Source organism: Sandarakinorhabdus sp. DWP1-3-1 (assembly GCF_049896705.1).
Taxonomy (GTDB): domain Bacteria; phylum Pseudomonadota; class Alphaproteobacteria; order Sphingomonadales; family Sphingomonadaceae; genus Sandarakinorhabdus.
In genome coordinates, this window is sequence record NZ_JAFCUV010000003.1 from 110,823 (window position 1) to 167,615 (window position 56,793).

General features: G+C 68.1%; 49 protein-coding genes (2 of these 49 running past the window's edge). 22 read left to right on the top strand and 27 right to left on the bottom strand.

Annotated elements, in window-relative coordinates; translation table 11 throughout:
- The 4 genes in view from phbB to ACP7AI_RS14270 are tightly spaced (at most 51 nt apart) and all read right to left on the bottom strand, a layout consistent with a single transcriptional unit that may run on beyond the window.
- Window positions 1–6, bottom strand: the 5' portion of a protein-coding gene (gene phbB, locus ACP7AI_RS14255) for an acetoacetyl-CoA reductase (protein WP_426168659.1). The gene continues 717 nt to the left of window position 1, outside the view; only the first 6 of its 723 coding nucleotides appear in the window; it begins with the start codon at window positions 4–6; its stop codon lies beyond the left edge, outside the window.
- Between the two features lie 51 nt (window positions 7–57).
- Entirely contained in the window at window positions 58–1,092 is a 1,035-nt protein-coding gene (gene hemH / locus ACP7AI_RS14260; protein WP_426168662.1) for a ferrochelatase, read from the bottom strand.
- Window positions 1,089–3,293 carry a molybdopterin cofactor-binding domain-containing protein gene (locus tag ACP7AI_RS14265; protein ID WP_426168663.1) on the bottom strand — a complete coding sequence of 735 codons (2,205 nt, stop codon included), beginning with the start codon at window positions 3,291–3,293 and terminating at the stop codon, window positions 1,089–1,091. The genes hemH and ACP7AI_RS14265 overlap by 4 nt, the downstream gene beginning before the upstream one ends.
- Before the next feature lie 23 nt (window positions 3,294–3,316).
- On the bottom strand, window positions 3,317–3,802 hold the full coding sequence (locus ACP7AI_RS14270) for a peroxiredoxin (protein ID WP_426168666.1): 486 nt from the start codon (window positions 3,800–3,802) through the stop codon (window positions 3,317–3,319).
- Between the two features lie 148 nt (window positions 3,803–3,950).
- On the opposite strand from ACP7AI_RS14270, the gene ACP7AI_RS14275 reads away from it, so the two are divergent.
- Window positions 3,951–4,514: a YqgE/AlgH family protein gene (locus ACP7AI_RS14275; RefSeq protein WP_426168668.1), complete on the top strand. Its 564-nt coding sequence runs from the start codon at window positions 3,951–3,953 to the stop codon at window positions 4,512–4,514.
- A gap of 3 nt (window positions 4,515–4,517) precedes the next feature.
- On the opposite strand, the gene ACP7AI_RS14280 is transcribed toward ACP7AI_RS14275, so the two are convergent.
- From ACP7AI_RS14280 to ACP7AI_RS14290, 3 genes are all read right to left on the bottom strand, one after another.
- On the bottom strand, window positions 4,518–6,485 hold the full coding sequence (locus ACP7AI_RS14280) for an AsmA family protein (protein WP_426168670.1): 1,968 nt from the start codon (window positions 6,483–6,485) through the stop codon (window positions 4,518–4,520).
- Window positions 6,486–6,559: 74 nt separating this feature from the next.
- On the bottom strand, window positions 6,560–6,787 hold the full coding sequence (locus ACP7AI_RS14285) for a hypothetical protein (RefSeq protein ID WP_426168673.1): 228 nt from the start codon (window positions 6,785–6,787) through the stop codon (window positions 6,560–6,562).
- Between the two features lie 318 nt (window positions 6,788–7,105).
- Window positions 7,106–7,612, bottom strand: a complete 507-nt coding sequence (locus ACP7AI_RS14290) for a ferritin-like domain-containing protein (protein ID WP_426168675.1) — start codon at window positions 7,610–7,612, stop codon at window positions 7,106–7,108.
- A 227-nt stretch (window positions 7,613–7,839) separates the two neighbouring features.
- On the opposite strand from ACP7AI_RS14290, the gene ACP7AI_RS14295 reads away from it, so the two are divergent.
- Together ACP7AI_RS14295 and ACP7AI_RS14300 are read left to right on the top strand one after the other, a co-directional pair.
- The gene (locus ACP7AI_RS14295; RefSeq protein ID WP_426168677.1) at window positions 7,840–9,408 is read left to right on the top strand and encodes a sodium/sugar symporter; all 1,569 of its coding nucleotides are present in this window, start codon (window positions 7,840–7,842) and stop codon (window positions 9,406–9,408) included.
- A 142-nt stretch (window positions 9,409–9,550) separates the two neighbouring features.
- Window positions 9,551–12,286 (top strand): TonB-dependent receptor, encoded by a 2,736-nt coding sequence (locus ACP7AI_RS14300; RefSeq protein WP_426168680.1) that lies wholly within the window; start codon window positions 9,551–9,553, stop codon window positions 12,284–12,286.
- Window positions 12,287–12,293: 7 nt separating this feature from the next.
- Here ACP7AI_RS14300 and ACP7AI_RS14305 read toward each other — a convergent pair whose 3' ends face one another.
- The gene (locus tag ACP7AI_RS14305) at window positions 12,294–13,274 is read right to left on the bottom strand and encodes a glycoside hydrolase family 43 protein (protein WP_426168683.1); all 981 of its coding nucleotides are present in this window, start codon (window positions 13,272–13,274) and stop codon (window positions 12,294–12,296) included.
- Between the two features lie 35 nt (window positions 13,275–13,309).
- Between ACP7AI_RS14305 and ACP7AI_RS14310 the strand changes: the two genes are divergently transcribed.
- Together ACP7AI_RS14310 and ACP7AI_RS14315 are read left to right on the top strand one after the other, a co-directional pair.
- Complete coding sequence (locus ACP7AI_RS14310; protein ID WP_426168686.1) at window positions 13,310–14,434, top strand: aldose epimerase family protein; 1,125 nt, start codon at window positions 13,310–13,312, stop codon at window positions 14,432–14,434.
- A 2-nt stretch (window positions 14,435–14,436) separates the two neighbouring features.
- Complete coding sequence (locus tag ACP7AI_RS14315; RefSeq protein WP_426168689.1) at window positions 14,437–15,585, top strand: cellulase family glycosylhydrolase; 1,149 nt, start codon at window positions 14,437–14,439, stop codon at window positions 15,583–15,585.
- Here the strand turns inward: ACP7AI_RS14315 and ACP7AI_RS14320 are convergent.
- Window positions 15,582–16,538: a methyltransferase gene (locus ACP7AI_RS14320; RefSeq protein WP_426168691.1), complete on the bottom strand. Its 957-nt coding sequence runs from the start codon at window positions 16,536–16,538 to the stop codon at window positions 15,582–15,584. The two genes, ACP7AI_RS14315 and ACP7AI_RS14320, sit on opposite strands and share 4 nt — an antisense overlap.
- Before the next feature lie 136 nt (window positions 16,539–16,674).
- Between ACP7AI_RS14320 and ACP7AI_RS14325 the strand changes: the two genes are divergently transcribed.
- From ACP7AI_RS14325 to pheT, 5 genes are all read left to right on the top strand, one after another.
- A complete protein-coding gene (locus tag ACP7AI_RS14325; protein ID WP_426168694.1) occupies window positions 16,675–17,913 on the top strand; it encodes a dicarboxylate/amino acid:cation symporter in 1,239 nt (412 codons plus the stop codon).
- A gap of 216 nt (window positions 17,914–18,129) precedes the next feature.
- Entirely contained in the window at window positions 18,130–18,333 is a 204-nt protein-coding gene (gene rpmI / locus ACP7AI_RS14330; RefSeq protein WP_426168696.1) for a 50S ribosomal protein L35, read from the top strand.
- Between the two features lie 12 nt (window positions 18,334–18,345).
- Window positions 18,346–18,717, top strand: a complete 372-nt coding sequence (gene rplT / locus ACP7AI_RS14335) for a 50S ribosomal protein L20 (protein WP_426168698.1) — start codon at window positions 18,346–18,348, stop codon at window positions 18,715–18,717.
- 106 nt (window positions 18,718–18,823) lie between these two features.
- A complete protein-coding gene (gene pheS, locus ACP7AI_RS14340) occupies window positions 18,824–19,909 on the top strand; it encodes a phenylalanine--tRNA ligase subunit alpha (RefSeq protein ID WP_426168701.1) in 1,086 nt (361 codons plus the stop codon).
- Window positions 19,906–22,311, top strand: coding sequence for a phenylalanine--tRNA ligase subunit beta (gene pheT, locus ACP7AI_RS14345; RefSeq protein WP_426168704.1), 2,406 nt, complete (start codon window positions 19,906–19,908; stop codon window positions 22,309–22,311). Before pheS ends, pheT begins: the two co-directional genes overlap by 4 nt.
- An 82-nt stretch (window positions 22,312–22,393) precedes the next feature.
- Here the strand turns inward: pheT and ACP7AI_RS14350 are convergent, their stop codons facing one another.
- Window positions 22,394–23,182: an OmpA family protein gene (locus tag ACP7AI_RS14350; protein ID WP_426168705.1), complete on the bottom strand. Its 789-nt coding sequence runs from the start codon at window positions 23,180–23,182 to the stop codon at window positions 22,394–22,396.
- Window positions 23,183–23,355: 173 nt separating this feature from the next.
- On the opposite strand from ACP7AI_RS14350, the gene ACP7AI_RS14355 reads away from it, so the two are divergent.
- A complete protein-coding gene (locus ACP7AI_RS14355; RefSeq protein ID WP_426168707.1) occupies window positions 23,356–24,675 on the top strand; it encodes a hemolysin family protein in 1,320 nt (439 codons plus the stop codon).
- On the opposite strand, the gene ACP7AI_RS14360 is transcribed toward ACP7AI_RS14355, so the two are convergent.
- The 5 genes from ACP7AI_RS14360 to ACP7AI_RS14380 all read right to left on the bottom strand — a co-directional run bounded on the left by ACP7AI_RS14360 (window position 24,669) and on the right by ACP7AI_RS14380 (window position 29,636).
- Window positions 24,669–26,378 (bottom strand): M20/M25/M40 family metallo-hydrolase, encoded by a 1,710-nt coding sequence (locus ACP7AI_RS14360; RefSeq protein WP_426168710.1) that lies wholly within the window; start codon window positions 26,376–26,378, stop codon window positions 24,669–24,671. The genes ACP7AI_RS14355 and ACP7AI_RS14360 overlap by 7 nt on opposite strands.
- Before the next feature lie 83 nt (window positions 26,379–26,461).
- Window positions 26,462–26,830, bottom strand: a complete 369-nt coding sequence (locus tag ACP7AI_RS14365) for a DoxX family protein (RefSeq protein ID WP_426168713.1) — start codon at window positions 26,828–26,830, stop codon at window positions 26,462–26,464.
- Window positions 26,827–27,894: a phosphotransferase family protein gene (locus tag ACP7AI_RS14370; protein ID WP_426170137.1), complete on the bottom strand. Its 1,068-nt coding sequence runs from the start codon at window positions 27,892–27,894 to the stop codon at window positions 26,827–26,829. The genes ACP7AI_RS14365 and ACP7AI_RS14370 overlap by 4 nt, the downstream gene beginning before the upstream one ends.
- Before the next feature lie 32 nt (window positions 27,895–27,926).
- A complete protein-coding gene (gene purD, locus ACP7AI_RS14375) occupies window positions 27,927–29,159 on the bottom strand; it encodes a phosphoribosylamine--glycine ligase (RefSeq protein ID WP_426170139.1) in 1,233 nt (410 codons plus the stop codon).
- Window positions 29,160–29,246: 87 nt separating this feature from the next.
- Window positions 29,247–29,636: a hypothetical protein gene (locus ACP7AI_RS14380; RefSeq protein ID WP_426168716.1), complete on the bottom strand. Its 390-nt coding sequence runs from the start codon at window positions 29,634–29,636 to the stop codon at window positions 29,247–29,249.
- Between the two features lie 87 nt (window positions 29,637–29,723).
- Here ACP7AI_RS14380 and xseA point away from each other — a divergent pair, with 87 nt between their 5' ends.
- The 5 genes from xseA (at window position 29,724) to ACP7AI_RS14405 (ending at window position 36,850) form a co-directional block, all read left to right on the top strand.
- On the top strand, window positions 29,724–31,160 hold the full coding sequence (xseA, locus tag ACP7AI_RS14385; protein ID WP_426168719.1) for an exodeoxyribonuclease VII large subunit: 1,437 nt from the start codon (window positions 29,724–29,726) through the stop codon (window positions 31,158–31,160).
- A complete protein-coding gene (locus ACP7AI_RS14390) occupies window positions 31,157–31,375 on the top strand; it encodes a DUF2093 domain-containing protein (RefSeq protein WP_426168721.1) in 219 nt (72 codons plus the stop codon). Before xseA ends, ACP7AI_RS14390 begins: the two co-directional genes overlap by 4 nt.
- Window positions 31,376–31,415: 40 nt before the next feature.
- Window positions 31,416–32,207, top strand: coding sequence for a M23 family metallopeptidase (locus ACP7AI_RS14395; RefSeq protein WP_426168724.1), 792 nt, complete (start codon window positions 31,416–31,418; stop codon window positions 32,205–32,207).
- The gene (locus ACP7AI_RS14400; RefSeq protein WP_426168727.1) at window positions 32,197–33,381 is read left to right on the top strand and encodes an aspartyl/asparaginyl beta-hydroxylase domain-containing protein; all 1,185 of its coding nucleotides are present in this window, start codon (window positions 32,197–32,199) and stop codon (window positions 33,379–33,381) included. Before ACP7AI_RS14395 ends, ACP7AI_RS14400 begins: the two co-directional genes overlap by 11 nt.
- A 346-nt stretch (window positions 33,382–33,727) precedes the next feature.
- Window positions 33,728–36,850 carry a TonB-dependent receptor domain-containing protein gene (locus ACP7AI_RS14405; RefSeq protein WP_426170142.1) on the top strand — a complete coding sequence of 1,041 codons (3,123 nt, stop codon included), beginning with the start codon at window positions 33,728–33,730 and terminating at the stop codon, window positions 36,848–36,850.
- 133 nt (window positions 36,851–36,983) lie between these two features.
- On the opposite strand, the gene ACP7AI_RS14410 is transcribed toward ACP7AI_RS14405, so the two are convergent.
- Entirely contained in the window at window positions 36,984–37,997 is a 1,014-nt protein-coding gene (locus ACP7AI_RS14410; RefSeq protein WP_426168730.1) for a hypothetical protein, read from the bottom strand.
- A gap of 125 nt (window positions 37,998–38,122) precedes the next feature.
- On the opposite strand from ACP7AI_RS14410, the gene ACP7AI_RS14415 reads away from it, so the two are divergent.
- Window positions 38,123–38,386 carry a hypothetical protein gene (locus tag ACP7AI_RS14415; RefSeq protein WP_426168733.1) on the top strand — a complete coding sequence of 88 codons (264 nt, stop codon included), beginning with the start codon at window positions 38,123–38,125 and terminating at the stop codon, window positions 38,384–38,386.
- A 36-nt stretch (window positions 38,387–38,422) separates the two neighbouring features.
- On the opposite strand, the gene clpB is transcribed toward ACP7AI_RS14415, so the two are convergent.
- Complete coding sequence (gene clpB, locus ACP7AI_RS14420) at window positions 38,423–40,999, bottom strand: ATP-dependent chaperone ClpB (protein WP_426168735.1); 2,577 nt, start codon at window positions 40,997–40,999, stop codon at window positions 38,423–38,425.
- A 66-nt stretch (window positions 41,000–41,065) separates the two neighbouring features.
- Window positions 41,066–42,028 (bottom strand): aspartyl protease family protein, encoded by a 963-nt coding sequence (locus tag ACP7AI_RS14425; RefSeq protein ID WP_426168738.1) that lies wholly within the window; start codon window positions 42,026–42,028, stop codon window positions 41,066–41,068.
- Between the two features lie 277 nt (window positions 42,029–42,305).
- Between ACP7AI_RS14425 and ACP7AI_RS14430 the strand changes: the two genes are divergently transcribed.
- Both ACP7AI_RS14430 and ACP7AI_RS14435 read left to right on the top strand, forming a co-directional pair.
- On the top strand, window positions 42,306–42,875 hold the full coding sequence (locus ACP7AI_RS14430; protein ID WP_426170144.1) for a TMEM165/GDT1 family protein: 570 nt from the start codon (window positions 42,306–42,308) through the stop codon (window positions 42,873–42,875).
- 159 nt (window positions 42,876–43,034) lie between these two features.
- A complete protein-coding gene (locus ACP7AI_RS14435) occupies window positions 43,035–43,751 on the top strand; it encodes a hypothetical protein (RefSeq protein ID WP_426168741.1) in 717 nt (238 codons plus the stop codon).
- Between the two features lie 60 nt (window positions 43,752–43,811).
- Here the strand turns inward: ACP7AI_RS14435 and ACP7AI_RS14440 are convergent, their stop codons facing one another.
- Genes ACP7AI_RS14440 through ACP7AI_RS14455 form a run of 4 tightly spaced genes read right to left on the bottom strand, consistent with a single transcriptional unit; the run spans window position 43,812 to window position 49,887 of the window.
- The gene (locus ACP7AI_RS14440) at window positions 43,812–45,011 is read right to left on the bottom strand and encodes a CaiB/BaiF CoA transferase family protein (protein WP_426168743.1); all 1,200 of its coding nucleotides are present in this window, start codon (window positions 45,009–45,011) and stop codon (window positions 43,812–43,814) included.
- Window positions 45,008–46,897: a hydantoinase B/oxoprolinase family protein gene (locus ACP7AI_RS14445; protein ID WP_426168745.1), complete on the bottom strand. Its 1,890-nt coding sequence runs from the start codon at window positions 46,895–46,897 to the stop codon at window positions 45,008–45,010. The genes ACP7AI_RS14440 and ACP7AI_RS14445 overlap by 4 nt, the downstream gene beginning before the upstream one ends.
- Before the next feature lie 9 nt (window positions 46,898–46,906).
- Entirely contained in the window at window positions 46,907–48,943 is a 2,037-nt protein-coding gene (locus ACP7AI_RS14450) for a hydantoinase/oxoprolinase family protein (protein WP_426168748.1), read from the bottom strand.
- Window positions 48,940–49,887, bottom strand: a complete 948-nt coding sequence (locus ACP7AI_RS14455) for a hydroxymethylglutaryl-CoA lyase (RefSeq protein WP_426168750.1) — start codon at window positions 49,885–49,887, stop codon at window positions 48,940–48,942. The genes ACP7AI_RS14450 and ACP7AI_RS14455 overlap by 4 nt, the downstream gene beginning before the upstream one ends.
- Before the next feature lie 65 nt (window positions 49,888–49,952).
- Between ACP7AI_RS14455 and ACP7AI_RS14460 the strand changes: the two genes are divergently transcribed.
- Together ACP7AI_RS14460 and ACP7AI_RS14465 are read left to right on the top strand one after the other, a co-directional pair.
- Window positions 49,953–50,594, top strand: coding sequence for an isochorismatase family protein (locus ACP7AI_RS14460; RefSeq protein WP_426168752.1), 642 nt, complete (start codon window positions 49,953–49,955; stop codon window positions 50,592–50,594).
- A 73-nt stretch (window positions 50,595–50,667) separates the two neighbouring features.
- On the top strand, window positions 50,668–50,940 hold the full coding sequence (locus ACP7AI_RS14465; RefSeq protein WP_426168755.1) for a hypothetical protein: 273 nt from the start codon (window positions 50,668–50,670) through the stop codon (window positions 50,938–50,940).
- A gap of 79 nt (window positions 50,941–51,019) precedes the next feature.
- Here ACP7AI_RS14465 and ACP7AI_RS14470 read toward each other — a convergent pair whose 3' ends face one another.
- Window positions 51,020–51,664 carry a GntR family transcriptional regulator gene (locus ACP7AI_RS14470; RefSeq protein ID WP_426168758.1) on the bottom strand — a complete coding sequence of 215 codons (645 nt, stop codon included), beginning with the start codon at window positions 51,662–51,664 and terminating at the stop codon, window positions 51,020–51,022.
- A gap of 167 nt (window positions 51,665–51,831) precedes the next feature.
- Here ACP7AI_RS14470 and ACP7AI_RS14475 point away from each other — a divergent pair, with 167 nt between their 5' ends.
- Window positions 51,832–54,369: a TonB-dependent receptor gene (locus ACP7AI_RS14475; RefSeq protein ID WP_426168760.1), complete on the top strand. Its 2,538-nt coding sequence runs from the start codon at window positions 51,832–51,834 to the stop codon at window positions 54,367–54,369.
- A 129-nt stretch (window positions 54,370–54,498) separates the two neighbouring features.
- Here the strand turns inward: ACP7AI_RS14475 and ACP7AI_RS14480 are convergent, their stop codons facing one another.
- The 4 genes in view from ACP7AI_RS14480 to ACP7AI_RS14495 are tightly spaced (at most 59 nt apart) and all read right to left on the bottom strand, a layout consistent with a single transcriptional unit that may run on beyond the window.
- Window positions 54,499–55,011, bottom strand: a complete 513-nt coding sequence (locus ACP7AI_RS14480; protein ID WP_426168763.1) for a TetR family transcriptional regulator — start codon at window positions 55,009–55,011, stop codon at window positions 54,499–54,501.
- 4 nt (window positions 55,012–55,015) lie between these two features.
- Window positions 55,016–55,615 carry a TIGR02466 family protein gene (locus ACP7AI_RS14485; protein WP_426168766.1) on the bottom strand — a complete coding sequence of 200 codons (600 nt, stop codon included), beginning with the start codon at window positions 55,613–55,615 and terminating at the stop codon, window positions 55,016–55,018.
- A 27-nt stretch (window positions 55,616–55,642) separates the two neighbouring features.
- A complete protein-coding gene (locus ACP7AI_RS14490; protein WP_426168769.1) occupies window positions 55,643–56,518 on the bottom strand; it encodes an alpha/beta hydrolase in 876 nt (291 codons plus the stop codon).
- Between the two features lie 59 nt (window positions 56,519–56,577).
- Window positions 56,578–56,793, bottom strand: partial view of a hypothetical protein gene (locus ACP7AI_RS14495; protein WP_426168772.1) — the final stretch only. Its footprint extends 1,035 nt past the window's final position; 216 of the gene's 1,251 nt are visible here — the last part of the coding sequence; its start codon lies off the right edge, out of view; the stop codon is at window positions 56,578–56,580.

A 56,793-nucleotide genomic window follows, 5' to 3' on the forward strand; every position in this document is an offset into this window, starting at 1 on the left:
TGCCATATCCGTCTCTCCCCGGCCCATTGATGAGCTCGATGAACGGACACTAGCGGCTTACACCCAGCCCGCAAGTTCCCGCGCCAGTAAAGCGCGCAACATGTCGATGCCGACCGGCGTGTCGTTGAGGCAGGGCAGATAGGCGAAATGCGTGCCGCCGTGTTCGAGGAAGGTCTCGCGGCCTTCCATCGCCACTTCCTCGAGCGTTTCGAGGCAATCGGCCGAAAATCCGGGGCAGACGACGGCGATGCGGGTGATGCCCTCCGCCGCCAGTGTTTCCAGCGTGCCGTCGGTATAGGGGCGCAGCCATTCGGCGCGGCCGAAGCGCGACTGGAACGTCACCTTCACCGGCAGCTGCAGCTCCGCCTGCAGCAGCCGCCCGGTCTTCAGGCACTGGCAGTGATAGGGGTCGCCGCGATCGAGCGTCCGCTGCGGCATGCCGTGGAAGCTGGTGACGATCAGTTGCGGCTCGAAATCCAGCTTGGCCAGGCCGTCGCGCACGCCGGCGGCCAGCGCCGTGATATGATCGGGATTGTCGTAATAGGGCGGCAGCGTGCGCAGCGCCGGCTGCCAGCGCCATCCGGCGATGGCGGCATTGGCGGCATCGACGACGGTCGCATTCGTCGCCGCCGAATATTGCGGATACAGCGGCGCCAGCACGATGCGGTCGCAGCCCTGCTCCATCAGCGCCTGCAGCCGTTCGCCGATCGAGCGCGTGCCGTAGCGCATCGCCCAGTCGACGACGACCTGCGGGCCGAAGGCACCCTGCAGGGCTTCCGCCTGGCGCCGGGTGATCGCGGTGATCGGTGATCCTTCCGGCGTCCACACCTTGGCATAGTTGGCAGCCGTCGTTCGCGGCCGGATGTTGAGGATGAGGAGATTGAGGATCGGCTTCCAGACGAACGCCGGAATCTCGATGACGCGCGGGTCCGACAGGAATTCACCGAGGAAGCGCTTTACCGATGGCACATCGGGCGCATCGGGGGAGCCCAGATTGACCAGCAGCACGCCGACCCGGCCGACGCGCGCGGTCGGGTGGCCGTCGGGCAACAGGCTCGCCGCCGGCTGCGGGTTGGGAAAGGCGCTGTTCATGCCGTCACCAGCGGCAGGTCGCGGCGGCGGCCACCGCCTGCGGCAAAGATGGCGTTGGCGACCGCCGGGGCGATCGGCGGCGTGCCCGGCTCGCCGATGCCACCGGGGTTTTCGTTCGAAGCGATGATGATGACCTCGATCGCCGGCGCATCGGCCAACGTCAGCAAGGGATAGGTATCGAAATTGCGCTGCCCCGCCTCCCCGGCGGCAAAGGTGACCCGGCCGTGCAGCGCCGCGGTCAGGCCATAGATGATGCCGCCCTCCACCTGCGCGCGCACCGTGTCGGGGTTGATGACGCGGCCACAATCGACCGCTGCCCAGACCCGGGTGACGCGCGGCGGTGCGCCATCGACCAGCTGGACCTCCGCCACCTGGGCGACGATGCTGCCGAAGCTTTCGACCAGCGCGACGCCGCGGCCGACGCCGGGCGACACGCGGCCCAGCGGCCCGCCGGCAGCCAGCACGGCCCGCAGCACGGCGGCATGGCGCGGCTGGTCCTTGAGCATCGCAAGACGGAAGGCGCCCGGATCGGCATCGGCCGACACCGCGAGTTCATCGACGAAACTTTCGACGATGAAGCCGGTAAAGCTGTGGCCGACCGAGCGCCAGAAGCCCAATGGCACGTTGCAGTCGGCCAGGCTGTGGACGACGCGGACGCCATCGATGGCATAGGGCATGGCGACGGCGCCTTCGATCGCCCCGGCGCCGGCCCTGGGTTCACCGGCGACCGCCGGCACGTTGCGCGCCGTAAAGCCGGCGCCGATGTCGGGCACCGCGATATGCGCATCCCAGGCGCCGATACCGCCGGGGCCGGCGCTGCCGCGCAACCGGGCAGCCACCGCGGGGCGCCACATGTCATGGCCGAAATCCTCCTCGCGGCTCCAGATCAGCTGGACCGGGGCGCCGGCCGCCCTGGCGATCAGCGCCGCCTGGACACAGGCATCCATCTCCACCTTGCGGCCAAAGCCGCCGCCGAGCAGCGTCGGATAGACGACAACATCGGCGGCGTCGATGTCGAGCGCCCGCGCGACACCCCAGGTGGCGATCGTGGCCGACTGGGTCGGCGCCCAGACCTCGCACGTGCCGTTCTCGATCCGCGCCGTCGCCGTCATCGGCTCCAGGCAGGCGTGGGCGAGAAAGGGCAAGGTATAGTCGGCAGTGATCGATCCGGTGCCACTGGCGGGGCCGATGCTGCCCTCGCTGCGCACTTCGGTGCCGTCGGCGTCGAGCGCTGCCTTCAACCCGGCCTCGAGCCAGGGCCCGGGTGGGTTGGCGGCGGCGGCATGGCTGATCTTCACGGCCTCGAGCGCGGTTTTCGCGGCGAACCAGCCGTCAGCGACGACGGCGACAAAGCCCGGTCCCTCGACCAGCCGCGTACCGGCAGGCAGCGCCGAACGGTCGATCGCGGTCCGCCGCGCGCCAATCGGTCCCTGCGCGATGGCGGCATAGCGCATACCCGGCAGGCGGACATCGGCCCCGAAGCGCGCCGAGCCATCGGTCTTGGCCGGGATATCGAGCCGCAGTACCGGCTTGCCGACCAGCATGGGCCTGGCCCGCAGCACCGGTTCGTCGGGGGCATCCTCCAGCCGGGCGTCGCCGGCGATGTCGGCAAAGGCGATGCGGTTGGCCTTGTGGATGACAAAGCCGCCGGCGGTGTCGCACGCGTCCCAGTCGACATCCCAGCGCCGGGCGGCGGCGCGGCACAGCATCTCGCGCGCCGCGGCGCCGGCGTGGCGCAGCGGCGATTCAAAGCCGCGGATCGAGGTGCTGCCGCCGGTGATCTGGAATTCGAGATATTCGACGACCTTCGTCGCACCCCAGCCGGCAAGGCCCTGCATCGCCGCGGGCAGCCCGGCAAGCTGGTCGTTGAAGGCGCCATGATTGGCATATTCGGGGCCGAGCGGCGCCGGCTCGACACCCACGGCGCGCCAGTCGGCACCCAGTTCGTCGGCGACGATCTGGGCAAGGCCCGACCAGACCCCCTGCCCCATCTCGGCCTGCGGCACGGCGACCGTGACCCGGCCGTCGGCGCCGACCTTGATGAAGGCATTGATGACCTGTTCGCCCTCGCCCGCCGCCCAGCCGATCGCGCGCCGCCGCGGCCAGGCCGCCCAGCCGATGGCCAGCCCGGTGCCGACGCCGGCGGCGATCAGCAGGTTGCGGCGGGTAACGCCCCGGGCCGCGCCCGCAATAGCGCCCATGGGCTGGCTCCCGCCTGCCGCCTTCAGGCCAGCTGGCCCATCAGGTGCTCGGCCGACGACACGGCAAAGGCGCCCGGGTCCTCGACGTTGAGATGGGTAACGACGCCGTCCTTGACGATCATCGAGAAACGCTGGCCGCGGATGCCCATGCCGAACTTGCTGGCGTCCATCTCCAGGCCCAATGCCTTGGTGAAATCGGCGCTGCCGTCGGCGACCATCGTCACCTTGTCGCCGGCATTGGCCGACTTGCCCCAGGCGCCCATCACGAACGCGTCGTTGACCGACAGGCAGACGATTTCATCGACGCCATGCTGGCGGATGGTCTCGGCATTGCTGACGAAGCCCGGCAGGTGCTTGGCCGAGCAAGTCGGCGTGAAGGCGCCCGGCACCGAGAACAGCGCCACGGTACGACCGCCGAACAGCGCCTCGGTGGTGATCGGCTCGGGGCCGGCGTCGGTCGCCTTGACCAGCGTTGCCGACGGAATTTTGTCACCAACCTTGATGGTCATTGTTCGGATCCTTTTATCACGATGGCGCGGAATGTGCCCTTGCGATAGCCCCGGCGACAGGCAGCGTCCAGCGCCGTAACGCCGCGTCCGGCCCGATCGCCGATCACCGGGGTCTGGCATTTGCGCGTCCACGACCTACTGTAGGGATATGGACGCGCCTCCCTTCCTTGTCGGCCAGTTGCTGCTGTCGATGCCCGGCATCGGCGACCCGCGCTTCGAGCGCAGCGTCATCGCCATGTGCGTGCACGACAGCGACGGCGCGCTCGGCCTCGTCGTCAACCATGCCCATGATTCGCTGACGGTGCGCGAGCTGATGGAACAGCTCGACATCGACCCGGGCGCGACGCCCATCGATGCCCGCGTGCTGGTCGGCGGCCCGGTCGAGCCCGGCCGCGGCTTTGTGTTGCACAGCCCTGAATACGAGGGACAGAGCACCATCAACGTCGATGGCAAATGGGCGCTGACCTCGACCGTCGACATCCTGCGCGACATCGCCGCCGGCAAGGGCCCGCGGCACTGGCTGGCGGCGCTGGGCTATACCGGCTGGGCCGGCGGCCAGCTCGAGACGGAGCTGACGCGGCACGGCTGGCAGCTGGCGCCGGGCGACACCGCGCTGCTGTTCGACACGGCGAGCGACGAGCGCTGGGCGAGCGCCTATCGCGGGCTCGGCATCGCGGTCGGGCAGCTGAGCGCCACCGCCGGGCGGGCCTAAGACTTAGTTCTTCGCCTTGGCATTGGCTCGCCGGCTGGCGGGGTTGTCGCGTCGCGCCGCCAGGATCGGCGTGCAGTTGACGTCCTTGGCATCGCCCAGGTCGATGAAGGCAGCGATCGCCGCGATCGGCGTCGCCGCCAGGCCCAGGGCAGCAGCGGCGCCGGCGCGGGCCAGCAGCTCGCCGGAAATGGGATTGATCGCGGGCTCCGCGAAATAGCCGTTGATGCCGATCGGCGACTGGCCGGAAAACAGGCTGAACTGCTTGGAATCGGCTTCCACCGACATGGCCAGTGCCTCGTCCTTGAAGCTGAAGCCGCCACGCCCGCGCAGCACGGTCTTGTTGGTATCGATCAGGATGGGATCGGCCATGGCGCGCCCATCGGAGACGGTGAAGGCGACGATGCCGCAATTGATCTGGCGCTGTTCCTTCAGCTTCTTGCCGATCAGCGCGGTCAGGAAATTCTGCAGGTCGAGCTCGGCAAGTTCGATGTTGCGCACCCACAGCATGCCCGACGGCACCACAAAGGCGATGCGGCCGTTGGCCGATGCCAGCGACTTGTGAACGGTATCGCCCTGGCCCTTCAGCTGCAGCCGGCCGCGAATCGAAGCGGTGGTGCCGGCATCCTCGACCTTGAAGCCGGTCAGCAGCTTGCCGAGCGGCAGCTGCGTCAGCCGGATGTCATAATCGGTCAGCACCGGCACGTTGCGGGCGTTGATGCCGATCTTGGCAATCAACCGGCCGCCGGCGATATCGAACGCCATCGGCGACAGCGTCAGCAACCGGTCGTCAAGGCCGAGCCGCAGCCTGAGGTTGTCGAACGGCAACTTGCCGGTGCGCACTCGGGTGGCGCGATAATCGATGGTGGCGTCGAACTTGCCCAGCGCCTCGGTCGCCAGCGGTGCGTCGGGCATCAACCGCGGACGGCCCCCAACCTTGACGACGACGCCCTGGCCGGCCTCCAGCCGTTCGGGGCTGTAGCCGATCAGCGGTCCGACATCCTTGATGTCGAGCGTCTTGCTGGTCAGCGTGCCGTCGATGCGGAAGCGCCCCGGCGGCTGGCCAGCAGGGCGTTCCGGAGCCACCGTTGCGGTCAGCCGGCCGGCAATATCGGAGTCGCCGATGCGACCGTTGAGGTTGGTGAAGCGGAACTCGCGATCGAGCTTGGTCATGTTGGCGGCGAGCCGATACGGCCGCGTCGCCGGCAGCACGACCCCGAACAGCAGCCCGGGTTCCTGCAGGTTGCGCCCCGCCACGGTCAGCTTCAGGTCGGCGCCGTCGATGCGGGTGGCACCGGGCAGCGTGCCGGCGACGGTGATGCGGGTGCGGGCGATGGTGCCGGCGACATCGAGGCCGAGGCGACCGCCGCCGACCGCCTCGTTCGGGGTCGTCAGCCGGCCTTCGAAGCTGATCGGCGCACCGCGGGTCGAACCCTTGCCGGCAAAGGTCAGCGGACCGCTGATGCGCTGGGTGCCCGCGGACGTGCCGGCGATATCGCCGATGGCAATGTCGAGGCGGGTTCGGGTCGGGGCATCGATCAGCGCGACGCGGCTGTCGGTGACCGCAGCGCGGATGATGTCGGGAATGTCGAGCTCGCCACCGCCGAAGGTCCATGTGTTGGCGCGGTCGGCGCGGCGTTCCAGGGCGAGCCGGCCACCGTCGATGACCAGGTCGTTGACCGTGACCTCGCCGAAGATCGCCTGCCACAGCGAGGCATCGAGGGCGATGGTGCGGGCGGTGAAGAATTGGTCGGCCGCCGCCCATTCGGGGTTGGCGACCGTCAGGCCGTCGGCGCGAAAGCGGATGTTCGGGTCGAGGTAGAGCTGGAATTCCCCCGCCACCCGGACCGGCCGCCCGGCGCGTTCCGAAACCATGCGCTCGAAGGTGCTGCGCCAGAACCGGCCCTTGGTGACATATTGGTAGACATAGAGGCCGAGCAACACGGCAACAACGACGCCGACGCCGATCGCCACGCGTCGCCAACGCTGGCGGGCGATCGATCGGTCTGCAGGCACCGGGGGCTGGCTGGCTGGGGACAGGTCCATCGTCATTTACGCCCGGCCGCCCCGAATCGTTCCGCTGACGCCGTCACGGCAGGTCGCCGGCGACCGCTGAGCAGGGCACGGCAGACCGCGGCATGGGCGCCATCGGCGATGATGTCGTCGCCGACGGAATGGCTGCGCCGGCGACCGGTGACCGGGGCATCGCGCCGCTCTCGCTCGTCAGGGTCGAAGCGGGTGAACTGCTCCATCTTCATCGCCCGGGGATTGTGCATTGTCATGTCATGGCGCGTAACGCGCGCCGGCGCCATTCGATTTCATGCCGCCTCCGCAACAGCCGATATGCTACGGCGTTGCTTTCCAGCGTCGATACGAAAACCAACTCCAAAACGATCGCCGCAAGGACTGTCCACAACCCTCGCCGTCCTGCGGCTGGTGGTGGCCGTGCTGCGCGAGTCCGGCAGGGCAGCCGGCGCCTGCTCGCGATGCACGCGGCGCCATCGACGTTGCTGACCGCACGCTGCCGCTGCAGCGTGCGGTCGGTTCCCATGGGGGCCGGAAGCCGATTATCGGCTGACCGGCCCGCCGTTGGATCAGGCGTCCTTCGCCTCGATGTTGATCGAGGTCTCGGCAAGCTTGGTGGCATATTGGTCGGCGCCATAAATCTCGCCGGTAGCCGCCTTCAGGTCCTCGACATCATCCTCGAGCCCGAGCGCTTCGGCATAGGCAGCCGCCGTGCCGAAACCGGCGATGCCGTAATGGCTCATGCGCTGATACTGGGCGATGATCTGGGCGTCGAGGACGGGACCCTTTTCCGGCGCATCGTCGATGGTATGCTTGATCGCTTCGGCGACGAGGCCCTGCATGCCGCGGCAATGCTCCTTTTCGACCTCCTCGCCCTGTTCGGCGATCAGATCCTTCAACATGTCGGTATGACGGCCGATACCTTCCTGCGAATTCTCCAGCATCTCCTTCAGCGTATCGTCGCTGGCCTCGGCACCGATCCGCTTGAGCGCACGCAGCATCTGGTCATTGGCCGACCACAGGTCCTTCAGCTCGTCGACGTACAGGTCCATCAGGTCTTCGGGGGCATCGGACATCTTGCATCTCCACTGGTTGCGCCTTCAAAGCGCATGCCGCCCCCGGCAAGTTCCTTGCGCCGACCGAATTTCCTGTCGCGCCGCATGATCATCAACGGCGGCGGAACGATGTCGGCCACGACTTGCCTTCCGCCGCGCAGCGATGAATCGTGCCGCCCTGTCGAATCGCGACACCTGTTGCCAGGGGCCCCGGACACGTTGCCCCGGGCATAAAGGGATGACCGACCATGCTGGCCCCCGTCGATATCGCCGTCGTCATCGCCTACGCGATCGGCATCTTCGGTCTCGCCCAATATGTCTCACGCGACAAGAAGGGCGAGGTAAAGGGCTCGTCGGATTACTTCCTCGCATCGAAGTCGCTGCCCTGGTGGGCGATCGGCGCCTCGCTGATCGCCGCCAACATCTCGGCCGAACAGATCGTCGGCATGTCGGGCTCGGGCTATGCCATTGGCCTCGCCATCGCCTCCTATGAATGGATGGCGGCGGCGACGCTGCTGATCGTCGGCAAGTTCTTCCTGCCGATCTTCCTCAGGAACGAGATCTACACGATGCCGCAGTTCCTGGAACGGCGCTACGGCACCCGCATCCGCACGCTGATGGCGGTGTTCTGGCTCGGCCTCTACGTCTTCGTGAACCTGACCTCGATCATCTGGCTCGGCTCCATCGCGGTCACGAAAGTCGCCGGCGTGCCGCAGGATATTGCGCTGGTCGGCCTCGGGCTGTTCGCCCTGCTCTACCAGCTCCGCGGCGGGCTGAAGGCGGTGGCGCTGACCGATATCGTCCAGGTCAGCCTCCTCGTCTTCGGCGGCCTCGTCATCTCGGCGCTGACGCTCGGGCAGATCGGCGGCGGCAGCATTCTTGGCGGTTTCGCCACGCTCAGCGCCCGGCTGCCCGAACATTTCGACATGATCCTGTCGCGCGACAATCCCTTCTACAAGGATCTTCCCGGCATTTCGGTGCTGGTCGGCGGCATGTGGATCGCCAACCTGAGCTATTGGGGCTTCAACCAGTATATCATCCAGCGCGCGCTCGCCGCCAAGAGCCTGAAGGAAGCCCAGAAGGGCGTCGTCTTCGCGGCTTTCCTCAAGCTGCTGATGCCGGTCATCATCGTGCTGCCGGGCATCGCCGCGGTCGTGCTGGCGCCCGATCTCGCCCGCCCCGACGAGGCCTATCCGACGATGATGCGGCTGTTGCCTACCGGGTTGCTCGGGCTGGTGTTCGCCGCCCTGGTGGCAGCGATCATCGCGTCGACGGCGTCCAAGATCAATTCGGTGGCGACGATCTTCACCCTCGACATCTATGCCCAGCGCGCCGGCTACAAGGCGACGGAGGGCAGCGACCGCCACCTCGTCAAGGTCGGTCGCATCGCTGCCGTCGTCGCCATCGGCCTCGCCATCGTCACGGCGCGGCCGCTGCTCGGCAGCTTCGACCAGGCGTTCCAGTATATCCAGGAATACACGGGCTTCTTCACGCCGGGCATCGTCGTCATCTTCCTGCTGGGCCTGTTCTGGAAACCGGCGACCGAGGCCGGGGCGCTGGCCGCCACCATCGGCTCGTTCGGGCTGTCGGTGGCGATGAAAGCACTGGTGCCCGGCGTACCGTTCATGGACCGGATGGGCATCGTGTTCCTGCTGGCGCTGGCGCTGGCGGTCGTGGTGTCGCTGGCGCGGCCGCGGGCAACCGCGACCAACCACATCCGCACCGACGATGTCGACTATGGCACGACCGCCGGTTTCAACATCGCTGCCGTCGGCATCGTCGCGATACTCATCGCCCTTTACGCCACCTGGTGGTGATCGGATGATGCAATAAAACAACAATGCGGCGATGTTACGCGTGTGTAATACTGCGTAGTCATTGTCGCACCCGGCACGCTTCGGCTAAGTCGTCCTCCAGGTCTTCGAAGAAAGACCAAGTGTTAACGGGAGGTATTTGGCGATGCGTTACCGCTTTCTTTACGGATCGGCGTGCTCGTTGTTGCTGGCAACCGGCGCCGCCGCGCAAAGCGTCCCTGACCAGGCCGGCACGGTGCCGCCGACCGGCCCCGCCGCCGGCAGCCAGGCCGGCACCCCGGCCGCGGGCACCGAGACCGCCGCCGCCGGCGACAGCAGCGACGAAACCATCGTCGTCACCGGCTTCCGCCAGTCGCTGCGATCGGCGCAGGGCATCAAGCGCAACGCCGACCAGATCGTCGACGCCATCGTCGCCCAGGACATCGGCAAGCTGCCCGACATCAACGTGTCGGATTCGCTTGCCCGCATCACCGGCGTCCAGGTCGACCGCCGCAACGGCGAGGCCCAGCAGGTGCGCATCCGCGGCCTGCCGCAGTTCACCACGACCTACAATGGCCGCGAGATCTTCACCGCCGAACAGCGCGTCGTCGCCACCCAGGATTTCCCCGCCGGCGGTGTCGCCGCGCTGGAAGTGTTCAAGTCGTCGACCGCCAACCTGGTCGAACCCGGCCTTGCCGGCCTCATCAACGTGCGCTCGCGGCGGCCCTTCGATTTCGACGGGCTGGAGATCGCCGGCGCCTTCAACACCACCCTCGCCACCCAGTCGCAATCGCTCGACTGGAACGGCAACCTGCTGGTGTCGAATCGCTGGGACACCGGCATCGGCGAGGTCGGCGCGCTGGTCAACGTGTCGTACACCCGGCTGCGCTACCTCGATTCGGCGCGCTTCGACAGCGGCGCCATTGCCACCGCGTCACCCGAACAAAGCGCCCAGGCGCCGTTCCGCTTTCCCGATGCCGTCGGCATCTTCCAGTCGCCCGGCTATCGCCAGCGGCCGTCGGTCAACGCCGCGGTGCAATGGAAACCGACCGACAATCTGGAATTCTACGGCGATTTCCTGTTCCAGGGCTTTCGCCGCGAGGTCAGCGACCGCAACCTGTTCGTGCCACTGTTCGGCCCCGGTGGCGCCCCGCCGCCCCAGTTCACCAACGTCGTGCTGCGCCCCGGCGGCACCAGCGCGCAAAGCGTGACCGCGACCGGCACCAACCGGCCCGACGGCTTCCAGGGCGCGACCGATGAAAAGACCGACACCTACCAATATGCCGTCGGCGGCGCCTGGACCACCGACCGGCTGAAGCTGACGTTCGACGTGGCGCGCACCCAGAGCCGTTTCGATCTGTCGATCTACAGCTTCGACTATGCGCTGGCCCGGGCGCCGACGGTCGAGGTCGATTTCGACGTGCCGCGCGGCGCCGGCGGCGCGGAATTCAACTTTCCCGGCTTCGACCTGACCGATCCCGCCAACTTCATCTATCGCGGCTTTTTCGATCGCAACCTCATCGCCCGCGGCGACGACTGGCAGGCGCGCGCCGATCTCGAATGGCAGACCGGCCTCGACTTCATTCCCACCATCCAGTTCGGCGGCCGCTTCACCGACCGGCAGGGCAGTTTCGAGAATGCCGAGCGCTATGCCCCGGCGGAAGGCCAGCGCCTGCCGCTGTCATCATTGCCGGTCACCATCGCGACGACACAGGCCGGCTTTCGCGGCAGCGATATCCAGCCGCAGCGGGTCTGGGCATCGGCGACGCGCGAGAGCATCCGCGCCAATGTCGCGCAGCTGCGCCAGGTTGCGGGTTTCGCCCCCGGCCTGCCGACGCCCGATCCGCTGCAGGCCTTCACGGCGCAGGAAAAGAGCTATGCCATCTATGGCCAGGCGAAATATGCCTTCGACTTCGGCTTCCCGATCGACGGCACCGTGGGCCTGCGCGCGGTGCGCACCGAAAACCAGCTGCTGGGCACGTCGCGGGTGATCGATGCCAATGGCGAAAGCTTCGTGCCGACGGTCGCAAACACCGCGTACTGGGATTACCTGCCCAGCGCCTCGCTGCGCGCCGGCTTTACCGACAAGCTGCAATTGCGCCTCGCCTGGTCCAAGACCCGGACGCGGCCCAATTTCGGCGACCTCAACCCCGGCCTTATCATCGATCCACCCGGCGGCAACAGCTTCCGCACCGCGCGCGGCGGCAATCCCGACCTGCAGCCGACCGAATCGACCAATTGGGACGCCAGCCTCGAATATTATTTCTCGCGCACGGGGCTTGCCTCGGTCGGCGTGTTCCGGCGCGACTTCACCGGGTTCATCAACACCTTCCGCGTTTTCGTCGACGATCCGGTCTACGGCAGTCTGCGGATCGACCGGCCCGGCAACGGCGCCGATGGTCGCTTCGAAGGGGTCGAGGCCCAGCTGACGACCTTTTTCGACTTCGATTTCGTGCCCGAGCCGCTGCGCAACTTCGGCATCCAGGGCAACTTCACTTATCTGACCGGCGACCAGGGCCTGCCCGATGAATTCGGCCTGCCGACCGGCACCCGCATCGGCTTCAACGAGGTGTCGAAATACACCTACAATATCGTCGGCCTGTACGAGAGCGGGCTGATCTCGGCGCGGCTGGCCTACAACCATCGCTCGGACTTCCCGCGCAATTTCGAGATTATCTCCGGCGGCAACAGCATCGCCGGCGAATACACCCAGGGCATCTCGCGCCTCGACCTGTCGTTCAACGTGACGCCCGATCCGCGCATCACCTTCGCGCTCGATATCTCCAACATCCTCGGCAAGCCGTTCCGCGACTTCCGCAACATCTCGGAGACGGAGCGCTATCCACGCGACGTGCGGTATGAGGAAAGCATCTATTCCTTCGGCATCCGGGTCCGCATCTAGGGTGGTGTCACTTCGCGTCAACGACCGGCACGTCGCCATTCCAGCGCAGCGGCCAGACGTGCAGGAAGCGCGCCTCGCGATCCGGCCGGCAGCGCGCCGTCGCCGACCAGGCATGGAAGGCGATGACATCGCCTCCGGGACGCTGCAGCACCGCGGCATGGCCGGGGCCGGACAGGCAACCGGCGGCGGCGTCGCGGCTGGCGAGCAGCGGGTTCGCCGGCGCATCGCGGCACGGCCCCATCGGCCCGGCGCAGGGCGCCCAGCCGATGGCATAGGGCGACAGCGCTGCACCGCGCGGCCAGCCATAGTCATTGGCGGAAAACAGCAGCACATAGGCGTCGTCGTGGCGGATCATCGTCGGCGCCTCGACCACCCGGCCCTCCCAGGCCGCATCGTTGCGGACCAGCGCCACTGGCGCGCCGGTCAGCGCCAGGCCGTCGGCGGTCAGCGGCTGCGCGATGATCTCGGTGGGCAGGTTGAAGCGCGGATGGTTGCCGTCGTTCTTGACATAAAGGTACAGCCGGCCGTCGGCGTCGCGGAACGGGCTGGGGTCGATGCTGCCGCCGCGCGCCGTGTCGCAGACCAGCGGCGCTGCGCCGTGCGGCGCATAGGGCCCGCGCGGGTCGCGGGCGGTGGCGGCGCCGATGCATTGCAGCCCCGACGCGGCATCGCGGGCGGTGAAATACAGCACATAACCGTCGGCGACGGCGATGACCTCCGGCGCCCACGTGAAGCCGCGCCGCGCCCATTTCGGCAGCGTCGGCAGCGCATCGGGCAGCCGGCGCCAATCCTTCAGGTCGGCGGAGATGGCGACCTGGACGTTCGTGTCGCCGTGGTTGGTGGCGAAGGCCAGCGTGCGGCTGCCGACAGCCAGCAGGAACGGATCGGGGAAATCGGCGCGGATGACCGGCGCGGGGGCCGCGACGGCGGCGGCAAGCAACGCGAAAAACACCAGGCGCTCCACGACAACAGGCGTCCCCTCGTCCATGATAAGGGCTGCGACGGCAGCGGCAAGGCGATAGCATGCGGAAAACGATGATGGCGGGAGCATTGGCGGTGGTGATGGCGAGCGGCGCAACGGCGGCGACTCCGGAGCGCAAGCCCTTCGGCACCCTGCCCGATGGCCGCGCCGTGGAGGCGATTACGCTCAGCGACGGGCGCCTGACGGTGCGGATCATCACCTGGGGCGCCGGCATCCAGTCGGTGCTGGTGCCCGATCGCGCCGGCAAGCTGGTCGACGTCGCACTCGGCTACGACGACCTTGCCGGCTATCTCGCCAAGTCCGAATATTTCGGCGTCGTCGTCGGCCGCGTCGCCAACCGCATCGCCGGTGGCAAGTTCACGCTCGACGGCAAGGCGTACCGGGTGCCGGTCAACAACGGGCCCAATTCGCTGCACGGCGGTACCGAGGGCTTCGACAAGAAACTGTGGCGGGTGCTGTCGACGACCGGCGGCGACAGCCCTTCCGTCACGCTGGGCATGACCAGCCCCGATGGCGACCAGGGCTATCCCGGCACCGTCACCGTCACCGCCCGCTATGCGCTGGACGGCGGCGCCATCGCCATTGACTATACCGCCACGACCGACAAGCCGACGCTCGTCAACCTGTCGAACCACGCCTATTGGAACCTCGCCGGCGAAGGCAGCCCCGGCGGCGCCATGGGCCATGTGCTGACCATTCCGGCCGACACCTTCAACCCCACCGACGCCACCGCCATCCCGACCGGCGAGTTCCGCTCCGTCGCCGGCACGCCGTTCGATTTCCGCAAGCCCACGCCCGTCGGTGCACGAGTCCGCGACGCCGGCGACGAGCAGATCCGTTTCGGCAAGGGCTATGACCACAACTGGGTCATCGATCGCAAGGTCGCCGCCGCGCCCCGCCTGGTGGCACGGGTCGAGGAGCCGGTGAGCGGCCGCGTGCTGGAAGTGCTGTCGAACCAGCCCGGCGTGCAATTCTATTCGGGCAATTTCCTCGATGCGAGCGTCGTCGGCAAATCGGGGCGGCTGTATCGTCAGGGCGATGCCGTGGTGCTGGAGCCGCAGATGTTCCCCGACACGCCCAACCGGCCGGCGTTCGGATCGGTGCGGCTCGATCCCGGCCAGACCTATCGCAACACGATCCTGTTCCGCTTTCCAATGGTGAAGTGACGATGCCGCGTTCCGCCCTGTTCCTTGCCCTCGCGCTGGCCGTGCAGGCGCCGCTCGCCGCCCCTGCCGTCGCCCAGACAGAAGCGGCGAGTGCCACACGCTGGACGCCCGCACAGGCGCAGCGCTGGTACGACAAGCAGCCGTGGATCGTCGGTGCCAACTACATCCCCGCCACCGCCATCAACCAGCTCGAGATGTGGCAGGCGGCGACCTTCGATCCGAAAACCATCGACCGCGAATTGGGCATCGCCCGCCAGCAGTTCGGCATGAACACGATGCGGGTCTATCTCCACGACCTCGCCTGGCAGCAGGACCCCGAAGGCCTCAAGAAGCGCATCGACGCCTTCCTGACCATCGCCGGCCGCCACGGCATCCGGCCGATCTTCGTCCTGTTCGACAGCTGCTGGGACCCCGATCCCGTCATCGGCCCGCAGCGGCCGCCGATCCCCGGCGTCCACAACAGCGGCTGGGTGCAGGGGCCGAGCCGCACGGCGCTGGTCGATCCCGGCCAGGATGCCCGGCTGCGCGCCTATGTCGAGGATATCGTCGGCAGCTTCGGTAACGACGATCGCGTATTGGCGTGGGACGTCTGGAACGAGCCCGACAACCCGGGCGGCGGCAGCTACAACGCCTCGCAGCTCGCCGAGGAGCGGACACGCATCGAGCAGCTCCTGCCCCAGGTCTTCCAATGGGCGCGCGCCAAGCGCCCCCGCCAGCCGCTGACCAGCGGGCTGTGGATCGGGGAGGACTGGTCGCCCGCCGCGAACAAGCTGACCCCCATCCAGCAGGTGCAGGTGGCGCAGTCCGACGTCATCAGTTTCCACAATTACGAATGGCCCGAACAGTTCGAGGCGCGCATCCGCCAGCTGCGCCTCTATGGCCGGCCGCTGCTGTGCACCGAATGGCTGGCGCGCGGCAACGGCTCCAACGTCGACACCATCCTGCCGATCGCCCGGCGCGAAAAGGTCGCCATGGTCAACTGGGGCCTTGTCGAGGGCCGCATCCAGACGACGCTGCCCTGGGACAGCTGGGAACGCCCTTATACGCTGCAGCCGCCGACAATCTGGTTTCATGACCTCATCCGCAAGGACGGTACGCTGTACCGCCCGCGCGAGGCGGAGATTTTCCGCCAGATGGAGGCGGCGCGTTAGCTGCGGACGACAATAGCCCCCACGAGCGCGATGCGATCAACGCCGGCATAGGCCGGCGTCAGCAGTTCCTCGCCATAGACATCGGGATCGAGCTCGCGATAGTCGAGACGCTGGCCAGCGGCAGCAACGGCGTCGGCCAGCGCGGCGCGAAACGGATCGGCGCCGGCGATGATCGGGCTGCCGGTGAACAGCACCAGCCGGCCGCCGCGGGCCAGCCGGGCCATCGCCTCCTGCGCCATGTCGAAGGCGACCTGCAGCCCATGCATGCCGCCGCCGTCGCGGTACAGGCGCGCCTCGGGGTCGATCATGAATGGCGGGTTCGACATGACGACGTCGAGCCCGTCGGGCGTGCCGGCAAGACCCCGCCCCTCGATAAACGTCACATCGACGCCGGCGTGGCGGGCGTTGATGTGGGCAAGGTCCAGCGCCGCCGGATTGAGATCGGTCGCGAACACCTCCGCCGCCGGCCGCGCCAGCGCGGTGACGATCGCCGCCACGCCCGACCCGGTGCCGATATCGACATAGCGACCGGCGGCCGGGCAGTGCGGCAGCTGCCGGTCGATCAGGTCGACATAGCGATAGCTGTCAGGGCCGAGGAACACGCTGTTGGCGGCGCTGGTCGGATAGGCCGAATGCAGGAACAGCCGACCGCGGACGCGGGCGACCCGGAAGCGGCTGCGCTGGCCATCGTCGGCGTTTTGGAGTGCGCCGGCCGCTGCCAGGCGATCGACCAGCGCCGGGTCAGCGCGGCGCGGGTCGAAGCTGCGGCTCCAGCCCAGAATCTCGCGGGTATCGCTGGCCGGCGGCAGCTCGGCACCGGCCAGCCGGTTGGCATGGGTGGCCGGCGCCGGCGGCACGAAGTCATAGCCGGCACGGTCGAGCCAGCCCAGCAGGTCGAGCAATGCGTCCGGATCGAGCGCAGTAGCGGTGGTGGTGGCAGTTTCGGTATCCATGCCGCTGACAACCGGGCAGGAATAGCCCGGTTCCGCGTCATTCCGGCAGGGTCGAAAATTTCGCCGGACCGCCGGGCGGGAACCTGTCCGCGGCACTGCCCGTAACCTTTCGGGCAACGACGGATCAGGCGCGAAGATGGACATTTCAAAGCCGCCGGTGCGGCCGCCGGGCCGGATGCCGGGACGATCGACCCGTATCCTCATCGGCCTGGCCGCCGGACTGGCGACGGGTGTTGCCATCGCCGGCAGCAATGTCGCGGCGCCGGTCGTGGCGATCGCGCGACCGGTCGGCAAATTGTGGATCGACGCGCTGACCATGACCGTGGTGCCGCTGGTGTTCTCGCTGCTGGTCACCGGCATCGCCGGGGCGGCGGGGAGCGCCGGCGGACGCGTTGCCCGGCAAGCGATGCTGTGGTTCGCCGGCCTGCTGGTGCTGGCGTGCGTGGCGGCCGCGGCAGCGACGACACTGGCGCTGGCGGCCTGGCCGGTGCCGGCGGAGGCCGGTGCGCTGCGATCTGCGGGGCCTGCGCCCGATATGGGCGCGGCGGGCGCCTGGCTCGACAATATCATCCCGACCAACCCGCTCCGCGCGGCCGCCGACACGGCGATGGTGCCGCTGGTGGTGTTCGCCATGTTCATGGGGTTCGCGCTCAGCCGCATCGATGCACCGCTGCGCGAGGCACTGCTGGCGGTGTTTAAGGGGCTGGCACAGGCCATGCTGGTCATCGTCGGCTGGGTGCTGTGGCTGGCACCGATCGGCGTGTTTGCGCTGGCGATCGGCGTCGGGCTGACCGCGGGCGTCGGCGCGGCGGGCGTGCTCCTCCATTACATGGTCATGGTCATCGGGGCGTGCCTGCTGGGCATCGCCCTTGCCTATGCGGCGGCGGCGCTGGCCGGGCGGCTGTCACCGCTGGCCTTCGGGCGGGCCGCGCTGCCGGCGCAGGTCGTCGCGATGAGCACCCAGTCGTCGCTGGCATCGCTGCCCGCGATGATCGCGGCGGCGGCGCCGCTGGGCGTCGATCGCGCCGCTGCCGGCATCGTGCTGCCGCTGGCAGTCTCCATCTTCCGCATGTCGAGTGCGGCCGCCAATATTGCCGTGGCGATCTATCTCGGCCATGTCCATGGCGTCGAACTGAGCCTTGCCACGCTGGCGCTGGGCGCGCTGGTGGCGGCGGCGGTCAGCGTTGCCGCGGTCGGCCTGCCGGCGCAGGTGTCGTTCTTTGCCGTCGTCGGGCCGGTGTGCCTTGCCATGGGCGTGCCGCTGACGCTGCTGCCGCTGCTGCTGGCGATCGAGACCATCCCCGACATCTTCCGCACCATCGGCAATGTCACCGGCGGCCTGGCGGTGACCCGGATCGTCGGGCGAGCTGTTTGACCAGGGCGGCACCGGCCCGCTCCCCCGCCCGGCCGCCCAACGACAGTATGCTGAACTGGGTGGCCGGGCGGGGGAGCGGGCCGGTGCCGACTCCCGACAACCGATCACCGGTTGCATTGCCGGCCCCGCATCGTTATAGCCCCGCCTTCGCATGACCGAACCGCCCGGCTGAATGGGCTGCCGTGGCTGTTCAATGATGCGTCCACAGGAGACGAAATGCCCAAGCTCAAGACCAAGAGCGGTGTGAAGAAGCGCTTCAAGATCACCGCGTCCGGCAAGGTCAAGCATGGTGTCGCTGGCAAGCGTCACCGTCTGATCAGCCACACTGCAAAATATATTCGCCAGAATCGCGGAACCTCGGTGCTTGCCAAGTCGGATACTCCGACGATCAAGCTCTGGGCGCCGTACGGCCTGAAGTAGGAGGGCCGGTAAATGGCACGCGTCAAACGTGGTACGACGACTCACGCTCGTCACAAGCGGATCCTGGAACAGGCGAAGGGCTATTATGGCCGTCGCAAGAACACGATCCGCATCGCCAAGCAGGCCGTCGAAAAGGCCGGCCAGTACGCCTATCGCGATCGCAAGGTAAAGAAGCGCAGCTTCCGCGCCATCTGGATCCAGCGCATCAACGCCGCTGTGCGCGAACAGGGCCTGACCTATGGCGTGTTCATGCACGGCACCAAGCTTGCCGGCATCGAGATCGATCGCAAGATCATGGCCGACATGGCGATGCACGAACCGGAAACGTTTAAGGCCATCATCGCGCAGGCCCAGGCCGCGCTTGATGCCAAGGTCGCTGCGTAACACCAGCCCGACCTGACGGACATCGAGGGGCGCGGAAGGGGAGACCTTTCCGCGCCCCTTTTGTTTTGGCGCTCCAACGGCTAACCGGCACCCCCGGGGAGAGACAATGACCACCGATACCGACAGCCTGCAGGCCGACATCCTCGGCCAGATTGCCGACGCCGCTGCCCCCGAGGCGCTGGAAACCGTCCGCGTCGCCGCGATGGGCAAGTCCGGCAGCGTCACCGCGCTGCTGAAGACATTGGGCGGCATGTCGCCCGAAGATCGCCAGGTGCAGGGCCCGCGCCTCAACGGCCTGCGCGAGGCGATCACCGCGGCGCTGGCCGCCCGCAAGACCGCGCTCGAAAGCGCCGCGCTCGATGCCCGCCTCGCCGCCGAGCGCCAGGACATGACGCTGCCGGTGGCACTGCCGCCGCAGGGCAGCATCCACCCGGTCAGCCAGGTCATGGACGAGCTTGCCGAGATCTTCGCCGACCTGGGCTTCACCGTCGTCGCCGGGCCGGAGATCGAGGACGACTGGCACAATTTCACCGCGCTCAACATGCCGGAAAGCCATCCGGCGCGGGCCATGCACGACACCTTCTACGTCGCCGAACAGCCCGATGGCGACAGAAAGCTGGTGCTGCGCACCCATACGTCGAACCTGCAGATCCGCACGATGATGACGCAGGAGCCGCCGATCCGCATCATCGCGCCCGGCCGTGTCTATCGCAGCGACAGCGATGCCACCCACACGCCGATGTTCCACCAGATCGAAGGCATGGTGATCGACAAGGGGACGACGCTCGCCAACCTGCGCTGGACGCTCGAAACCTTCATCAAGGCCTTCTTCGAGGTCGACGACGTCACGCTGCGCTTCCGCCCGAGCTATTTCCCCTTCACCGAGCCATCGGTGGAGGTCGATGTCGGCTATTCGTCGAAGACCAACAAGCCGGCGAGCGGCGACGCCGTCGACAAATGGCTGGAGGTGCTGGGCAGCGGCATGGTCCACCCGCGCGTCATCGCCGCCTGCGGCCTCGACCCGACCGTCTATCAGGGCTTTGCCTTCGGCTGCGGCATCGACCGGCTGGCGATGCTCAAATACGGCATGAACGACCTGCGGCCGTTCTTCGACGCCGACCTGCGCTGGCTGAAGCACCACGGCTTCTCGGCTTTCGATGTCCCGACGCTCAGCGGCGGAGTCTCGGCATGAAGTTCACCCTGTCCTGGCTCAAGGAGCATCTCGATACCGACGCCGGTGTCGAGGCGATCTCGGTCGCGCTGACGTCACTGGGCCTCGAGGTCGAAGGCATCGACGACCCGTCGGCGCGGCTCGCCCCCTTCACCATCGCCCATGTGCTGACGGCGGAACGCCACCCCCAGGCCGACAAGCTGCAGGTGCTCAGCGTCGATACCGGCGCCGGCGCCCCGGTGCAGGTCGTCTGCGGCGCCCCCAATGCGCGGGCCGGCATGAAGGGCGTGTTCGGCGCCCCGGGGACATATGTTCCCGGCAGCGACATCACGCTGAAGGTTGCCGCCATCCGCGGGGTCGAATCGCGCGGCATGATGTGCTCGATGCGCGAGCTGGAACTGTCGGAAGAACATGACGGCATCATCGCCCTGCCCGACGACGCCCCCGTCGGCGCGCGCTATGTCGACTATGCCGATCTCGCCGACCCGGTGTTCGACGTGGCGATCAACCCCAACCGTCAGGATTGCATGGGCGTGCGCGGCATCGCCCGCGATCTCGCCGCCATCGGCGTTGGCCGGCTGAAGACGCTCGCTGATGCCTATCGCGTCACCGGTTTCGACGTGCCGCGTTCGGGCGCCGGCCCCGACATCCGCACCGACGACCCCGCCGGCTGCCCGGCCTTCCACGCCTGCACTGTCAGCGGGGTGACCAACGGGCCGTCGCATGCCTGGATGCAGAAAAAGCTGAAAAGCATCGGGCAAAAGCCGATCTCGGCGCTGGTCGACATCACCAATTTCGTGATGTTCGACCTCGGCCGGCCGCTCCACGTCTACGACCGCGCCAAGCTGACCGGCGCGCTCGTCGCGAGGAAGGCCCGCGCCGGCGAACAGGTGCTGGCGCTGAACGGCAAGACCTATGCCGTCGACGACACCATGACCGTCATCGCCGACGACACGCAAGTCCATGACATCGGCGGCATCATGGGCGGCATGCATTCGGGCTGTGCGCCGGACACCACCGACGTGCTGATCGAATGCGCCTATTTCGATCCCGACAGCATCGCCCGCACCGGGCAGAAGCTGATGCTGACCAGCGATGCCCGCTCGCGCTTCGAACGCGGCGTCGACCCAGCGTTCCTCGACGACGGCCTGGCCGTCGCGACGCATCTGGTGCGCGAACTTTGCGGCGGGAGCGCCAGCGAGATCGCCCGCGCCGGCGTTGCGCCGGTTGCGACACGCACCGTGCAATACCGCCCGTCGCGGGTGCTCGGCCTTGCCGGCATCGATGTCGCCGAAGACGAGCAGGCCGACATTCTTGCGCGCCTCGGTTTCGGCGTCGTCCGCGGCGACAGCTGGACCATCACCGTGCCGAGCTGGCGCCGCGATGTCGGCGTCGCCGGCGCCACCGAAAGCTGGGACGGCGAGGCCGATATCGTCGAGGAGATCGTCCGCATCCACGGCCTCGACCGTGTGCCGGCGACGCCGCTGCCGCGCCGCGAGGGCGTCGCACTGCCGACCGCGACCGCTGCCCAGAAGCAGGAGCGCCGCCTGCGCCGCGCGCTCGCCGCCCGCGGTGCCGACGAGGCGATCACCTGGAGCTTCCTGCCGCCGCGCGAGGCCGATGCCTTCGGCGGCGCCGCCTGGACGCTGGCCAACCCGATTTCCGCCGATCTGGCCGCCATGCGGCCGTCGCTGCTGCCCGGGCTGTTGTCGGCGGCGCGGCGCAACGCCGATCGCGGCCAGCCGGGCGTGCGGCTGTTCGAGCTCGGCCAGCGCTATCTCGCCGATGGCGAGCATGCGACGGCAGCGCTGCTGCTGGCCGGTGAGGCCCGCCCGCGCGGCTGGCAGACCGGCAGCGCCACGGCGTTCGACGCCTATGCTGCCAAGGCCGAGGCGCTCGCAGCGCTCGCCGTGCTCGGCGCGCCCGTCGACCGGCTGAGCGTCGCGGTGCCTGCCGATCGCTGGTGGCATCCCGGCCGCGCCGGCCGGCTGGTGCTCGGCAAGGCGGTGCTCGCCGATTTCGGCATGGTGCATCCGGCGACGCTGGCGGCGTTCGACCTCAAGGGGCCCGTCGCGGCGTTCGAGCTCTATCTCGACGCGCTGCCGCCCCGCAGCCGCAAGCGCGCGACCTATGCGCCGCCCGTCCTGCAGGCGCTGACCCGCGATTTCGCCTTCGTGATCGACGACACGACGCCGGCCGACACGCTGGTCCGCGACGTCACGCAAGCCGACAAGACGCTGATAACCGGGGTCCGCCTGTTCGACCGCTTTGCCGGCCCGGCGATCGGCGCCGGCAAGGTCAGCCTGGCCATCGAGGTGACGCTGCAGCCGACGGCGGCCACACTGACCGATGCCGAGATCGAGGCGGTTTCGGCGAAGATCATCGCCGCGGCGGCAAAGGCCGGCGGCGTGCTGCGCGGCTGAGAATCGAAGGGCGCCTGCGGACCGTCATCCCCGCGCAGGCGGGGATGACGAGTCTGGCGCAGGACGCATCCCCTGGCCGCGATCAATAACGCGGCGGCGGCGGATAGCCGCCCTGGGGAGGGTAGCCACCCTGGGGAGGGTAGCCACCCTGGGGCGGATAAGGCTGCCCCGGCCGCGGCGGCTGGCCCGGGCGGGCGCCCTGGTAATCCTGCTCGGTCACCGGCGACAGCTTGATCTCGACGCGGCGGTTCTGGGCGCGGCCGGCCTCGGTGTCGTTCGACGCGATCGGGAACTGCTTGCCGAAACCGCGGGTCGCGACGCGGGCACGGTTGACGCCCTGATAGCTGAGGTAATCCGCCACCGCCTGCGCCCGCTGTTCCGACAGGCGCTGGTTGATCGCGTCGGTGCCGATCGCATCGGTATGGCCCGACACGTCGATGAAGGTCGACTGATAGGTCGCCAGCGTCTGCGCCACCTGGTCGAGCGCCGGGCGGAATTCGGGCTTCACTGCCGACGAGTTGAAATCGAAGCTGATGCCCGACGGCAGCTTGATGTTGATGTCCTCGCCCTGGCGCTCGACCTCGATGCCGGTGTTGGCGGTGCGGGCGCGCAGTTCGCGCTCCTGCTTGTCCATATAGCCACCGATGGCGCCACCTGCGATCGCGCCGATACCGGTGCCGATCAGCACCTCGGCGCGATTGTTGCGGCCGCCGAGCAAGGCGCCGAGCAACGCACCCGCACCGGCCCCGGCCAGCGCCCCGCCGCCGCCGCGCGACAGCGTCTGCTGCCCGGTGTCGGGATCGGTGACGCAGGCGGCAAGCGCCAGCGACGAGGCGATGACGGCAACGGTGATCCTGGTATTGAAGGCCATTCTCGGCTCCCTTTTCAATCTTCGTGACGATAGCGCCGGTTCGTTAACGCATAATGGCTCGGTAACGATTGCGCGTGAGCCGAACATGAACGGAAGCCCCTTCGCGCTACGCCCGTTTGCCACTATCATGGTGCCGAGCGGGCAGCCCAGCCCCGCGCCGAATCCCGGAGCCGATGCAGCCTTTCCCCTGGTTGGACACCGCCATCATCGTGGCGCTGATCCTCCTCAACGGCTTTTTCGCCATGTCCGAAATGGCCATCGTGTCGTCCCGTCGCCCACGGCTGCGCGCGCTCGCCGGCTCCGGCCAGCGCGGCGCCCGCTCGGCACTGGCACTCGCCGAAAATCCCGGCAGTTTCCTGTCGTCGGTGCAGATCGGCATCACCCTCGTCGGCATCATCAACGGCGCCTATTCGGGCGCCACGCTGGCGGTGCCGGTCGGCCAGCGGCTGAGCCTGTGGTTCGGCTTTCGCCCGGCGCTGGCGGAGGAAATCGGCTTCGGCGTCGTCATCGTCATCACCACCTACCTCTCGCTGATCGTCGGCGAGCTGGTTCCCAAGCAGTTCGCGCTGCGCAATCCGGAGCGCATCGCCGCTTTCGTCGCCCCGATCATGGCGGTGGTCAGCCGCGTCGCCACCCCCGCGGTCTGGGCGCTCGACCATTCGTCGGCACTCGTCTTCAAGCTGCTCGGCCAGGCCCAGCACGGCGACAACCGGGTGACGGAGGAGGAACTGCGCTCGGTGGTGCAGGAAGCCGAGACCGCCGGCGTCATCGAGGAAAGCGAGCGCCAGATGATATCGGGCATCATGCGCCTCGCCGATCGTCGCGTCCGCGGCGTGATGACCCCGCGCGGCGCGATCGACTGGATCGACTGCGACATGGACGATGCCGCGATCCGCGCCCACCTCGCCGCCAGCCCGCACACCCGCCTGCCGGTTGCGCGCGGCAGCGTCGACAACATCATCGGCGTGCTGCAGGCGCGCGACATCGTCCAGGCGCTGATCGAGGGCCGCCCGCTCGACATCGCCGCGCTGGCCAAATCGGCGCCGGTGCTGCCCGATGTCATCGATGCCGTCGATGCGCTCGCCGTGCTGCGCGACGCCGCCATCCCGATCGCCCTCGTCCATGACGAATACGGCCATTTCGAAGGCATCGTGACGCCGGCCGACCTGCTCGCCGCCATCGCCGGCGAATTCCGGTCGGACGTCGACGATGCCAGCGACCCGCCGGCGGTGGAGCGCGACGACGGCAGCTGGCTGTTCTCGGGCAAGCTGCCGGCCGATGAAATGGCCGACCGGCTGGGCTTCGACCTGCCGGAGGCGCGCGACTATGAAACCGTCGCCGGCTTCATGCTCGAACATTTCCGCCACCTGCCCGAAACCGGTGAAACCTTCACGCTGCGGCGCTGGACTTTCGAGATCGCCGACATGGACGGCCGCAAGATCGACAAGGTGCTGGCGACCCCGGTGCGGGCGATGCTGTCCTCGCTTCAGTAGCCGTTCTTGAGACTGTAGACGGCCACGCTGGGTGCCAGCACGTCGGTCCGCACCCATAGCGCCAGCCCGGCGGCGACAGCGATGAGGACCAGCGCCGCGAGCAATGCCGTACGGCGCGGGACCGGCGGCAGCAGCGGCCACAGCAGCAGCAACAGCAGCGGCGTGAACACGGCGACGACGCTCGGCATGCCGGGACCGATGCCGAGCATCACGAAATGCGCCAGGTTGCCGGCAAAGGCGATGCCGAAGACGGCCGCCAGCGCCGGGGCGACGACGCCGAGCCGCGGCAGCAGCGCCATGCCCAGCGCCGCGACCAGCAGCGGCCAGGCCAGCACCGGCGCACCGGCCGGCAGCAACGCCTGCACCGCGACGGCGAGCACCAGATTGAGGCCGAACAGCCCCAGCCAGTTGCCGTGCAGCGCCCGCCAGCGGCCAGCCATCGCGATGGTCAGCGCCAGCGCCGCCGTCATCAGCAGCAGCACCTGCCATTCCAGCCGCGGCAGCGCCGCCAGGCGATCATAATAGTTGGACTTGCGGTCCGCCCCCGACAGCATGTTGGCGCCATAGGCGAGCACCGCCGTCGCCAGCGCAAAGGCGACGCCATCGGCGACCCCGGCGACGATTTCGCGCCAGCGCCAGCCGCGGCCGCGAATGGCAACGAACGCGAACCCCGCCGCCGCGACCAGCACCAGCCAGCCGACCCACGCCGGATAGGCGATGATGACGGTGCCGAGCACGTCGCTGAACACCGTGTCGGGCGCCCGTTCGGGCAGCGCCGGCGCGGTCAGCAGCGCGCGGGTGATGTCGAGGCCCTGGGCGCCGAGATGCTGCAGCGCCCGGCGGTCGAGCGCATCGGGTGTCGCCAGAGGCGAATGATAGAGCCCGGCATCGCCGATGAAGGCGAAGTTGACGCCCGGGATGCCGCGCAGCTTGGCGGGCGTGAAATCGGTCGAATTGGGCAGCAGCTCATAGATCTTCACCGCCAGCGAGTTGGCGGCGGGATCGGCGACATTGGCGGCGAACAGCCGCATCAGCGCGCCGTTGCCGGGCCCCGTCTCGAACATCGACGCACGGCCGCCACCGCCACGGGTTTCGAGATTGACCAGCACGCCGACCCGCGCCGCCAGCGGATCGCCGGCGGTGCCATCGGCAAAGAACGCGCGCGCCCCGACCAGCCCCAATTCCTCGGCATCGGTCAGGATCAGCGCCAGGTCGCGGCGCTGGCTGGCCTGCGGGATGGCGCGGGCAAGCTCGAGCGCCGCGGCGACCCCGGCGGCATCGTCGGCGGCGCCGGGGGAGCCCCAGACGCTGTCGTAATGCGCCATCACCGCGACCAGCGGCGACACCGGATCGCTGCCGGGGCGCAACGCCACGATGGTCCGCGCCATGGCGGTGTCCGCCACCGGGCTGCCCCATTCGCGCAGCCGCGCCCGTGATTTCGGCGGCAGCGGCGCGTCGACGGTGCGGACGCTGAAGCCGAGCGCCGTGAGCCGCCGGACGAGATAGGCGTGGACGGCGGCATTTTCGGCGGAGCCCGTCGGGTGCGGCGCCCGGGCGATGACGCGGACATCGGCCATGGCGCGATCGGCCGAGAACACGTCCGCGGGTGCCGAGGCGGGCCGCGGCGCCGGCGGGCGCACCGCCCAGATCCCGAGCAAGGTGGCGGCGACGATCGTCACCACCAGCGTCAGCCATTTTGTCATCGTGATCCCTGCCCCACCCGCGGGGCCTTGGTGACGCGCCACCGCGCGTAGCGCAAGCCCGTCCCCCGCGCAGAACGCGAGTTTCAGCGCCCGGGCAGCGTGTCGCGCCGCATCGCGGTGATCATCAGGCAGGCGGCGAGCAGCACGATGGCCAGCAACGGCGAGCCGCCCAGCACGGTCAAGTGCGCGATGACGGCGCCGATCATCACCACCGTCAGTACCGCCCCGCCCAGCGCGATGCGGCGCGGCCACAGCAATGCAAGGGCGCCGGCGACTTCGAGCCCGCCGGTCAGATAGCGGAACCATTGGCCGAGCCCGACGGTGGCGAACACTTCCACCATCTGCGGGTCACCGGTCAGCTTTTTGTACCCAGCCATCAGGAAGATCGCCGCCGCCGCAAGCTGCAGCGACCAGGCCAGGTACAGGATGGGCTTGGCCGGCGTTGCCGTCATGCACCGACCTTGCGCGCCTGCTCCCAGGCAAGATCCGCAAGAAGCTCGACACCCTCGGCGGTCTTCTTCGCATGGGCGCTGGCGGCGGTGCCGCGCACGACGCGGCCGCGGATGCCATGGATGATGCCGGCCAGCCGGAACATGTTGTAGGCGACGTAGAAATCGAGGTTCGGAATGCCGTCGCGACCGGTGCGCGCGCAATAGGCGGCGACATATTCATCCTCGGTCGGGATGTTGAGCGCGGCGAGGTCGTTGCCGATCAGGCCGGTCGTCGCCGACGGCGGCATCCGGTACATCATCAGGTGATAGCTGAAATCGGCCAGCGGATGCCCCAGCGTCGACAATTCCCAGTCGAGCACCGCCAGCACCTTCGGCTCGGTCTTGTGGAAGATCATGTTGTCGCAGCGATAATCGCCATGGACGACGCTGACTTCGTCGCCGGCCGGGATGTTGTTCGGCAGCCATTCGACGAGCTTGTCCATCGACGGCACCACGCCGGCGTCCTTGTCCTCCAGATACTGTTTCGACCAGCGCCCGATCTGGCGGGCGAAATAATTGCCGGGCTTGCCGAAATCCTGCAGCCCGGCCTTTTCGATGTCGACCATGTGAAGGTCGGCCATCGTCTGGTTCATCGCATCGAAATAGGCGCGGCGTTCATCGCGCGGCACGTCCGGGAAGGTCGCATCCCAGATCACCCGGCCATCGACGCAGTCCATGACATAGAACCAGGTACCGATGACGGCATCGTCCTTGCACAGGCCGAACGTCCTTGGCGCCGGAAAGCCCTGGCCGTGCAGCGCGGTGATGACCTTGTACTCGCGATCGACGGCATGCGCCGACGGCAGCAAGATGCCGGGGGGTTTCCGGCGCAGCACGTAATTCTGGTTCGGCGTCAGCAGCTTGTAGGTCGGGTTCGACTGGCCGCCCTTGAACTGTTCGATGGTCAGCGGGCCGGCATAGCCCTCGACATTCTCGCGCATCCAGACGTCGAGGCGGGCCGGATCGATCTCCTGTCCCTGCCGGACTTCGCCGGTGCCGGAAAACTGCTGCTGGCGTTCACTCATCTGCACGCTGTTCGTCCTTGTTGCCGCGCCGCCTATACCCGCCCGATATCGCGCCGATAAAAGCCGCCATGCCAGCGGATCTTTCTGATAGCCGCATAGGCGAGCGACCGCGCCTCCCCGACATCATGTCCCAGTGCCGAGATTGCCAGCACCCGGCCGCCGGCGGCAACCAGCTTGCCCGCCGCATTGCGCCGCGTGCCGGCATGGAAAACCTGGACGCCGAGCGCCTCGGCCGCCTCGACCTCGTCGATGACCGTGCCGGTGATCGGCGCGCCCGGATAACCCATGGCGGCATAGACGACGGTGACCGCCGTTTCCGCCGACCAGGAAGCCGCCGCCTCGTGCAGGCGGCCTTCGGCGCAGGCGAGCAGGATCTCGACCAGGTCGCCGTCGAGACGCAGCATCAGTGCCTGCGCCTCGGGATCACCGAAGCGGCAGTTGTATTCGATCAACTGCGGCCCCTGCGGCGTCAGCATCAACCCGGCATAAAGCACGCCGGTATAGGGTGTACCGGCCTCGGCCAGCGCCTTCAGCGTCGGCTTGATGATGGTTTCGATGGCCTGGTCGCGCAACGCATCGGTCAGCCGCGGCGACGGCGAGACGACGCCCATGCCGCCTGTGTTGGGCCCGGTATCGTCGTCGAACGCCCGCTTGTGATCCTGTGCCGACGGCCAGATCGAGATGGTCTTGCCGTCGGTCAGCACGAACAGGCTGGCCTCGGGGCCGCTCAGGCATTGCTCGATGACCACGGGGCCATCGATGTCGGCGAGCGCGGCCAGTCCCTCCTCGTTGGTCTCGGCGACGGTGACGCCCTTGCCGCCGGCCAGGCCATCGGCCTTGACCACCACCGGCAGCGGATGGACGGCGACATAATGATGCGCGGACGCCGCCGACTTGAAGCGGCGATAGCCGGCGGTCGGGATGCCGGCGGCACGGCACAGGTCCTTGGTAAAGCCCTTGGAGCCTTCGAGCTGCGCCGCGGCGGCGGTCGGCCCGAAGGCCGGGATCCCGAGCCCGCGCAGCGCATCGACGACACCGGCGACGAGCGGTCCTTCGGGGCCGACGACAACGAGCCCGATGGTGTTGGCGCGGACAAAGGCGGTGACCGCTGCCACGTCGGTGATATCGAGGTCGACGCATTCGGCCACCGCGGCGATCCCGGCATTGCCCGGCGCGCAGACCAGCCGGCCGGTCCGCTCCGACTGGCGCAACTTCCAGCACAGCGCATGTTCGCGGCCACCGCCGCCCAGGACCAGGATATCGATACTACTCATGCGGCTGCTTCTAACAGGACAGGGCGCAACGGCAACGGCAGCGACCGGCGAAACGGCCCGATTTTTCGCGAAGCGCGATCAGGCGCCGCGCGTCAGCGTCTGGGCATAGCTGTTGCCGGGTTCCGTGCAGGCCAGCGTCACCGATCGCCCGTCACCGGCCAGCGCGCCGCTGCAATGGCCGGCAACGCTGTCGGTGCGATAATCGAGCTGGATATCGCGCCCGATGACGGTGCCGCCGGCAGACACGAAGCCGGCAAAGCTCCAGCGCGTCACGGCGAAATTGCTGCCGGTCTGGACGATGACCAGCGCATCGCCGTCCTTGTCGGTCCAGGTGCCGGCCAGGCCCGGCGGCGGCGGCGCCGCGGGCGCTGCCGACGGCATGCCGCCGGTATCGATCAACTTCGCCGCCAGCGTGCCGAGCACGCCGATCACCGCGACGGCGATGGCAACCTTGCCGGATTCGGTCATCGGGCGTCTCCTGCGCCGATCATAGCGCCGCCGGGCAAGGATCGCAGCCCACTTTCCGCCGCGACGCATCGCGCCTATGTGTCGGGGATGGACGACATCGTCACCAACACGCCCGAATATTCGGTCAGCGAGATCGCCGGCGCGCTGAAGCGCACGGTCGAGACGGCGTTCGGCCAGGTGCGGGTACGCGGCGAGCTGTCGGGCTTTCGCCGCCACAGCTCGGGCCATTGGTACGGCTGCATGAAGGACGCGTCCGCGCTGATCGACCTCGTCATGTTCAAGGGCAGCGCCGCCACCCTGGCCTTCCAGCCCGAAGACGGCATGGAAGTCGTCGCCACCGGCAAGCTGACGACCTATCCCGGCCGCTCCAAATACCAGATCGTCGTGGAGCGAATGGCGCCGGCCGGGGTCGGCGCGCTGCTCGCCCAGATCGAGGCACGCCGGCTGAAACTCGCCGCCGAGGGCCTGTTCGACGTCGCCCGCAAGAACCCCCTGCCCCACATCCCGCGCGTCATCGGCGTCGTCACCTCGCCGACCGGCGCCGTCATCCGCGACATATTGCACCGGCTCGCCGATCGTTTCCCGCGCCACGTCCTGGTCTGGCCGGTCGCCGTGCAGGGCGAGGCCGCCGCGGCGCAGGTGACCGCGGCGATCGCCGGCTTCAACGCCATCGCTCCCGGCGGGCCGATCCCGCGCCCCGACCTGATCATCGTCGCCCGCGGCGGCGGCTCCATCGAGGATCTTGCCGCCTTCAACGACGAGGCCGTCGTTCGCGCCGCCGCTGCCAGCGCCATCCCGCTGATCAGCGCCGTCGGCCACGAGACCGACACCACGCTCATCGATTTCGCCTCCGACTGGCGCGCCCCCACCCCCACCGCCGCCGCCGAGCGCGCCGTGCCGGTGCTCGCCGAACTGAAGGCCGCGCTCGCCATGCAGGCGGCGCGGCTCGACCGCGCCGCGGCGCGTGCCGTGGCACAGCGCCGCGAACGCGCCGGCGCGGCGGCGCGGCTGCTGCCCAGCCCGCGCTCGCTGCTGCAATTGCCGGCCCAGCGCGCCGACGATCTGTTCGACCGGCTGCCGCGCGGGCTATCGGCGACCGCCAGCCGCTGGCGCGGCCGCGCCATGAGCGCCGGGGCGGCGCTGCGCCCCGCCCTGATCGCCGGCCGGCGCGACCGCGCGGCGACGCTGCTCGCCGCCGCCACCACCGGGCTCGATCGCGGCGCCCGCGGCGTTGCGGCCCGCGAACGCGCCCGGCTCGACACGCGCAGCGCCCGGCTGCGGCCGACGCTGCTGCTGAATGCGGTGCGCGCCGACCGGGCGCGGCTCGATCAGGCCGGCCGCCTGCTCGGCAGCCTGGGGCCCGACCAGGTGCTGGCGCGCGGCTATGCGCTGGTGCTGTCGCCCACCGGCCGGTTGGTGCCCAGCGCCGCGGCCGCCGCCGCCGAAACCCGCTTGACGATCCGCTTCGCCGATGGCGAAACCCGGGTGACGACGGGGACGCCTGTCCAAGGAAGACTGTTATGATGCTCGACACCCTCGGCCGACCGGCGCGCCTGCGCTATCTGTCCGGATCCTACCACGTCATCGCGCCGGGTGATTTCGTCACCTGCGCCGTCACCGGCAAGCGCATCGCCCTGACGGCGCTGCGCTACTGGAGCCATGAGCTGCAGGAAGCCTATGTCGATGCCGCGGCGGCGACGACGCGCTTCAGCGAGATGCGCGACAAGGGAAAGATGTAGGGGCAAGATGTAGCAGCGTCGGGGGGGCGTTATCCCGGGAATGGCCTTGATCGCGCTGGTCGCACTGGCTGCAGCGCCGGTGCTCGATGGCGTCGCCGAGCAGGGCGGCGTGCTGCGCGGCACGCTGCCGGCCGGCGCCGCGCAGCTGACGCTCGACGGTCGGCCTGTCGCCGTTGCCGGCGATGGCCGCTTCATCATCGGCTTCGGCCGTGACGCCCCGGCGGCGGCGACGCTCGGCTGGAGCAGCGTCGGCACCCCGCAAGCGCTGTCGATCGCCATCGCACCGCGCCAGTGGCGCATCCAGTCGCTGCCGACGTTGCCTCCAAGCCCCGTCCCCGATGCCGAGTTCGAGGCGCGCCGCCCCGCCGAACTTGCCCGGATCGCCGCCGCCCGCGCCGTGATCGGCTCCGGTGACGGCTGGCGCCACGGCTTTGCCGCGCCCGTCAGCGGGCCCGTCACCGGCGTCTATGGTTCCCAACGCATCCTCGCCGGTATCCCCTCGGCGCCACACGCCGGCCTCGATTTCGGCGTCGCCGCCGGCACCCCGGTGCGGGCGCCCGCCGACGGCACCGTCGGCCTCGCCGATGGCCCGTTCACGCTGGAGGGCAACCTCGTGATGATCGACCATGGCATGGGGCTCGTCACCGCCTATCTCCACCTGTCGCGCATCGACGTGCGACCCGGCGACCAGGTCCGCGCCGGCCAGACCATCGGCCTCGTCGGCGCCACCGGTCGCGCCACCGGGCCGCACCTCCACTGGGGTGCGAGCTGGACCGACGTCCGCATCGATCCCGAACTGCTGCTCGCAAAGGCACTCCCCGATGGCCGCTGACGATCCCGTTGCCCTCAACAGCGCCGGGCTGCGCGCGCTCGGCGCCGGCGACGCCGCCACCGCCGTCGCGCTGCTCACCCGCGCTGTCGCCGCCGACGAGGGCTCGGCGCTGCTCTGGTTCAACCTCGCCACCGCGCATGGCGCCGCCGGCGACCGCGCCGCAGAACGCGGCGCGCTCGACGCCGCGCTCGACCGCGAGCCCTATTTCGGCCATGCGCTGTTCGCCAAGGGCTATCACCTCGAAACCGCCGGCGACATGGCCGGCGCGCTGGAGATGTACACCCGACTGATAGCGGCGCTCGATCCTGCCGAACAGCACGGCCCCGGCTTTACCGCCGGCATCGCCCATGCCCGCGAATTGCTCGCCGACGCGAATGCCCGGATCGCCGGCAGCCTCGACACCGCGCTCGCCGAGGCGCGCGCCGCCATCGACCCGGCCGACCGGCTGCGCTTCGACCATTGCGTCGACATCGGGCTCGGCCGCCGCCGCATCTATCACCACCAGCCGCTGGTGCTGGCCTATCCCTATCTGCCGCAGGACCAGTTCTTCGACCGCCGCCACTTCCCCTGGCTCGCCGAGCTGGAGGCCGCGACCCCCGTCATCCGCGCCGAGCTGGCGGCGCTGCTCGCTGCGGGCGATGCCGGCTTTGCGCCCTATGTCGCCTATCCGCCGGGCGTGCCGGTCAACCAATGGGCGGGGCTCAACCGCAGCGATGCCTGGGCAGCCCAGTTCCTGATCCAGCATGGGGCGCCCAACGAGGGCCTGCGTGCCCGCTGCCCCGAAACCGCCGCCGTGCTCGATCGGCTGCCGCTGTTCGATTGCCCGGGGCGCGGCCCGGTGGCGTTCTTTTCGCTGCTGAAGCCGCGGACGCGAATCCCGCCGCACACCGGCGCCACCAACATCCGCACGATCGTCCACCTACCGCTGATCGTGCCCGACGGCTGCTCGTTCCGTGTCGGGAATGAAACACGGGCCTGGATCGAAGGGTCGGCCTTTGCCTTCGACGATACCATCGAGCACGAGGCGAGCAACCCGACCGACGAACTGCGCGCCGTGCTGATCATCGACACCTGGAATCCGCATCTGTCCATGGTGGAACGCGATCTGCTGCGCCGCTACGTCGCCGCACTCGATGCCTCGGGAGCCGAGCTGAAGGCCTTCGACCCGCGCTGACAGCCACGACGCAATCGGCGGATCGGGCGTCGCCAAACCGTTATTTGCCTGTCATGGCATTGTTGCTGTGGCGCAACACTGCGGCAACGAAACGCTTTGGCGCGCGCCAAATGCTTTACAGGACATGCCCCGATAACTGACAAGACCGCCTAGGCCATAACGGCTGAAGCGGTGCGCTGCTGAGGGGCAGGGTCATTCGTCACAGGAAAGCGGCACCGTCAGGTGACGTCGACGCGTGGCGTCATCGCGCAACAGTATTTGAACGAAGGAAATCAATGTGATCTCTGCAAAGACCTCACGCACTCGCGCGACGCTGAAGGGTGGTGCCGCCACTTTCATCATCGCCATGCTCGCCACGCCGGTCGCGGGTCTTGCCCAGACGACCACGGCCGCCGCCGCCGTTGCCGAAGATGAAGGCACGATCGTCGTCACCGGCTCGCTGATCCGCAACCCGAACCTGATCTCGTCGGCGCCGGTGACCGTTACTACCGCAGAAACGATCCAGCTGCGCGCCTCGAACGTCGCCGAAGAAGTGCTGCGCGACATCCCGGGTATCGTCCCGAACATCGGTTCGGCCGTCAACAACGGCAACGGCGGCGCCTCGTTCGTCGATCTTCGCGGCATAGGTGCCAACCGCAACATCGTCCTTCTCGACGGCAACCGGATCGCCCCGTCGGGCCTCGCCGGCCAGGTCGACCTCAACAACATCCCGCTGGCCCTCGTCGAGCGCGTCGACGCGCTGACCGGTGCCGCCGTGACCACCTATGGCGCCGACGCCATCTCGGGTGTCGTCAACTTCATCACCAAGAAGGATTTCAGCGGCGTCGACCTGCAGCTGGGCACCAGCCTCAGCGAGCGCGGCGATGGCCAGACCTTCCGCGCCGACCTCACCATCGGTGCCAACTTCGACGGTGGCCGCGGTAACGCCGTCCTGTCGGTCGGCTATCAGAAGGCCGATCCGGTCTCGCAAGGCAACCGCGACATTTCGGTCAACAACATCGATACCTTCAGCGGCGGCGTCACCGGCGGTTCGGGTACCGCCACCCCGGCACGCTTCACCGGCACCCGCGGCCTGACCAACGGCGCGCCCAACACGCTGTCGCAGTTCATCCAGACCGGCACCACGACGGCTCCCGACGGCACGATCATCCCGATCCTCGCCGCCAACCCCGGTGGCCAGGCAAACGGCGGCTTCCGCCAGGTCTCGCAGGACGGCACGTCGCTGATCCCGCAGTATGCGTTCTTCAACTTCAACCCGTTCAACATCTTCCAGACCCCGTTCGAGCGCTTCAACATGTTCGCCAAGGCGAGCTATGAAGTCTCCGACGCCCTGGAAGTCTATGCGCGCGGCATGTTCTCCAAGAACAGCGTCCGCACCATCATCGCGCCGTCGGGCTTGTTCTCGGACACCTTCACTGTTCCGCTCGGCAACCCGTTCCTGACGACCAACCAGCGCAACCAGTTCTGCGCCTTCAACGTCGCTCCCACCGTCAGCGGCCAGACCTCGACCGGTGCCAGCGCTTCGGGCCAGATCGCCTATGTCCCGCGCTTCGCCCCCGACCAGTGCGCCCGCGCTGCCCAGGGCCTGTCGGCCACCGAGAACGTGCTGCGCACCAACGCCGATGGCACCACCACCATCGTGCCGACGCTGCGTGAACTGCCGAGCGTCACGACCTCGATCGGTCGCCGCACGACGGAGTTCGGCCCGCGTTCGAGCGAGTACACCACGACCCTGTTCGATTATCAGGCCGGTGCCCGCGGTGCCATCACCTCGAACATCAACTGGGACCTGTCGGGTAACTATGGCGAGAGCGAAAATCGCGAAACCGCAACCGGTTACGTGATCCTGTCGCGCGCCCAGGAAGCCCTGAACGCCACCAACGCCACGACCTGCCTGAGCGGCAACCCGCTCTGCGTTCCGCTCAACGTCTTTGGTCCGGACGGCTCGATCTCGCAGGCTGCTTCCGACTTCGTGTCGGCCAGCTCGTCGGTCGTTCGCAAGACCTCGCTGGCGCAGGTCCGCGGCCTGATCAGCGGTGAACTCGGCCTCGCCATTCCGTCGGCGACCGACTCGATCGGCTTCGCCCTCGGTGGCGAATACCGCAAGTACCGTGCCTCGGTCGAACCGGATGCCTTCTCGGAATCCGGCCAGCTCGGCGGCGGCGGCGGCCCCGTTCCGTCGGTTTCCGGCGGCTACAGCGTCAAGGAAGTGTATGGCGAATTCATCGCGCCGCTGGTCCAGGACAAGCCGTTCTTCCAGAACCTGACGCTCGAAGCCGGCGCGCGCTACTCGTCCTACACGGTCGATGCGCCTAACAACCCGACCTTCGACGCCTTCACCTGGAAGGCCGGCGGTACCTGGGAAATGGTCGATGGCTTCAAGGTTCGCGGTAACTACTCGCGCGCCATCCGCGCCCCGAACATCGGCGAGCTGTTCTCGCCCGTGTCGCGCGGCCTGACCAACCTCGGCGTCGATCCCTGCGCGGCGGCCAACGCCGTCAACCCGGGCAACAACGCCAACCTGCGCGCCATCTGCCTTGCACAGGGTGCCAGCCCGGCCTCGGTCAACTCGATCGAGCAGCCGAACGCCGGCCAGGCCAACGCCACGGGCGGCGGCAACCCCAACGTGCAGCCGGAAAAGGCGACCACCTGGACCGTCGGTGCAGTGTTCCAGCCGTCGTTCGCTCCCGGCCTGGCGCTGACCGTCGACTACTACAACATCGGCGTGACGGATGCGATCACCAGCCCGCTGCCGGGTGACTCGATCGCTGCCTGCTTCGGCAACATCACCGCCGCCAGCGCCGCCAGCCCGGCCTGCCTTGCCATCGTGCGCAACCCGATCACGGGCTCGCTCGACGGCCAGGCGCCCGGCCTGCCGCGTCCGCTGTCGAACCTCGGCCGCATCAAGACCGACGGTATCGACGCCACCCTGACCTACTCGAACGACATCGGGTTCGCGAAGCTCGGCCTCAGCGCCAACTTCAACTACACCTTCCGTTCGCAGTTCCAGGCAACGCCAAGCGCCATCAACCGCGAATGCGTCGGCTATTACAGCCCGAACTGCTCGTTCACGGGCTCGATCCAGCCGAAGTGGCAGTCGTCGCTGCGCACGACCCTCGGGTTCGATGCGTTCGACATCTCGCTGCTGTGGCGCCACATCGACGGCGTCATCCAGGAGCCGCTGAATGCCGCACCGCCGACCGCAGCCAACAACTTCGCGGGCGACGACTCGGCGTTCTTCCCGGCCTTCCAGAAGATCAAGGCCTATGACTACTTCGACCTGACCGGCCGCGTCAGCATCCTCGAGAACATCTCGATGGTCCTGACCGTGTCGAACCTGTTCGACAAGAAGCCGCCGCTCGTCGGCGCTTCGGCCGGCAGCACGACCTTCAACAGCGGCAACACCTTCCCGTCGACCTACGACGCGATCGGCCGCCGCTACGCGATGCAGGTGAACGTCAAGTTCTAGGCCGCGCAACGCAGCTGAAACGGAAAGGGCGGGTCGCAAGACCCGCCCTTTTCTTTTGTGCCCTTCTCCCCTTCAGGGGTCGCCTGACTGGTCCCACGCGCGAGCAACCCACGATGCCGGCCCATGCCGGAACCTACAGACCCAGCGGCAACACCATCGGCACGCCGGCCGCTTCCGCCACCTTGCCCGCCCAGAACGTCACCTTGGCGATCTCGTCGGCATGCACGCCCGCCGCCGCATCGATCTCGGCCGCCCGGGCCGCGCCGTCGAACCCGGCACCCGACTTGCTGTGCGTCGTGAACGCCGGCCCGGCGACGGCCGCCGGCACGTCGATGGCGATGCCATAGAACGCCGCCAGCGCCGCCAGCTTCGCCGCCGGCTGCGCCATCAGCACTTCGGAATCGAGCGTCCGCACCCGCTCGGGAAACTGCCCGGCAAGCCCTGCGAACAGCGCATGCTGCGCCAGCCAGCCCAGCGCCGCCACCTGCAGGTCGGTCTGCCCCAGGTAATCGTCGACCTTGTAGCCGAACGGGTGGAGCCCCTCGCGCAGCTGCTTGACCAGCAGGTCGCGCGCCCACAGCCGGCCATCCATGCCCTTCTTGGCGATCGAGCCGAGATAGACCGGCAGCGGCGCATGCAGCAGCAGCGCCCGCGCTGCCGGCCGCATCGTCAGCATGCCCGGCGCCAGACCGTTGGTGACGTTCGACGGCTTGACGACCACCGCCTCCCCGGGCGCAAACGGCCGGGCCAGCAAGGCCATCGCCGCATCGAGCACCGGCGCAATCGCCCGGGCCGTGCCGCCGCGATGCTGCCAGCCGACGAGATCGTTGAGGATGACGGGCTCCTTCAACCCCATGGCGGCCCCCGGCGCATCGAACGCCCGTGCCAGCAGGGTCGAACAGCAGAATGCCGAATGAAAAATGAAATGCAGCGGCGCGGCCGGCGCGCCGACGGCCAGCGCATCGCCGCGCCGGATCACCCGCGGCGCCTGCCCCGCCGGGAGATAGTCATCGGTCAGGAACGTGGCGGTGCGGTGCACATCGCGCGGCAGCCAGCGAAAATGCACGGCATCCTGGCCGGGGTCATATCGGTCGGCAAACCATAGCGGGTTGCAGACAGTCTCGGCGATGTCGACAGCCTGGCTCATGCGGGCATCATCTGGCCATGTTATCTGCGACGGGCAACATGAAAGGCACCTTGCCGTAAACGTCGCGGCAAGGTTATTGTCCGGCCTTCAACCGTTCGGAGCTTTCGATGCGCATGATCCCCGCAATGTTGGCGACTGCCATGCTCGCCTTGGCCACCGCCGCCGTCGCGGCCGAGCCGACCCCCGCTGCACCGGCGCCGCCCGCCGCCGCTGCGGCCGCCGACCCGATGCAGCAGATGGTCTGCCGCCGTGATGTCGAAACCGGCAGCCTGGTGAAGGCCAAGAAGACCTGCCACACCCGCGCGCAATGGGCCTATATCGACGACACCAACCAGGCGTTCTCACGCGATCTCGTCGATTCGACGCGCAGCCGCTCCAACAGCAACTGATCGGTACCGGCTGGCGCGCCAGCCGGTACCCGGTGATCACGCCGGCTGGAGCGCCAGCCGGCCATCACCCTCGTCGACATTGACCGTGGATCCGTCCGGGATTTCGCCGCGCAGGATCAGGTCGGCCAGCGGATCCTGCAGATGCTTCTGCACCGTCCGCTTCAACGGCCGCGCACCATAGACGGGGTCATAGCCGACCCGCGCCAGCCAGCGCCGCGCCGCATCGGTCAGCGCCAGCGTGACCTTGCGATCCTTCAGCAGGCCCTGCACCCGCGCCACCTGCAGGTCCACGATCGGCGCCATCGCGCTTTCGCCCAGCCGCTGGAACAGCACGATCTCGTCGAGCCGGTTGAGGAATTCGGGCCGGAAATGCCCGCGCACCACCTCCATCACCTGCGCCTCGGCATCGGCGACCGGCTGGTCGTCGCGCAGGGCGGCGATATACTGGCTGCCCAGGTTCGACGTCAGGATGATCAGCGTGTTGGTGAAATCCACCGTCCGCCCCTGCCCGTCGGTCAAGCGGCCATCGTCGAGCACCTGCAGCAGCACGTTGAAGACGTCGGCGTGCGCCTTCTCGACCTCGTCGAACAGCACGACCTGGTAGGGCCGGCGCCGCACCGCCTCGGTCAGGACGCCGCCTTCCTCATAGCCGACATAACCCGGAGGCGCACCGATCAGCCGGGCGACGCTGTGCTTTTCCATGAATTCCGACATGTCGAGCCGCACCATCGCGCGCGGATCGTCGAACAGGAAGTTGGCCAGCGACTTGGTCAGTTCGGTCTTGCCGACCCCCGTGGGGCCGAGGAACAGGAACGACCCCAACGGCCGGTTGGGGTCCTGCAGCCCGGCGCGTGCCCGCCGCACCGCCGATGACACGGCATGGACGGCCGCGGCCTGGCCGATCACCTGCGCCGACAGGATATCCTCCATCTTCAGCAGTTTCTCGCGCTCGCCTTCCAGCATCCGGTCAACGGGGATGCCGGTCCAGCGTGACACCACCGCAGCGATATCGTCGGCGGTGACCTCCTCGCGGGTCATCGCATTGGCAGTGGCGACCTCCGCCTCGACCAGCGCGCGCTCCAGTTCGGGAATCCGGCCATAGGTCAGCTCGCCGGCCTTGGCATAATCGCCGCCGCGCTGCGCCTGCTCGACCTCCAGCCGCGCCGCGTCGAGCTGCTCCTTGATCTTCGTCGCCGCCGCCAATTTGTCCTTCTCGCCCTGCCAGCGCAGCGTCAGCGCCCCCGACTGTTCCTCCAGGTCGGCGAGTTCGGTGCGCAGCGCCACCAGGCGTTCCCTGGACGCGGCATCGGTCTCGCGCTCCAGCGCCGCCGCCTCGATCTTCAGCTGGATGATGCGGCGATCGAGATTCTCGATCTCCTCGGGCTTGGATTCGACCTCCATGCGCAGCCGCGACGACGCCTCGTCCATCAGGTCAATGGCCTTGTCGGGCAGGAAACGGTCGGAGATGTAGCGGTTGGAAAGCGTCGCCGCGGCCACGATCGCCCCGTCGGTGATGCGCACGCCGTGGTGCAGCTCGTACTTCTCCTTCAGGCCGCGCAGGATCGACACCGTGTCCTCGACGGTCGGTTCGCCGACCATCACCGGCTGGAAACGCCGCTCCAGCGCCGCGTCCTTCTCGACATACTTGCGATATTCGTTGAGCGTCGTCGCGCCGATGCAGTGCAGTTCGCCGCGCGCCAGCGCCGGCTTCAGCAGGTTCGACGCATCCATCGATCCCTCCGACGCGCCGGCACCGACCAGCGTGTGCATCTCGTCGATGAACAGCACCACGTCCGACCCTTCCGCCCGGACCTCGTCGAGGACACCCTTCAACCGCTCCTCGAACTCGCCGCGATATTTGGCACCGGCGATCAGCGCGCCCATGTCGAGCGACATCAGGCGCTTGTCCTTCAGCCCGTCGGGCACATCGCCATTGGCGATGCGCAGCGCCAGGCCCTCGACGACGGCAGTCTTGCCGACACCGGGTTCGCCGATCAGCACCGGGTTGTTCTTGGTGCGCCGCGCCAGCACCTGGATGGTGCGGCGGATCTCCTCGTCGCGGCCGATGACCGGGTCCAACTTGCCGTCGCGCGCCGCCTGCGTCAGGTTTCGGGCATACTTGTTGAGCGCGTCGAACTGCGCCTCCGCCCCCGCGCTGTCGGCGCTGCGGCCCTTGCGCAGCCCCTCGATGGCGGTGTTCAGCGCCTGTGCGGTGACGCCCGCCGCCGCCAGCGCCTTGCCGGCCGCGGTCGTCGTCGCCAGCGTCAGCGCCACCAGCAGGCGCTCGACGGTGACGAACGAATCCTTGGCCTTCACCGCGATCTGTTCGGCGCTGTCGAGGATGCGCGTCGTGTCATTGTCCCAGCTCAGCGACTGGGCGCCGCCGCCCGACACCTGGGCGATCTTGGCCAGCGCCTGGTCGGTCAGCTGCACCGCCGTATCGGGATTGCCGCCCGCCGCACGGATCAGCCCGGCGGCCATGCCCTGGTCATCCTCCAGCAGCGCCTTCAGCACATGCTCCGGCGCCACGCGCTGGTGATTGTTGCGGATGGCGACGGTCTGCGCGGACTGCAGGAAACCCTTGGCGCGGTCGGTGAACTTGTCGATGTTCATGGGAAAATGCTCTCCTGTTGCGGCCGGATATGGTGTGGCTTTCCGGCAACACAAGATGTCGCCGCATCAGCGTCGCAGCGTGAAGCGCACCTTGCGATGGCGGAAATCGAGCGACACGCGGCGAAAGGATTCGAGCAGGTCGGAGCCGAGGAACAGCGCCGGTTCCTTGTCGAGCCCGAACAGCCGGAACGGCGGCGCATCGGCAAAGGCGATGGTGACATTGCTGAGGATGACGCCGCCGATCCGCACCTCCGGCAGCGTCGCCACGGTTGCGGTGAGGGTCTGGCCGGTGACGCTCAGCATCGAGATGGTCTTCAGCGTGTCGGGGTTGCGGCGCCCGAGGTAGCGTTTGCGCAGCGCCAGGTTGCCGAGCGTGATCTCCGATCCGGTATCGATGACGGCGCTGATCCGTGTATCGCCGACATAGGCCTGGGTCAGGATCAACTGGCCCTTGCGCCGCCGCGCGGTGACGACGATCTCGCCGTCCATTCGCGCCTCGCGTTCGCGCGAATCCTGCACGGTGATGGTCTTGGCGGCGAAATCGAGCAGCAGCCGCTGGTCGGCGAGCGCATCGATGCCGATCAGCCCGTCGGCGCCGAGGTCGCGCCCCGACAGCGCCGGCGCGACAATATCGGTCATCTCGCTGCGTCCGATGCCGAGCGTGTCGATACGGACGGTCGGCACCATCATCATGCCGGCCATGCCCTGCAGCCGCTTGGGCTCGCCGGCCGGCAGGGCCAGCTGCTCGGCGAGCGCCAGGCTGACCACCGAGCGGTCGGCGCCGCTGTCGACGAGGAAGCGGAACGGGCCCTTGTTGTTGACCATGACATCGATGAACAGCCGACTGCGCTTTTCCTCGGCGGCAAGGCTCTCGCCGGTCACCTCCAGCGAATTGTCGATGCTGGCCGGCGGGATCAGCGGCTGGCCCTGTGACTGCGGTTGCGACTGCGGTTCGATCGGCGGCACATTCGCGACGGGCGGCGCGTTGGCCAGCAGCGTCGCCACGGCGACAACATGGAATAGGCTCATGCCGCCTTCGTTGCGCCCGCCGCATCCGATCGGCAAGCCATTACCGTCATTGCGCTGCAACACGGTTGGCGCTATCGCGAGGCGTCATCCGGGGAGTAGCCGGCCGCGTCCCGACGCGGACCCTTGCGTCAACATGCTCGGTCGAGAGGCCGTGGTGCAGGGAAGGACGGAGCAATCCGTTCGGGCGAGACCGATGACGCTGCACCCCTGTCCCGGCCGGGCGGGGGGCGCGGCGTCATTGCGTCCCTCCTGCCTGGCCTCCGGATTGTCCATGATCCTGACCCCGCTGCTCACCTCCGGCGGCATCGTCGCGCTCGCCGAAATGGGCGACAAGACGCAGTTGCTGGCCATCGTGCTGGCCTGCCGCTTCCGGCGCGCCTGGCCGGTCATCGCCGGCATCTTCGTTGCCACCCTCGCCAACCATGCGCTGGCTGCCTGGGCCGGCGCCGCGCTCGCCGCCTGGTTCGATGGCCCCGTGTTCCGCTATGCCGTCGCCGCCTCGTTCATCGCCATGGCTGCCTGGACGCTGGTGCCCGACAGGATCGATGTCGAGGACAAGCCGGCGCAGTACGGTCCGTTCCTGACGACGCTCATCGCCTTTTTCATCGTGGAGATCGGCGACAAGACCCAGGTCGCGACGATCGCGCTGGGCGCCCGCTTCCACGATGTGCTGCCGGTCGCCATCGGCACAACGCTCGGCATGATGGCCGCCAATGTGCCGGCGGTGCTGCTGGGGCAAAGGATCATCGAGCGCGTGCCGCTGCGGACGGTGCATGTCGCCGCGGCGCTGCTGTTCCTGGGGCTCGGCCTGTGGCTGGCGGCGCAGACGGCGGGGTGGCTGGGGTAAGCTATGGCCTGCCGAAGCCTGGCGCCCGCCCCGTAAAGTACGCGACACGTTTCGAGGCACCAAAGATAAATATTTCGAAATGAATCGTTGATAGTAACGATTCCTTGGTCACGCCGGTGGCAACAGCACAACACCGCGCGGGCGACGGGGGACAAGGCGATGAGCGACGTCGAAAAAGTTTTCAGCAAGGCGGTCGAACTCGGTCAGGACAAGCCCATCCAGCTGCGCTGGGAAGGTTCCGGCAATTCTGTCCATGCGGCGGGACTGTTGTTCGCCCTGAAGACCAGGGTTTATCCCGGCACCAGCGAGCGGATCAGGTTTCACGCCGACATCAACATCTATGAAAAAGAAGACAGCCCGATCTTCCTCGAGGCCAAGCAGAAGTTGAAGACCGCCATGGCCTGGGCCAAGCCCACACAGACTTGTGCCCTGAAGGCGAACGCCGATGTGACGCGTGACTCCAAGGCGTTCGGTCAGAACGAGGTGCATTTCATGTTCGTCCGCAACATCATGCCGACCAACGATTCCGGCCAGAGCCTGACCGACGAAGGGGCGACCCTCAAGGCGATCCACACCGGCGCTTTGCGCAATCGCGCCAATTCGCTGAAATCCACCGAGCAAGGCCGGATCCGAATTGGCATGTCGGGCGCGCCCGGACTAACAAAGGCATCGCAGACAGATCGCATGAACATGCCTGCCCAAGCCCTGTTTAACGGCGCGAACGACCTGAAGCTGGCAGCTGAGGAAAAGGCACTGACGCTCGAAGGCGGTGTCAATGCGCTCGGCAGCAGCGACTATGAAATGGGCGAGGTTATGAAAAACACCGGCGCAAGCCTGGGTATCAAGCCGACCTACTACATGACCTTCGTCAAATAGGGCCGATCGAAGCCCAGACAGGACACGGCGGCAAGCTGCAGGCGATCGACGGCATCGCCCCTATATCACCCCCCGCGCCGCCAGATCCGCGATCTGCGCCTCGCTCAACCCCAGTGCGTCGCGATACACTTGCGCATTATCCTGGCCGATGGTGGCAGGCGCCGCTCGGCGCACGCTGCCCGGCGTCTTCGACAGCTTCGGAAACACATTCTGCATCTTCACCGTCCCCCAGCGCGGGTGCGGCATGTCGATGATCGCCTCGCGGGCCTGGAAATGCGGGTCGTCGAGCATGTCCTGCGGACGATAAAGCTTGCCCGCCGGGACGCCGTGGCGGATCATCAGCGCCTCCAGCTCGGCAATGGTCAGCGTGCGCGTCCAGTCGCCGATCAGCGCGTCGAGCTCGGCCTGGTGGCGACCACGGCTGACATGGTCGACATAGCGGGGGTCCTTCGCGAGCTCGGGCCGGCCCATCGCCGCGCACAGCCGGCCGAACACCGTGTCCTGATTGGCGCCGATCAGATATTCGCCGTCGCTGGTCGGATAGACGTTCGACGGCGCGATGCCGGGCAGGAAACTGCCGGACCGTTCGCGGACATAGCCCGACGCCGAATATTCCGGCACCAGGCTTTCCATTACCTGCAGCACCGATTCGTACAGCGAGGAATCGACGACCTGGCCCTCGCCGGTCTGGTCGCGGTGGCGCAGCGCGGCGAGCGCGCCCATGCAGCCATAGGTGGCGGCCAGGCTGTCACCGATGCTGACGCCCATGCGCGACGGCGGCCGGTCGGGGTCGCCGACGATGGCGCGCCAGCCGCCCATGGCCTCGCCGATGCCGCCGAACCCGGCGCGTTCGCTGTACGGCCCGGTCTGGCCATAGCCGGAGACGCGGACGATGATCAGCCCGGGGTTCATCGCGTGCAGCGCCTCGGGCGCCATGCCCCATTTTTCCAGCGTGCCGGGGCGGAAATTCTCGATCAATATGTCGGCGGTGGCGATCAGCTTTTTCGCCAGTGTCTGGCCCTCGGGCTGGCGCAAATCGGCGCTCACCGCCTTCTTGTTGCGCGCGACGACTTCCCACCACAAAGGATAATCGCCGCGGCCCCAGACGCGCATCGGGTCGCCCTGCCCCGGCGGCTCGACCTTGATCACTTCGGCGCCCATGTCGCCGAGCAACTGCCCGCAGAACGGCCCCGCGATCAGCTGGCCCATCTCGACGACGCGGATGCCGGCGAGCGGCCCCGTATTCTCCGTAAAGCTCATTCGGCGGCCACCGCGTGATGCCACACGGGCGGTTTCGGCGCCGGCAGGCCGGTTTCGGCGAGACAGGCGGCGCGCAGCACCTCGATATCGCCGCCGAAGTTGAACAGGTCGTTGGCCGGTTTGGGTGCCGCCGCCATTTCGGCGCGCAAGGCCTCGGTCGCGGCCACATCGAGCCCGCCGGCGGCATCGACGACGACGCCATAGGACCGCGCGCCCGCCGCAGTGACGAGGCCCTGGCGGATCTCCTTCACCACCAGCGCCGGATCGCGGTGCAGCGGGTCGCCCCAGCCGCCGCCGCCCCAGGTGATGAAGTGCAGCACATCGTCGGCCTCGACGGCAAGGCTGTCGAGCTTGTTGGCGACGATGGTCTGGCTGCCATCGGGCTTTTCGAGAATCTTGCGCGCCCGGGTGCCGGGCGCACCGCCGTTGACGCCCCAGGGATAGGTGAACCAGCGATCGTCGTGGATGGAGACGGTACCCGCCGCGAGGAAGCGATACGACATCAATATGCCGTTGCCGCCGCGGTTCAGCCCCGCGCCGCCGGTATCGGCCAGCGCCTCGTAGCGTTCGATGCGCAGCGGGAAGTAGCGCTCGAGAAACTCGTTGGGCACATTGGTGAAGCCCGGCCACAGCGAGTGACCGTCCGGCCCGTCGCCGAACGGCTTGCCGGGGATGCCGCCGAAACCGATCTGGAACAGCTGGAACCATTCGCCGTTCTTGCCCGGCCGATTGTCACGGCCCGAATACATCAGGTGCGGCGACGACGAGAAGCCGGCGGCACACAGGAATTCCGGCGTGCGCTGGCCGAGCAAGCCGCCCAGGATATCGAAGATGCGACCCAGCGCATGGGTGCGGCCCGACAAGGCGGCGGGGTAATTGGGCTTCAGCAGCGACCCCTGCGGGATCTTCACCTCGATCAGGTCGTAGAAGCCGTCGTTGAACATGATCTGCGGATCGAAGACCATGATCATGTAGATGCCGAAGAACATCTTGAACATGTTCTCGTTCAAATAGAAATTGATCGACGCGTCGGATTGCGGATCGGTGCCGGCGAAATCGAGCACCACCTTGTCGCCGACGCGCTGCATCGTGCACTTGATCTTGTACGGGCCGAAGCCGACGCCATCGTCGCAGATATAGTCCTCGAAGCTGACCGCATCGGTGCTGACCGAGGTGGCGATCAGCGCCTTCATGGCGCGATGGTTGCGGGCGAGCAGGTCGTCCATTGCGGCAACCACGACATCGTCGCCGAAGCGCGCGCACATTTCCTCGACCCGGCGCGCGGCGACCCGGCAGGCGGCGATCAGGGCGTTGAGGTCGGCGGCGCACCAGTCGGGCTTGCGCGTCTGGTGCATGATGAGGCGGATGAGGTCCTCGTTGTAGGCGCCCTTCGCATAGATCTTCACCGGCGGGATGCGGACGCCTTCCTCGAAGATCGCGCGCGCGTCGATCGGCATCGATCCGGCAACCTTGCCGCCGATATCGCTCTGGTGGCCGAACATCGCCGTCCAGGCCACCAGCCGCCCGCCGCGATAGACCGGCAGCAGCACCAGCCAGTCATTCGAATGACTTACCGCACCATCGCAGCTGTACGGATCGCTGAGGAGGATCATGTCGCCCTCCTCGATGGTGCCGTCGAAGCCACGCAAAAAGCCGTCGATGAAGCTGCCGAACTGGCCGACGATCATCTGCCCGCGCGGGTTGGCGATCAGCGGAAAGGCATCGCCCTGTTCACGGATGCCCGGCGACATGGCGGTGCGCACCAGCGTCGCATCCATCTCGATCCGCGCATTGCGCAGCGCGTTCTCGACGATGTCGAGGGTGACGGGGTCGATCTTCACCGCGGCGAAGGGCGACGGGTTGGTCTCGATGATCTGGGCGGGCATAAGTTTCCCTCAGGCCGGATTGATCAGAAGGTTGCCGAAATCATCGACAAGCGCCGCATGGCCGAGATGCACCAGCGTCGTCGAATCCATCTCGGTGACGATCGCCGGCCCCGTGACCACATCGCCGGCGCGCAGTTTCGACCGGTCATAGATTACCGCCGGCCGTGCCGCGCCGTCCATCCAGACCTCATGGTCGCGCAGCTTGGCGGCAATCGGGTTGCCATCACCCCTCGGAATCCGCTCCGCCGACACATTCGCCGCCTTGCCCAGCGCCACGACGCGGATGTTGACCAGCTCCTGCGGCACGCTGAGATTGAAGGTGAACAGCCGCTTGTGCTCGGCATCGAAGCGCGCCGTCAGGTCGGCAATGGTCGATCCCTGCGGCGAGAACAGCGGCACCTCGAACGCCTGGCCGGCATAGCGGATGTCGATCTCCACCCGCAGTTCCTGGTCGGCGGGCGGCACGCCTTCCGCCGCCAGTTCGGCCATGACCTGGGCGATGATCTCCTCGATCACGGCGCCGACCTCGGCATCGTCGGTCTGCGTCACCAGCTTGTTGAAGCTGCGCTGGGCATCGACACGCAGCCGCGTCGTCGCATCGCCATAGGCACAGAGCACGCCCGGGCTGGGCGGGATGATCACCGGCCACGACCCCATCAGCGTGCCCATGGCATTGCCATGCAGCGGCCCGGCGCCGCCGAACGCCATCAGCGCGAAATCACGCGGATCATAGCCCTGGCTGATCGAAACCAGCCGCAGCGCGCCGTACATCGTCTCGTTGACGATCGCGATGATGCCGGCCGCCGCCTCCATCGGGCCCAGCCCCAGCGCATCGGCGACCGTCTGCACCGCCGCCCGCGCCGCCTCGCGATCGAGCTTGAACGCCCCGCCGAGCAGATTCTCGGGCAGATAACCCAGCACGACATTGGCATCGGTCACCGTCGGCACCACGCCGCCACGGCCATAGGCGGCCGGCCCCGGCACCGCGCCGGCGGACTGCGGGCCGACGCGTAACGCCCTAGTCAATTCCGGCACGCTGGCGATCGAGCCACCCCCGGCGCCAACCGTCTTCACATCGAGCGACGACGCCCGCACCGTCAGATGGCCGACGCTGGTCTCCCGCCGCAACCGCGCCTGATAATCCTCGATCAGCGCGACATCGGTGCTGGTGCCGCCCATGTCGAGCGTCAGCACATTGGCATGGCCGCTGTTCTTCGCGATCCACACTGCCCCCGCCACACCGCCGGCGGGGCCGGACATCAGCAGGTTGACCGGCGCGTTGCGCGACTTTTCCGCCGACATCAGGCCACCATCGGACCGCAGCAGGCTCAGCTTGGCCGGCGTGCCCCAGGCCGCCAGCTCGCGCTCCAGGTTGCCGACATAGCGCGACACCGTCGGGCGCACCGCGCTGTTGGCGACCGTCGTCAGCGTGCGCTCATATTCCTGCATCTCGGGCAGGATATCGGCGCTGATGCTGACCGGAATGTCGGGCAGCTCCTCGGCGCAGATCTCAGCCACCCGGCGCTCGTGCGCCGCATTCATGTACGAATTGATCAGGCAGACGGTGATCGCCTCGACCTTCTCCTCGGCCAGTCGCCTCAAATTGATGCGCAACTGCGCCTCGTCCAGCGCCCGGACCGCCACGCCGTCGGCGCCCATCCGCTCCGGCGCCTCGATCGTCGCTTCCAGCGGCGCCATCGGCTCGGGCTTGGGCCAGACGATCCAGGCGGCGAGGCCCCCCGGCACCAGGCTGCGCGCGATCTGCAGGACGTGGCGATAGCCCTCGGTGACGATCAGCCCGACCCGCGCGATCTTGTGCTCCAGCACGGCGTTGGTGGCGACGGTGGTGCCGTGCAGGAACAGCGCCAGCTCCCCCGGCGCGATGCCGGCACGGTCGCACAGCTGCCGGGCGCCGGCGATCACCGCTTCCGACGGATCATGCGGCGTCGATGGCACCTTGTCGCGAAACGTGCGGCCGCTGGCTTCATCGATGACCAGCAGATCGGTGAACGTGCCCCCGACGTCGACCCCCAGGCGATAGCTCAAACCGAATACTCCTGCACTGTGGCCCCCTTTACTGTGAAGTCCCCGGCCTTGCCGACGCGGCTGGGCAGCGCCCGGCCCATGATGCCGGCGAACCAGTGATTGGCGGTAACCGCGGCATCGATGTCGAGCCCGGTCACAACCCCCGACCGCCCGAACAGATAGACCAGCTCCTCGGTGCCGACATTGCCCGCCGCCCCCGGCGCGAACGGACAGCCGCCAAGGCCACCGAGCGCCGAATCGAACACCCGGCAGCCCGCCTGATAGCCCGCCCAGGCATTGGCCGGCGCCAGGCCACGCGTGTCGTGCAGGTGCAGGCGGATGGGGATTTCGCCGATCTTGTCGATCACCGCGCCGACCAGGTCGCCCACTTGGCTTGGCACCCCGACCCCGATGGTATCGGCCAGCGCAATCTCCTGCGCCCCGGCGTCGGCCATGCGCGCCGCCAGCTCGACCACCCGCTCGGCCGGCACATGGCCGTCATAGGGGCAGCCGAACGCCGCGGAGATGGTGACCTGGGCGAACAGCCCGGCGGCACGCGCCTTGGCCAGCATCGCGGTGTTGGCGACAATGCCGTCGGCGACCGTCTGGCCCTGGTTGACGATGCCGAAGCCATCGGTGGCGACCAGCACGCAGCCCGCCTCGTCCAGCCCCCGCCCGGCGCCATCGCGGCTGGCAATCGCCCGGTCGACGCCGCGTTCGTTGAGGCACAGGCCGATGTAACGCACCCCCGGCGCATCGGGCAGCCCAGCGACCACGGCCTCCGCATCCGCCATCTGCGGCACGCGGCGCGGATTGACGAAGCTCGCTACCTCGATCCGGGTCGCCCCCATCGCCACCAGCCGGCCGATCAGCGCCAGCTTGTCGACGGTTTCGACCCAGCCCTTTTCGTTCTGCAAGCCGTCGCGGGGCGAAACTTCAACGATCTGGACGGGGTCAAGACTCATGCCGATTTGTATACAAATTGCCGGACGGCCTGTATAGACCTTGCGAACAGGCAGAGGGAGGCGGGATGACGCGCGCGGTCGACGATCCGGGGCAGGACTATGCCGCCGCCGGTTTCGGCGCCAGCCTGGCGCCCGGCCGCAAGCCGGTCCTGCTGCTGATCGATTTCTCCCGCGCTTATTTCGACGCTGCTTCCCCTCTCTACGCCGGCGTCGAGGCCGCCCGCGCCAGCGCCGCCCGCCTCCACACCGCCGCCCGCGCCGCCGGCGTGCCGTGCGTCTTCACCCGCGTCGAATATTCCGCCGACGGCCATGAAGGCGGCCTATTCTATAAAAAGATCGCCGCGCTGAAATGCTTCGAGCGCGGCAATCCGCTTGGCGATTTCACCCCGGAACTGGCGCCGCTGCCCGGCGACGAGGTGGTGACCAAACATTATCCCAGCGCCTTTTTCGGCACGCGCCTCGCCGAGCATCTCCACGCCCGCGGTATCGACACCATCCTCGTCACCGGCCTCTCCACGTCGGGCTGCGTCCGCGCCTCGGCAGTGGACGCGATCTGCCATGGCTTCGTGCCGCTGGTGGTGACGGATGCGGTGGGGGACCGGGACGCGGGCGTGCATGCCGCCAATCTGTTCGACCTGGCGGCGAAGAGCGCGGACCTGGTGAGCGAGGCCCAGGCACTGGCCTATCTGGCGGGACTGCAGCGCTGACTAATAGGGAGGGAGCATAAAAGCTGCTCTCGCCCACTAGCGGACATTGCGACGCGCTGGCATCTTCCCGAAGATGATGGAACCTGCACGCCTGAAACGCGCTCGCCGGCGCCTGCGGGGCTACTTTTTAGGTAGCGGCATCATACTGGCGTTCCTCTCCATTCTCGCAGCTGCGTTCATCGTCCGCATGGTTGGCGTAGAGCTAACCCGGTACTGGTCCACAGTGTTGATCGCGGCGGCTGTGCTTCTCGGCGGGAGCTATGGGATCGTCCTGTTCAGCGCTATCGGCATCGACATCGTTCGCCGCCAGGTAAATCGACAGCCGATCATGGACGCCGAGGACTAGACCGAAACCTCCGCTATCCACCCACTGCAGATACTCGTTTTCTGCCCCGCGTCCGGGACGAAGGCCACAGCCGCCCCCTCTACTTAACCGGCTCCGCCGCCGAAAACGCGTGAAACGCCCGCCGGATATGCCCGGTCATCACCGCCTGGGCCCATACCGCGTCGCGCGCCGCGAACGCCTGGACCAGTTCGCCATGTTCATGCGCCGATCGCGCCAGCTCGGCCCGGTTGTACCGCGCCGCCGTCCGCCGCACGACCGGCTGTTCGACCAGCGCCGCCAGCATCGTCGCCAGCCGCGGTGATTCCGCGGCGGTAATCACGATCTCGTGAAACGCCCGGTTTTCCGCCAGGAACGTCGCCACATCGGGCACCTCCGCCGCGATCGCCGCCGCCAGCCGCGCATTGCTCTCCCGCAGCGCCTCGAGCGCGTCGTCTGAAATCCGCGTTGCCGCCCGTGCCGCGGCGTGCGCCTCCAGCATCGCCCGCAACGCGAACATCTCGGCCAGGTCCTCGGCATTCCAGCTGGCGACGAACAGCCGCTGGCTTTCCGACCGCACGACATACAGCTCGGATTCCAGCCGGCGCAACGCCTCGCGCACCGGCGTCCGCGACACGCCGCAGATGTCGGCCAGCGCCTCTTCCGTCAGCGGCGATCCGGGCGGGGCATCCCCCGACAGGATCAGGCCGCGGATCTCGGCATAGGCCCGTTCGGACGCCCTGGACATCAAACCCGTCGATCCGCCTGTTGCAGAAACATCGCAGCCGGCACCGTAAACGATCCGGTCCCGGTGCGGAAGGCTTGACCCCGGTAATTTGTATACAATAATATGAACAGCGGGGCCGGGCTGCGGGTGCCGGCGAAATGCTTCGGGGGTTCGAGATGGTTCGCAACATGCATCGCAGGGGTCATCTGCTCGCCACCGCCGCCTTGGTGGCCGGGCTGTTCGCCGGCATTTCGGCACCCGCCGCGGCGCAGAGTGCCGCCGCCACGCCCGGCGCCGCCGACGATGGCGAGATCCTCGTCACCGCCCGCCGGGATACCGAACGGCTGATCGACGTACCGGCAAGCGTCAGCGTGCTGACCAGCGAGACGCTCGCCCGCACGGGCGTCGTCCGCGCCCAGGATTTCGTCCAGCTCGTCCCCGGTGTCACCATCGTCACCGGCACCGCCGAGGCCGGCGACACCCAGATCAATATCCGCGGCCTCAACGGCGCCCGCGATGCCGAAAGCAGCGTCGCCCTCGTCGTCGACGGCATCCTCAAGACCAACACCGCCCAGCTCAACCAGAACCAGGGCACCGTCCGCCAGATCGAGGTGCTGAAAGGTCCGCAAGGTGCCATCTACGGCCGCAACGCCGCCGCCGGCGCCATCGTGATGACCACCGTCAAGCCCGGCGACAGCTTCGAAGGTGCCATCAAGGGCAGCTATGGCGAGCTGAAGACCGGCGAGGTCTCGGCCTATGTCGCGGGGCCCATCACCCCCGATATCGGCTTTGTCCTGTCGGGCAATTACCGCACTACCGACGGTTTCTGGCGCAACGAGTTCCTCGGCAATTCCAAGACCGTGGACGACCAGGAGACCTATGGCATCGACGGCCGCATCATCGCCCGGCTCGGCGACAGGACGACGCTCGACCTGAAGGGCCGCTATGCCAGGCTGTCGGGCGCCTCGATCAACTTCAACGCCGCCTTCGCGCTGCCCAACTTCGCCGCGGTGAACCCGGCCTTCTACGAGGACGTCAACACCCACCCGTTCCGCTATTATTCCAACATCCGCCCGACCAACGACCAGGAAACTATCGAGTTTTCGGCCAAGATCGACCATGACTTCGACGGCGTGAAGCTGTCGGCCTGGGCGCTCTATGCCGATGTGAAACAGGACCTGACCGCCGACGGCACCTCGGCCGATTTCGCCCGCTACACCTTCCCCGGTGCGACGCCGGCCAGCGTCGCCGCCAGCAACGCCTGCTTCGCCTCGACGGCACAGCTGACCGGCTATCCGCTCAACCCGCCGACCTTCATCGGCGCGACGCCAGTGCCGTTCATCTTCGATCCGGTCAATGGCTCGACGCTCGGCGCCTATTCGCCGACGACCTGCGACGGCACCCAATATCAAAAGCGCACCCAGGCCGACATCTCCGCCGAGGTCCGCGTCTCGTCGACGACCGATGGCCCGGTCAGCTGGTCGCTCGGCGCCTATTACCTCAACATCAAGCGCCGCACCGGCGTCAGCCTCGGTGCCGACCTCGGCCAGGGTGTCATCCCGCAGCTGTACAACGGCCCGAACAGCAGCAACCCGACCTCGCAACTGTTCGCCGACCGCTTTGCCACCAACGTCTATGCCGGCTTCGGCTCGCTGGACTGGTCGCCCGACGACCGGCTGACCATCGGCACCGCGCTGCGCTACGACATCGAGGACCGCGCCGCCGAAAGCCTGGTGCCGTTCGTCAGCGATCCGATCACCGGCGGGCCGATCAATCCGGGCCAGACCACCGGACCCCTGGGCGGCAAGAGCGCCACCTTCAAGCAGCTGCAGCCCAAGGTGACCCTGCGCTACAAGCTCGCCGATGAAGCGGTGTTCTTCGCCAACTGGGGCGTCGGCTTCAAATCGGGCGGCTTCAACAACCAGGGCTCCGCCGCCATCGTCAACAACAACTTCAACAACGGCGCCGTCGGCACCATCAACGCCGGCGTCGCCATCAACGACCAGTATCGCAAGGAACGCTCGAGCGCCTTCGAGGTCGGGCTGAAGGGCGCCATCCTCGACGGCCGCGTCGGCTATGACCTGGCGGGTTATTACACGACCATCCGCGACATGCAGTTCTTCGAATTCTTCGTCGGCGGCTTCGGGCTGCTGCGCGTCGTGTCGAACATCGACAAGGTCGACGTCTATGGCGGCGAACTGACGCTGAACGCCCGCATCATCGATGGCTGGTCGGTGTTCGGATCCGGCAACATCACCGGCAGCGAGATCAAGCAGAACAGCAGCCGGCCGGATACTGTCGGCAACAAGTCGCCCTACACCGCCGATTATACGCTGAACGCCGGCACCCAGGTTGTGGTGCCGTTCACCGACAGGCTTAAGGGCGTGTTCCGCGCCGATTTCCGCCTGACCGGGCCGACCTGGTTCCATTCGGTGCAGAACCAGACCAAGCCGACGATCTTCAGCGCGCTGCTGCCGATCTCGGCACTGGCGCTCCCCGGCTTCGTCGGCGACGCCACCTGGGACGTGTCGCAGCGCAAGGCCTTCGGCACGTTCAACTTCCGCGCCGGCCTGGAGGGCAGCAACTGGACCCTGACGGCGTTCGCCATCAACGCCTTCGACAAGAAGTATCTGAACGAAGTCATCCCCGCGATCGAGTTCGGCGGATCGTTCATCTCGCCGGGACAGCGCCGGGTGATCGGGGTGGAGGCGGGGTTGAAGTTCTGACCTCTTCTTTGTCACCCCGGCGAAGGCCGGGGCCCATGAACCACAACTTTGGTCACCAGCGAACCAAGCTTAGCGCATCGGTTTCGAAGATGGTAGTTCATGGGCCCCGGCCTTCGCCCGGGTGGCAGGTCAAACCGCCATCTCGGACACATCGTCCAGCCCGATGCTCTTCAGCACCAGCATCCCCTCGATGCTCACCAGCAGCCGCGCCGCATCCCGCTCGCGATCGACGCTGTCGAGCTGCGCCATCCCCCAGGCGAGGAACCCCCGGCCGATCTGCTCGCCGATCGCCCGGTAGATCGGGTCGCCGCGCGCCGACAGGCTGGCCATTTCCAGCCACAGCCGCATGAACGGCCAGAAATCGTCGGCGAACAGCAGCTTCACCAGCTCGGCGCGCAGCTGTTCCAGCGGCTGCGGCTCGCGCGCCGTGCCGGCCGCCATCGTCGCCGTCATCCGCGCCGCGACCTGGCCGATGACCGCTGCCAGCACATCCGCCTTGTCCTTGAAATAATAGAGCAGCATCCGGTCGCTGATGCCCGCCGCCCTGGCCAGCGGCCGCAGGCTCGCCGCCGCCAGCCCTTCGGCGAGGACATGGTCGGTCAGCCGGTCGATGATGGCGGCGCGCCGCTCGTCTGCCTTCATCCCCTCAGCCATAGTTGAAACTGATGCTGATGCGTTCGGCCTTCGCCGCCCCCGCCGGCACCTCGTGCCGCAGCCAGCTTTCCCACAGGAAGATCGTGCCGGCCGCCGGCGCCGCATAGAAGAACGCCTGTGCCTCCGCCGGCGCATCGGGCAGCCGCGACGGCGCGTTCATCAGCATCGGCAGCCGCGGGTCCTCCAGCTTCAGCGGCCCGGCACCCGGCGGCACCGCGACATAGACGGTGCCCGAAATGATGCTGTGCGGGTGGATATGGCCGCTATGCCCGCCGCCCGGCTTCAGCACGTTCGCCCACAGGCTGTCGAGCCTGGGCTTCTTCCCCAGGTCCATGTGCGCCGCCTCGGCAAAGGCGCGGACATGGCGGTCGAGATGCCGCTTCAGATCGGCAAAGGCCGGATCGCGCGCCGGCAGGTCGGCAAGCGAGGCATAGCTGGTGTAACCCGGGTAATGATGGTCCCTCGCCCATTGCCGCCCGGCCCGGTCGTCGCGCGCCAGGCTCCGGCAGCTATGGTCGAGTTCGGCGATCAGCGCCGGATCGTCGATGACGCCTTCATAGAACGGCGTGGCGAACAGGTTGCGGATGGTCATGCCGCCTCTATCGCACGAACCGGCGCGTCACCCCAACCGGGCGCGAAAGAACGCCGCGCTGTCGGCCAGCGCCGGCGCCTTGCCGCGAAACGGCTTCGACAGCGCCAGGATGATGCCGATATGACCGATGCCGGGGTAGGTCTTCACCGTCGCCGCACTCCCGGCGGCGGTCAGCGCCGCGGCCAGGTTGACGGCGTTGCGCGGCCGCACGGTGGTATCGTCGGCACCGGTCAGCAGCAGCACCGGCGGCGCCCCGGCGCGCGCATAGGTCACCGGCTGGGTCGCCCGCACATCGGGAAAGCCGCCGAACGCCGCCTCCGCCGCGCCACCCGGTTCGAACGGCGCGAAATCATAGGGCCCTGCCAGGCCGACCGCCGCCTTGACCGCATCGGGCGTGCCCGCCGCCGCCAGCCAGCGCCGGTCGAGCGCCAGCATCAGCGCGATATAGGCGCCGGCGCTGTGGCCCGTGACCCCCAGCCGCGCCGGGTCGCCGCCGTAACGCGCGATATTGGCGACCGCCCAGGCCACCGCCGCGGCGCCATCCTCGACAAAACCGGGATAGGTCACCTGCGGCACCAGGCGATAGTCCGGCACCACGACGACGAAACCCCGCGCCGCCAGCGCCCGCGCCGCAAAGGCATAATCCTGCCGCCGCCCGCTGTTCCAGCTGCCGCCATAGAAGAACACCAGCACCGGCGCGGTCCGCGCCCCCGTCGGCGCATAGATGTCGAGCTGCTGGCGCGGATCGCGGCCATAGGCGACATCGGCCGCCAGCCGGTCGGTGCCGCCATCGCCCGGCGTCAGGTCGTTGACGCCATTGAGCGTGCCCAGCCGGGTGCAGCCCGACACGGCGGCAAAAGCGGTGATGGCGCCGGCGATGGCCCAGCGGCGTGTGATGGTCATGGTGCGTGCCCCGTTGTCCGGCGATGCCTAATGGCCGCGGCACGGCATGGCAAACGCCCTCACTTCAACCGCCGCGCCAGCGCCGCATCCTGCGCCGCCGTCTCCGCCCGCGCCTGCTCGACATCCCAGTCGAGCCGCGCCGGCGCCCCGATCACCGCCGACACCGGCCGCCGCGGGCTGGCGGGCGCCGGCGCCACCGGGTTGCCGATCCGCAGCGCAAAGGTCGGCCGCCACGCCGCATCGTCGAGCAACGCGTCGGCGGCGCGCGCAAAGCC

Coding starts and splice junctions, on each gene's coding strand:
- hemH (WP_426168662.1), bottom strand. CDS start 1,092: ATGAACAGCGCCTTTCCCAACCCGCAGCCGGCGGCGAGCCTGTTGCCC.
- ACP7AI_RS14265 (WP_426168663.1), bottom strand. CDS start 3,293: ATGGGCGCTATTGCGGGCGCGGCCCGGGGCGTTACCCGCCGCAACCTG.
- ACP7AI_RS14270 (WP_426168666.1), bottom strand. CDS start 3,802: ATGACCATCAAGGTTGGTGACAAAATTCCGTCGGCAACGCTGGTCAAG.
- ACP7AI_RS14275 (WP_426168668.1), top strand. CDS start 3,951: ATGGACGCGCCTCCCTTCCTTGTCGGCCAGTTGCTGCTGTCGATGCCC.
- ACP7AI_RS14285 (WP_426168673.1), bottom strand. CDS start 6,787: ATGCACAATCCCCGGGCGATGAAGATGGAGCAGTTCACCCGCTTCGAC.
- ACP7AI_RS14290 (WP_426168675.1), bottom strand. CDS start 7,612: ATGTCCGATGCCCCCGAAGACCTGATGGACCTGTACGTCGACGAGCTG.
- ACP7AI_RS14295 (WP_426168677.1), top strand. CDS start 7,840: ATGCTGGCCCCCGTCGATATCGCCGTCGTCATCGCCTACGCGATCGGC.
- ACP7AI_RS14300 (WP_426168680.1), top strand. CDS start 9,551: ATGCGTTACCGCTTTCTTTACGGATCGGCGTGCTCGTTGTTGCTGGCA.
- ACP7AI_RS14305 (WP_426168683.1), bottom strand. CDS start 13,274: ATGGACGAGGGGACGCCTGTTGTCGTGGAGCGCCTGGTGTTTTTCGCG.
- ACP7AI_RS14310 (WP_426168686.1), top strand. CDS start 13,310: ATGCGGAAAACGATGATGGCGGGAGCATTGGCGGTGGTGATGGCGAGC.
- ACP7AI_RS14315 (WP_426168689.1), top strand. CDS start 14,437: ATGCCGCGTTCCGCCCTGTTCCTTGCCCTCGCGCTGGCCGTGCAGGCG.
- ACP7AI_RS14320 (WP_426168691.1), bottom strand. CDS start 16,538: ATGGATACCGAAACTGCCACCACCACCGCTACTGCGCTCGATCCGGAC.
- ACP7AI_RS14325 (WP_426168694.1), top strand. CDS start 16,675: ATGGACATTTCAAAGCCGCCGGTGCGGCCGCCGGGCCGGATGCCGGGA.
- rpmI (WP_426168696.1), top strand. CDS start 18,130: ATGCCCAAGCTCAAGACCAAGAGCGGTGTGAAGAAGCGCTTCAAGATC.
- rplT (WP_426168698.1), top strand. CDS start 18,346: ATGGCACGCGTCAAACGTGGTACGACGACTCACGCTCGTCACAAGCGG.
- pheS (WP_426168701.1), top strand. CDS start 18,824: ATGACCACCGATACCGACAGCCTGCAGGCCGACATCCTCGGCCAGATT.
- pheT (WP_426168704.1), top strand. CDS start 19,906: ATGAAGTTCACCCTGTCCTGGCTCAAGGAGCATCTCGATACCGACGCC.
- ACP7AI_RS14350 (WP_426168705.1), bottom strand. CDS start 23,182: ATGGCCTTCAATACCAGGATCACCGTTGCCGTCATCGCCTCGTCGCTG.
- ACP7AI_RS14355 (WP_426168707.1), top strand. CDS start 23,356: ATGCAGCCTTTCCCCTGGTTGGACACCGCCATCATCGTGGCGCTGATC.
- ACP7AI_RS14360 (WP_426168710.1), bottom strand. CDS start 26,378: ATGACAAAATGGCTGACGCTGGTGGTGACGATCGTCGCCGCCACCTTG.
- ACP7AI_RS14365 (WP_426168713.1), bottom strand. CDS start 26,830: ATGACGGCAACGCCGGCCAAGCCCATCCTGTACCTGGCCTGGTCGCTG.
- ACP7AI_RS14370 (WP_426170137.1), bottom strand. CDS start 27,894: ATGAGTGAACGCCAGCAGCAGTTTTCCGGCACCGGCGAAGTCCGGCAG.
- ACP7AI_RS14380 (WP_426168716.1), bottom strand. CDS start 29,636: ATGACCGAATCCGGCAAGGTTGCCATCGCCGTCGCGGTGATCGGCGTG.
- xseA (WP_426168719.1), top strand. CDS start 29,724: ATGGACGACATCGTCACCAACACGCCCGAATATTCGGTCAGCGAGATC.
- ACP7AI_RS14390 (WP_426168721.1), top strand. CDS start 31,157: ATGATGCTCGACACCCTCGGCCGACCGGCGCGCCTGCGCTATCTGTCC.
- ACP7AI_RS14395 (WP_426168724.1), top strand. CDS start 31,416: ATGGCCTTGATCGCGCTGGTCGCACTGGCTGCAGCGCCGGTGCTCGAT.
- ACP7AI_RS14400 (WP_426168727.1), top strand. CDS start 32,197: ATGGCCGCTGACGATCCCGTTGCCCTCAACAGCGCCGGGCTGCGCGCG.
- ACP7AI_RS14405 (WP_426170142.1), top strand. CDS start 33,728: ATGCTCGCCACGCCGGTCGCGGGTCTTGCCCAGACGACCACGGCCGCC.
- ACP7AI_RS14410 (WP_426168730.1), bottom strand. CDS start 37,997: ATGAGCCAGGCTGTCGACATCGCCGAGACTGTCTGCAACCCGCTATGG.
- ACP7AI_RS14415 (WP_426168733.1), top strand. CDS start 38,123: ATGTTGGCGACTGCCATGCTCGCCTTGGCCACCGCCGCCGTCGCGGCC.
- clpB (WP_426168735.1), bottom strand. CDS start 40,999: ATGAACATCGACAAGTTCACCGACCGCGCCAAGGGTTTCCTGCAGTCC.
- ACP7AI_RS14425 (WP_426168738.1), bottom strand. CDS start 42,028: ATGAGCCTATTCCATGTTGTCGCCGTGGCGACGCTGCTGGCCAACGCG.
- ACP7AI_RS14435 (WP_426168741.1), top strand. CDS start 43,035: ATGAGCGACGTCGAAAAAGTTTTCAGCAAGGCGGTCGAACTCGGTCAG.
- ACP7AI_RS14440 (WP_426168743.1), bottom strand. CDS start 45,011: ATGAGCTTTACGGAGAATACGGGGCCGCTCGCCGGCATCCGCGTCGTC.
- ACP7AI_RS14445 (WP_426168745.1), bottom strand. CDS start 46,897: ATGCCCGCCCAGATCATCGAGACCAACCCGTCGCCCTTCGCCGCGGTG.
- ACP7AI_RS14455 (WP_426168750.1), bottom strand. CDS start 49,887: ATGAGTCTTGACCCCGTCCAGATCGTTGAAGTTTCGCCCCGCGACGGC.
- ACP7AI_RS14460 (WP_426168752.1), top strand. CDS start 49,953: ATGACGCGCGCGGTCGACGATCCGGGGCAGGACTATGCCGCCGCCGGT.
- ACP7AI_RS14465 (WP_426168755.1), top strand. CDS start 50,668: ATGATGGAACCTGCACGCCTGAAACGCGCTCGCCGGCGCCTGCGGGGC.
- ACP7AI_RS14470 (WP_426168758.1), bottom strand. CDS start 51,664: ATGTCCAGGGCGTCCGAACGGGCCTATGCCGAGATCCGCGGCCTGATC.
- ACP7AI_RS14475 (WP_426168760.1), top strand. CDS start 51,832: ATGCATCGCAGGGGTCATCTGCTCGCCACCGCCGCCTTGGTGGCCGGG.
- ACP7AI_RS14480 (WP_426168763.1), bottom strand. CDS start 55,011: ATGAAGGCAGACGAGCGGCGCGCCGCCATCATCGACCGGCTGACCGAC.
- ACP7AI_RS14485 (WP_426168766.1), bottom strand. CDS start 55,615: ATGACCATCCGCAACCTGTTCGCCACGCCGTTCTATGAAGGCGTCATC.
- ACP7AI_RS14490 (WP_426168769.1), bottom strand. CDS start 56,518: ATGACCATCACACGCCGCTGGGCCATCGCCGGCGCCATCACCGCTTTT.